Here is a 49846-nt window from a genome sequence, read left to right on the forward strand (position 1 = left end):
GAAATTTTCCACTTACACAACAACACCACGCTGCTGGATGCCGATGACGACTGGCTGCGCCTGTCGGACTGGCGGCCGCTTTACGACACGTTCATGCGCGACTATCCCGACACCCTGCAAGCCGACCGTCGCGAGCTGTTGTCGCGTTTTCATGCCCACGACATGGCGTTCAAAGTGGTCGGTGTGGGCAGCGTCGGGACTCGTTGCCTGGTGGCCCTGCTGACCGACGATCAGGAGTTCCCGCTGTTCCTGCAGTTCAAGGAGGCACGTCGTTCGGTGCTTGCCGATTATGTGAAGACTAAATTGCGGGTGCGGCATAACGGTCAGCGCGTGGTCGATGGCCAACGGTTGATGCAATCGGCCAGTGACCTGTTCCTCGGCTGGACCACCGGCCCCAGTGGTCGACACTTCTACGTGCGCCAGTTGCGCGACATGAAAGTCTCGGCTGAACTCGAGACTTTCGATGCGGACACCTTCGCCGCCTACGGACGCATTTGTGGCCGCGCCTTGGCCCGTGCCCATGCCAAATCATCCGGGAACGCTGCACACATCAGTGGCTACATCGGCAAGAGCGATGCGCTGGCCGACGCGCTGTTCAAGTATGCGCAAAGCTACACCGCGCAGAATGAGCGCGACTTCGAACGATTCCAGCAGGCCTGCCGCAAGGGCCGTTTGCGGGCGCGCTCGGAGGTGGACTTTGCGGCGGATCATTTGCCGTAGGCGTGTCTCAGGGCGTGAAACGGCGGGCACTCATCGACATGAATTTTTCTTCACCCCACGACCTTTCACCAACGGGTACATTGCGCTCGCTCATTCAAGAAACTACGGTTTGCCCGCCCTCCCGCGGGCTTTTTTTTGCCTGCTATTTTGTTTGCCCATGCACTAAAGAGTCCGTTTTTCGGGCCCTGCTGCAATCCCCTGACACAAACCACTCCCGACACCGCCATAGGGTGTACCATCAAGCACTGTCCATCAGATATCAGTTAGCCATGTCCACGCTAAGCGATGAGAGCCGCCAGATCGTAGCTTCTCTGGCGCACCGCGTTGGCCCCAACGCTGACATTGCAACAGTCGCGCAAGCGATCGCATCAATATTGCAGGATATGGACGCAGCCCTCACGCCCATCATTGGCCAGCAAGGGGTTGTCGCGCTTTATCGCCGCAGCCTTCATCTGTGCGCCTCCAACCATCCGCGTTTGGCCGGCACCTATGACAGTGTGCAGGCGGCCTCCCTGGATCTGACTGCCCTCAAGTCCGTACTCGTTGAGCAAAGCGATGCCGATGCGCTGTTTTTCGGTGAAGTGTTGCTGACCACGTTTTACGAGCTGCTGACCATGCTGATCGGGCCCTCGCTCACCGCACGTTTGCTTCGTGGCGTGTGGGAACCTTCTTTGAGCGACACCCCTTCGCAGGAAATTTCGCCATGAGCACCAAAGTGACTATCAACCGCCTGGCCACCGGCGTGCCAGGACTGGACGAGGTGCTGGGCGGAGGATTGCCGGAGTTTTCGTTCAACCTGATCGCAGGTCCGCCTGGCTGTGGCAAAACCACCCTGGCGCATCAGATGATGTTCGCCCTGGCGACGCCCGAGCGCCCGGCGCTGTTTTTTACGGTGCTGGGCGAGCCGCCGCTGAAGATGCTGCGTTACCAGCAGCAATTCGACTTTTTCGACAGCGAAGCGATCAACCAGTCGATCCGCTACGTCAACCTGGCTGACGATACCCTGGCCGGGAATCTGGACGAAGTGCTGCGACGTATCGTCAGCGAGGTGGAGGCTCACTCCCCGTCACTGGTATTCGTCGACTCGTTCCGTTCAGTGGTCCTGGCGAGCCAGACCCAGGACAACCCCAACAACAACCTGCCGCAGTTCGTTCAGCAACTGGGCATGTTGATGACCACCTGGCAGGCCACGACCTTCCTGATTGGCGAATACTTCACCGAAACCGACACCAACCCGATTTTCACCGTGGCCGATGGCCTGATCTGGCTGCGCCAGAGCGTTCAGCGCAATTCCATGGTGCGCAAGATGGAAATCATGAAGATGCGCGGCCAGCCGACGCTGCCAGGGCTGCACACCTTCCGTATCGCGACGTCGGGGATCAAGGTCTTTGCGCCTGCGCCACTCAGTCCGGTTGAAGCGCCGCTGGAGTTCCCCATCAAGCGCCTGAAAATGGGCGTGCCACAGCTCGACGAGATGCTGGGTGGTGGCCTGCCCCGTGGTTATTCCTTGCTGGTGGCCGGGCCATCAGGCTCGGGCAAAAGCATTCTGGCGTCCACCTTCCTGGCCGAAGGCGCGAGAAATGGTGAAACCGGCGTGATCGCGGTGTTTGAACAACGGCCTAATCACTCCCAGAACGCCACCCTAACGGGCCTGATCCAGAGCGGACAGGTCGGTCTGGTGGACAGCCGGGCCCCGGACCTGTCCATCGACGAGATCGTGCAATTGCTGCTCAGCGAGATCAGCCGGCTGAAAGCCACCCGTGTGGTGATCGATTCATTGTCGGGTTTCGAACTGGCGCTGGCGCCGACCTTCCGCGAAGACTTTCGCGAGTCGCTGTCGCGCATGGTCACTGCGTTGACGAGCGCCGGGGTCAGCGTGTTGATGACCTCAGAGCTGGAAGACCGCTACACCGACCTGCGTTTCAGCCCTTACGGTACGGCGTTTCTCACCGACGCCATCATCGTTCAGCGCTACATCGAAGTGCAGAGCCGCTTGCTGCGCATCATGGCCGTGGTCAAGGTGCGGGCCAGCGCTCACTCCGATGAGTTACGCCAGTACCACATCGACAATAACGGTTTACAGATCGGCGAGATGTTGCCAGACCAGGAAGGCTTACTCGGCGGCCGGCCTACCCGGCAGCGTTTGGGCAAAGACGACAGATGAGCAAAAACCATGAGTGAGGCCAATGGCAAGAACGAGCAAGCGATGGCCACTGCCGCTCGCGAACTGTTCCTGCTCGGCCAGAAGACTGTTGAAGCGCGGGCGGTGCTGTCGGCGCTGCAAAAAGAGCTGAGCGACGCCAACACCCGGCTGGTCGATAGCCAGCAGGTCGAGCAACTGATCGAGGCCAATCAGCAATTGGTGCTGGCCATTTTGCTGGCGCAGTCCGATGCAGAAACACCAAAACGCACGCACGAAGAACAACGACTGTTCCTGGAGATGCGTGAAGCCAACGCGCAATTGGTGATCGCGGCCCTCAGCGCGCAAGACCTGCAAGCCACGGCCGAACACACGCTGGAACAACAACGCAACATCCTCACCCTGGTGGCCCACGAACTGCGCAACCCGCTGACGCCCATCAGCATGATCGCCGGGCGTCTGGTGCGCGTGCCCAGTGAGGAACTGCCGCGCATGCAGGCGTTGATCGAAAGCCAGGTGCAGCACATGTCGCGGCTGGTGGACGATTTGCTCGACGTCTCCCGCGCCAGCACCGGCAAGCTGCGCCTCGATTGCGAAATCGTAGATATGGTGCAGATCATCCATCAGGCCATCGATGTGTGCAGCCCGGTGATGGTTGCTCACCATTTGCACTACACCGCTGAACTGCCCGAGTGCGCGTTGGCGGTGAATGGTGACCCGGTGCGCCTCACGCAGATCCTCGGCAACCTGCTGGGCAACGCAGCCAAATACACACCGGCACACGGCAATGTCACGCTGTCGGTGACCGCTGAAGCCGACGTGCTGCAGATGAGCATTTGCGATGACGGCATCGGTATTTCCGCCAAAGCGCTGCCCTTTATCTTCGAGCCCTTTGTCCAGGACGTTCACGCGGTCGGTTTCAATGGCGCGGGCCTCGGCATTGGCCTGACGGTGGTGCGCGAGCTGGTAGAAGCCCATGGCGGCACCGTGATCGGCATGAGTGACGGTGACAGCAAAGGCAGCACCTTCATCGTGACATTGCCGCTGGCGATTTGAGTTTTTCCGCTGGCCACGCAATGCTTGCGCGACGATCCCCGTGAACCGGAGCGCCCTATGCCGCTGTTGTCCCTGTCCTGTAAACGCTTGACGCTAGTGGTGCTCGACCCTGAACAGGCGGCGCTGGAAAGCGACTTCTACCGGCGCAACCTGAGGCATCTCGCCCGGTGGTCGCCGATTCGCCCCGTCGATTACCACAGCCCTGAACGCATCCGCCCGCGCCTTGAGGTGCAAGCCAGTGCTTTCCAGGCCGGTCTGGCGGTGCATTTCGCGCTCCTGGATCCGGACAACGGCCAGATGATCGGCGCCTGCAACTTCAGCGGCATCACTCGCGGGGCGTTTCAGGCCTGCTATCTCGGTTACCACATCGACGAATCTCATCAGGGCCGCGGCTTGATGCAGGAAGCACTGGAAGCGGGAATCGGCTACATGTTCGATGAGCAGAAGCTGCACCGGATCATGGCCAATTACATCCCTGGCAATGAACGCAGTGCGCGGCTGCTGCAGCGCCTGGGATTTGAACGTGAGGGCTATGCCAAGGCCTACCTGAGTATCGCCGGGCGCTGGCAGGACATGTGTTGACGGCGTTGATCAACCCGGCGCCGAATGCCGGGTACCGCTAAGCGCTCATCGTGTTATTGCACGACCACCTTTTGCGCAACGTCGGGCAACAGGCAGCCTTTGGCCATCCACTGACAATCCCGGTCCCAACGATAACCGGTTTCCAGGTTGCCTCGATCGTCATAGTAGGTCAGCCGCAATTGGCTGGGATTCAAATCAAGTTTGGCAAAACCGGCATGTGCGGTGGCAAACGAGGTGTCCTGCGATCCGGCGCCAACGGCGTAGAGTTTCTGGCCCCCGGCCCCGGAAACCACCCAGGCTGGCTCGGCCGCGCGTAGCAGCAGTTGCTGATTGTGGTCGTGCCCGGCCAGGAACATGTCGACCTTGTTGCGTTCCAGTGCGGGCAACAACAGGTTGACCAGTTCACCGTCTTCACCATGCTGGCCATGATTGCGGACCGGGTGATGGGCCGCCGCGATGCGCCATACAGGTGCCGGTCCCGGTTGCTGGAAGGCCTGGTCAAGCATGTCGATCTGACGCTGAAAGGATTCCCGTGGCGCCGAGGTGTCGAGGAACACCATTCGCACCAACGGTCGACCATCGACGCTGCCGAAATCCTTGACGTAGAAGTTGCTCGACATCTGCCAGCGACCCGAGCCCTTGCGCTGCCGGCCATATTCGAGTTCGACCTTTTGCGACTTGGGGTAATCGTGATTGCCCAGCACGGCGTAGAACGGCACATGACTCAGCCACTGGCCCCAATAGACGCGCTCGAATTTCATTTGCCAACTAAGGTCGTGGGTACTGGTCAGCGGTTTGCCATAGAAGTTGTCGCCCAACAACACGACCATGTCCAGCCGCCCGTCTCTGGCCGCGACTCGCTCCATGGCCTGCCCCACTCGCCACTGTTGCAAATCGCCGCTGCCCTGATCGCCCAAGGCGATCATCGACACGGCGGAAGGATCCAGACCACTCAACGGAACAAACGGCGCCGGCGGTGTAAACATCCAGTACCCGACCATCGCTGCGCCAATCAGTAGGATGACCGCGATGATGCTTAACCTGCGAACAGCTTTTCCGGGCACAAAACGTTTTGCAGCCGGCGATGAAATTGGGGGGCGTTTCAATCAAGGACTCGCATGGCCAGCCAGGCATTAAGGGAAAGCAAGGGTCGACATTTGCCATTAATAGATCACACCACTTGTTCACACTTTGTTAAGAATTCGCCCCGTGTACTTTTTTTAGCCCGTTGTTTTTCAGTAGGAGTGAGCCTGCTCGCGAAGGCAATCTCCTGACTTCCCCCCACAAGACGGACAACAAAAAACCCGCCACCCTCTTCAGGGTTGGCGGGTTTTGTCGTTCAAGTCTTTTGAATCAGCTAGCCGTCTGAGGTTGTGCAACGCTTTCAGGCCGCTCATGCGCTTGCAGCACCGGCTGCTCCAGCCGCGCCCGCCCGTAGAACGCCAGGGCCGTCAGCAAACACGCCAGCCACACGAAGATCCCGGCCCATAAGGTGTGGGACATGTAGTGCCAGCCTTGCACAACCCGCGTCGTGCCGTAGACAAAACCGAGCAGCAGCGAGCCGTACATGATCGCTTTGGAATAGCGCCAGCGGTAGCGGCGCGCCACAAAGTACAGCGCGAGCATGGTGAAACCACCCGAGGCGTGCCCGCCCGGCCAGCAGCGACCCTTGCCGGCAACTTTCAGCAGATCGAAATTCTGATACCACTCCTTATGCTCGATTTTCCCCGCGTACTGGGTCGTTTCGATCGGGCAGTACACGCTGGTGTGGCCCTTGAGGTAGTGGATCACACCGGTGCAGATGGAGAACGCGAACACCACGTAGAGGAAGTCCCGACGGTGCTTGCTGGCGAACCGAAGCACCGGTGCGACTTTGATTTTTTCCAGGAATGCGATGATTTTCGAATGCTTTTCGGCCTTCAGACGCGGCCAGAGAAACGACAGCAAGGCGCCGACGATCGCTAACTCTCCGGTCCAGTTCGGGATGATCCGCGCCCATTTATGGGTGATCTTTTCGAACAGTTGGATATGATCCAGCGGAAACGTCTGCGTGACCGGGTCATAAAAAAGATCATTGAAAGCAATATCGATTTTGGTCAGGTCGAACAGCAGGAAAACCACGACCGCACAGGCCAGCGGAATGCCGAAGTTCACCCAGTAAAAGCGGTAGCGGGAAGAAGTCAACATCGTGTTTCCTGATCCAGAAAGTGAATTCATTCGGCGGTCACCGAGTGCCAATCCGAGGCTTCGATGACACCGAGCATCCGGGGCGCCTGAGGCGTTTCGGCCGAGATAAACAAAGAAGCACCGTAGCCAAGGGTAGCGCTCGGCAATTTGAGGTCTTTCTCAAGTTGTGACATGCATTCGCTGTGGGTCACCAGAATCAGGTTTCGCCCGGCCACCTTGTGCGCCAGAGCGTCGCGCAGCATGGTGCCCTTGCAATTGATCAACCATTCTTCACCGACACTGACCTTGTTGAACATGTAGCCAGCGGTCTGCGCTGTACGGAGGACGGGGCTGTTGTAGATGTCGGCCTTGTTCAGCCCCAGTTGTCCGAACTGCGCACCGACACCCACCGCGACACTGCGAGAGCGTTCGGTAATGCCATCGTTACCGCTCAGACAGGCGGCGCTGGAATGATCGCAGCGTTCAACATGACGCACCAGCACGATTACGTTGCCCTTGGCCCAATCGGCCTTCAACGCCCGGGCGCCGGCCACATTGCCGTGGGCCAGGTCCGGTACAGCGGCAGGATGCAACAGCCAGACCGTCAGCGCAATCACCAACAGCGACGAGGTGAGCACGACAGCCGCATTGCGATAGCGGGCCAAACGGCTCAGATCAATCGAGCGTTTTACCCCGAATAGACTCAGTCTCAATACCACATCAAACCGCCTCGCCGGCACGCATCACTTTCATTCGGTGCGGCGAGAGTAAAGAGGCTGGCGTCGGCAGTCGGTGAAACGTATGTGAAAAAAAGCTTAAGACCTGCACAAAAGCCTTGTTACACATCGGTCCTACAAAAACCATTCAGCTCTCGCAATAGCTGCCGATACAGTCCTGCTACACACCTTGCTGGCTACCAAAAACAACAATCTTCCAGCCAACCGACGATCTAGAAGCACAACGTTCCTGGAGGACTTTTGATGAATAGCTGGTTCGGCAATATCAGCGTGAACATGAAGCTGGGCTTGGGGTTCGGCCTGGTCCTGGCCCTGACCTGCGTCCTCGCCCTGACCGGCTGGACGAGCCTGGGCGGATTGATTGATCGCAGCAACTGGATGAGCGACATCACCCAGCTCAATGCCGGCCTGACCAAGCTGCGCGTGGTTCGCCTGCAATACATGCTGACCAACGGCGACGAAACCGCCGCACAGAACGTCCAGACCACGCTCGAGGCGTTCTCCGCTCAGCAACAAGCGCTGCTGGTGAAATTCAAGAGCCCGGAAAACCTCAAGCTGCTCAAAGAGCAAGGCGCCGTCATCGACGCCTACAAGACGTCCCTGAACAAAATGCGCAGCGCCTACCGCACCGGTAATAGCGCGCGCGACGCCATGGGCGCCAATGCCGACACCGCGAACACGCTGATCAACGCCATCAACACCCGCGTGCAGCAAATGCCTCTGAGCGACCAGCGCTTCGAACAATTCCAGGCCATCACGGCGGCCAAGGAAGCCTTCTTGCTGGCCCGCTACGAAGTGCGCGGCTACACCGCGACCACCAACGCCGAGACCGAGCAAAAAGCCGTCGGCCAACTGGACGTGGCAATCTCCAGCCTGAAACCCCTCAACGTGCATTTCGCCGACACCCAGCAAGATGCCCTGCGTCAGCTGGAAACCGCACTGACCAACTACCGCAGCGCCTTGCAGGCTTATAAAGCGGCCAACACCGATGCGGTGCAGGCACGCAAGGAAATGACCGACCAGGGCGCCGCCATCGTGACCCTGAGTGATGAGCTGTATCAGATCCAGCTCGACCGCCGTGACGTCGAAAGCGCCCAGGCTCGCACACTACAGCTGATCAGCACCTTGCTGGCGTTGCTGGTGGGCATCATTGCTGCCGTGATCATCACCCGTCAGATTACCGGCCCGCTGCGCGACACCTTGGCCGTGGTTGAACGCATTGCCAGCGGCGACCTGTCCCAGGACGTCAAAGTGACTCGCCGCGACGAACTAGGCGTGTTGCAACAAGGCATCGCTCGCATGGGCGTGACCCTGCGTGACTTGATCAGCGGCATCCGCGACGGCGTCACCCAGATCGCCAGTGCTGCCGAAGAACTGTCTGCCGTGACCGAGCAAACAAGCGCCGGCGTAAACAGCCAAAAGATCGAAACCGATCAGGTGGCCACCGCCATGCACGAGATGACGGCCACCGTGCAGGAAGTCGCGCGCAACGCCGAAGAAGCCTCCCAGGCTGCGGCCGCTGCTGATGGCGAAGCCCGTGAAGGCGACAAGGTGGTGAACGAAGCCATCGCCCAGATCGAACGCCTGGCCACTGAAGTGGCGCGTTCCACCGAAGCTATGAGCGTGCTGCAACAGGAAAGCGACAAGATCGGCAGCGTCATGGACGTGATCAAGGCGGTAGCCGAACAGACCAACCTGCTGGCGCTCAACGCCGCCATCGAAGCGGCCCGTGCCGGTGAAGCCGGTCGTGGTTTTGCCGTGGTGGCCGACGAAGTCCGTGGCCTGGCTCAGCGCACGCAGAAATCCACCGAAGAAATCGAAGGCCTGGTGGCCGGTCTGCAGAACGGCACACAACAAGTGTCCGCCGTGATGAACAACAGCCGCGCCCTGACCGACAGCAGCGTCGCGCTGACTCGCAAGGCTGGCGTGTCACTGGAAAACATCACCCGCACGGTATCCAACATCCAGTCGATGAACCAGCAGATTGCGGCAGCCGCCGAGCAGCAAAGCGCCGTGGCCGAAGAGATCAGCCGCAGCATCATCAACGTGCGCGACGTGTCCGAACAGACCGCCGCCGCCAGCGACGAAACCGCTGCGTCCAGTGTTGAACTGGCGCGGTTGGGCAATCAGTTGCAGATGATGGTGAGTCACTTCCGGGTCTGACATTCACTTTGCGGTGAATGAAAGAACCAATCGCGAACAAGTCGGATCGCCGCACCGCCGCTCCCACATTTGATCGGCGTCGACCACTTAACCGTGGAACGACGCAAACCATTGTGGGAGCGAGCTTGCTCGCGATGGCTATCTAACAAACAAACGAGAGATTCGCTGTTAGCCCCATTCTCAAACACTAATCGCATTGGTAAACACCAACCGATTCCCGAACGGATCACTGATCGTCATGTCCTGGCTTCCCCAGGGCATGGCCTGAATCTGCGGGTGAGCAAAGGGATACTCCTTGGCCAGCAACTGCTGCTGGAACACTTCCAACTCATCAGTCTCAATCCGCAGCGCCGAGCCCGGCGTGCTGTCACCGTGGTGCTCGGAGAGGTGCAGCACACATTCGCCGCGAGAGACTTGCAGGTACAGCGGAAAACCGGGTTCAAAGCGATGCTGCCAGTCGATCTTGAAACCCAGGAAGTCGACGTAGAACTCCACGGCCTTGATTTCATCGAAAATCCGCAGGATCGGGGTGGTTTTGCCGAAGCTCATGGAGTTGCTCCCAGACTGATAAGGCCCAGAGTGTAGCTGGGCGAGATGTCAGCGCTTCGGCTTGGCGATGGCTTTCTTTAGTCTCAATGTGCCATCACTGTGACGCAGCACTCGGAATGTTTACTGAAACCCATCACGCAAGTCCCCTTGCCGCGCCAGAAACCGCCCTTCCCTTCTTCCGTTTGCCTGACCTTCGCTGTAACTCAACACACCGTTGACCCACACCCCATCGATACCTTCCGCCGCCCGTTGCGGATCATTGAAATCTGCCACGTCGCGTATCGTCACGGGATCGAACAACACCAGATCCGCCCAATGTCCTTCACGGATTTCGCCACGTTCCTTCAAGCCAAATCGCGCCGCCGACAACCCCGTCATCTTGTGCACGGCGGTGTGCAGCGGAAACAGCCCTACGTCTCGACTGAAATGTCCGAGCACGCGTGGGAATGCACCCCACAAGCGTGGATGCGGGAACGGGTCTTCCGGCAATCCGTCAGATCCCACCATCGACAGCGGATGCGCGAGGATTCTTCGTACATCCGCCTCGTCCATTCCGTAGTACACCGCACCGGCCGGTTGCAGGCGTCGGGCGGCATCAAGTAGCGGCACGCCCCACTCAGCAGCGATGTCCATCAGGTCACGGCCACCCACTTCAGGGTGCGGCGTTGACCAAGTGATGGTGATGCGATGAGCGTCGGTGACTTGCTTGAGGTCCAGCGTCGATGAACTCGCCGCGTAGGGATAACAGTCGCAGCCTACCGGGTGGGTTTTCGCCGCCTGCTCAAGGGACGCCAACAGTTGCGGACTGCGCCCCCAGTTACCGGCGCCCGCACATTTGAGGTGGGAAATGATCACCGGTGTTTTCGCATGACGGCCGATCTGGAATGCTTCATCCATGGCCTCCAGCACAGGCTCGAATTCGCTGCGCAAATGGGTGGTGTAAACCGCACCGAAAGCGGTCAGCTCTTCGGTCAATTGCATCACTTCATCGGTGGACGCCGAGAACGCGTTGGCATAGGCAAGCCCCGTGGACAGGCCCAACGCACCGGCCTCAAGACTGTCGCGCAGTTGCTCGCGCATCGCGCTGATTTCGTCCTGCGTGGCAGTACGAAACAGATCGTCGAGGTGGTTGCTGCGCAGCGCCGTGTGGCCGACCAGTGCGGCCACGTTCAGCGTAGTTTTCGCCGCTTCGACGGCTGCGCGGTAGTCGCTGAACCTCGGATAAACGAACGCAGCAGCGGTGCCGAGCAGGTTCATCGGGTCGGGAGGATCGCCGCGCAAACTCACCGGCGAAGCGCTGATCCCGCAGTTGCCGACAATCACGGTGGTCACGCCCTGGCTGAGCTTGGGCAGCATCTGCGGCTGGCGGATCACCACGGTGTCGTCGTGGGTGTGCACGTCGATAAAACCTGGCGCCAACACGCGGCCGGCGGCGTCGATTTCTTCGGTGGCGTTGGCATCGTGCAAGTCGCCGATGCGCTCGATGCGGCCGTTCAGAATCGCCACGTCGGCGGGGTAACCGGGCGCGTCGCTGCCGTCGATGATCAGGGCGTTGCGGATAAGCGTGTCGTACATCACGTCAGTCTCCCAGCGGCAAGTGATCGTCGCCGCCGCGGTAATCGTCCAGGGCGAGTTTGATCCGCCGCAGACGCTCTTGATTGTCTTCAGGATTGGCCAGCGCCAGCTCGGTGGCGAGCACGTCGATGGCCAGCAACATGCCGTAGCGCGCCGCCGTGGGTTTGTAGATGAATGAGGTTTCGACGCCTTGCAGCGGCAGCAGCACATCAGCCAATTGCGCCAGGGGCGAGTCGGCCCGGGTGATGGCGAGAATTCGTGCGCCGTAACTGCGCGCCAGCTCGACGGCCTCGAGCAGTTCGGGCGTGATGCCGGTCAGCGAACAGGCAATGACTGCTCGTTCGGCATCGAGGCTGGCGGCAGTCACGCGCATCATCACCGGGTCGTGGCACACCGCAATCGGGTAGCCGAAACGCACCAGCCGTACTTGCAATTCATCACTGCACAAAGTCGAGCAACCGCCCATGCCGAAGACGTGAATCATCCGCGCCTTGCCCAGCAATTTCACCGCGTCGGCGAAACGCGACTCATCGAACGCCGACAGATGCTGGCGTAGGGTCGATTCGATATCGCCAACGATCTGCCCATAAAACGCCGACTGCTCGGGCGCACTCGCGGGGTCGAGAAAACGGCTGCCAACACCGCTGGCCTGGGCCAGTTGCAGACGCAGATCGCGCAAGTCGCGACAGCCAACGGTGCGAGCAAACCGCGAGAGCGTGGCGGTGCTGACTTCCGCTCTCAGCGCCAGTTCATCGAGACTGGCGGCGGAGGCAAATCCTACGTCGTCGAGCATCAGCCGAGCGATGCGTCCTTCGCCCGCGCTGAAGGAATCCTGACGGGCGCGGATCTGGTAGAGGATGTCCATGGCGGGCGGCTCCGGCTAAAGCAGGTAAGAAAGGCCAACGGTCAGACCGAAGGCGACGACCGAGATAATGGTCTCGTCGAGCACCGTCCAGGTCTTGAAGGTCTGGGCGACGGTCATGTTGAAGTATTCCTTGATCAACCAGAAACCGCCGTCATTGACGTGGGAAAAGATAACCGACCCCGCGCCCGTCGCCAGCACCAACAGCTCCGGATGGGGATACCCCAGACCAATGGCCACCGGCGCGACGATCCCCGACGCGGTGGTCATGGCCACGGTGGCGGACCCGGTGGCGATGCGCATCAGCGCGGCGAACAGCCAGCCCATCAACAGAGGCGACAGGTGGAATACCTGGGCCAGGCTGACGATTTGGTCGGTGACACCGGCGTCCACCAGAATCCGGTTCAAACCACCGCCGGCGCCAACCAGCAAGGTGATGCTGGCAGTCGGTGCCAGGCATTCGTTGGTGAATTTGAGGATCGATTCGCGGTTGAAGCCTTGGGCCAGACCAAGCGTCCAGAAGCTCAGCAAGGTCGCCAGCAGCAAGGCGATCACCGAATTGCCGATGAACAACAGAAACTGATTGAAACCGCTGCCCGGCGTGGAAATCAGATTGGCCCAGCCGCCGATCAGCATCAGCACCACTGGCAACAGAATGGTCGCCATGGTGATGCCGAAACCCGGCAGGCTGTCGCGCGGTTCACGCTCGAGAAACTGACGCTCCAGCGGGTTATCTTCCGGCAGTTGAATGCGCGGCACGATGAACTTGGCGTAGAGGGGGCCGGCGATGATCGCGGTCGGAATCCCGATCAGGATCGCGTAAAGCAAGGTCTGCCCCACCGAGGCCTGATAGGCCTGCACCGCCAGCATCGCCGCCGGGTGTGGCGGCACCAGGGCGTGGACCACCGAGAGCCCGGCGACCATTGGCAAACCGACCATCAGAATCGACACGCCCACGCGCCGCGCTACGGTGAAAGCGATCGGCACCAGCAGTACAAAACCGACCTCGAAGAACAGCGGCAGTCCTACAAGGAAAGCGATGCAAACCATCGCACAGTGCGCATTTTTCTCACCGAAGCGGTCGATCAACGTACGCGCCATCTGCTCGGCACCACCGGACTCGGCCATCATCTTGCCGAGCATCGTGCCCAGCGCGACCACCAGCGCGATATGGCCCAGCGTTTTGCCGACGCCCGCTTCGTACGCCCCCACTACGCCCGACGGTGGCATCCCGGCCAGCAACGCCAGGGAGACCAGGGTGATTACGATGAACGGATTGAGCCGATAGCGGGCGATCAGAACGATCAGCGCGATGATGGCGATGGCGGCGTAAACCAGCAGCCAATAGCCGAAGGACGGTGTCATGCGGTACTCCTCGAAAGGGTCACGTCGAATGGGTTGTGAAACTCATAAAACATTTCGAGGTGTTATTTTCAAACGAGGTGAAAGTAATTTTCGTGGAGGGATAAGGGTTGTCGCGCTGAGGTATGGGTGGTCGCCGGTTATGAAAATCAAGGGGAGTTATTTACATGATCGTTCCCACGCGGGGGAACGATCAGTTGTCACTCTCAGTCGTGATTCACGCGGGCGCGCTTGAGCAGCTTCTTGCAGCGTTCGGACAAGTGCAGCACGCGCAGGTGCTTGCCGGCCTTGGCGTAGCGCTCGCGTAAGGTCTTGAGCGCGGCGATGGCCGAGTAGTCGACGAAGCTCAAGTGGCGACAGTCAATCGTCACCACGGACGGGTCATTGGCAGGATCAAATTGGTTGAGAAAAGGCGCAGTCGATGCGAAGAACAGCGTGCCATGCAGGTGATAGAGCTTACTGCCGTCGGCTTCGATATGAGCGTCGGCATAGAGCTCGCGAGCCTGTTGCCAGGCAAAGTTGAGCGCCGCGATGATGATCCCGCAGAGTACGGCGGTGGCCAGATCGGTGAACACCGTAATGACCGTTACCGCGATGATCACCAATACGTCGTTCAGCGGCACCTTGTTCACCACCCGCAACGAAGCCCAGGCAAACGTCTGCTGCGACACCACGAACATCACCCCGACCAATGCGGCCAGCGGGATGCGCTCGATCAGCGGCGAGAGGAAGAGGATGAACAGCAGAATCATCACCCCGGCCACCACACCGGACAGCCGACCGCGACCACCGGAACTGAGGTTGATCACCGTCTGGCCGATCATGGCGCAGCCGCCCATGCCGCCAAACACACCGGAGACCATGTTGGCCGCCCCCAGCGCCACACACTCGCGATCTGGGTAGCCACGGCTCTCGGTGATCTCGTCGGTGAGGTTCAGGGTCAGCAGGGTTTCCAGCAGACCGACCAACGCCATCAATATCGCGTAGGGAGCGATGATGCGCAGGGTTTCCAGGTTCCAGGGGATGTCTGGCAGCGCAAAGGTCGGCAAGCCACCGGCGATGTGCGCCATGTTGCCCAAGGTGCGAGTCGGCAGACCGAGCAGATAAACCGCCAGACCAACGCCCAGAATCGCCACCAGCGCCGGCGGCACAGCGCGCGTCAGACGCGGCAGCAAGTAAACGATGGCCATCGTCACGGCAACCAGCCCTGCCATCAAGTACAGCGGAGTGCCGCTGAGCCAGACGTCACCGCTCTTGAAGTGTTCCAGCTGCGCCAGAGCAATGATGATCGCCAGGCCGTTGACGAAGCCGAGCATCACCGGGTGCGGCACCATGCGCACCAGCTTGCCAAGCTTCAGCAACCCGAACGCGAGCATGATCAGCCCACCCAGCAGCACGGTCGCCAGCAAATACTGCACACCGTGCTGCACCACCAAAGCGACGATCACCACGGCCATCGATCCAGCGGCGCCGGACACCATGCCCGGCCGCCCACCAAAAAGCGCGGTCAGGGTGCAAATGATGAAGGCGCCGTAAAGCCCCATCAATGGATTGAGGTGAGCAACCAGCGCGAAGGCGATGCATTCGGGTAGCAGGGCGAAAGACGTGGTGAGTCCGGCCAGGGTATCGGCGCGCAGACGTTTGGGTTTCATGGCTGACCTAGAATACAGGCGGGAAAAGAGGGGGCGGATGTTACGGAATTGAGGGCGACCCGGCCAGTTATTGGGTCGCCAGAAACGCAATCGCGAGCAAGCTCGCTCCCACAGTGGATCTTCGTCGTACACAAAATCTGTGTCGGCTAGAGATCAAATGTGGGAGCGGGCTTGCTCGCGAAGGCAGCGACGCGGTCTAAAGTGAACTCAAACCATCTCGTCACGAATCCATTCAATCACCGATGTCCGCTTCGGCGCCCAGCCCAGCAACTCCCGCGCCTTTTTACCGCGAACCCGGCTGTTTGAGCCCAGGCCATAGTTGGCCATTTCATAACCCCACTCGGCTTCGGCCTCTTTCAGCGGCCAGTCTTGTGGCTCACCCAGATTCAGCGCTTGGGCAATCGCAGTGGTCATGTCGATGAACGACGCTTCACCGCTTTCGACGAAGTAGAAGGTGCCCGGTACGTTTTTGGTCAGCGCCAGCAGGTACAGGGAAACCACGTCTTCGATGTGTACGTTGGACCAGATGTTCTGGCCGGTACCGACATGCCGGACCACACCACTTTTACGCGCCTGTTTCAGCAAGCGCGGCAATTGCACGCTGTCACGTTTGACGCCCAGGCTGTGGCCGTAGATCAAAGTGTTGCAGATGACTGCCGAGTTCACTCCGTCCTTTGCTGCGGCGAGGATCAGGTTGTCGATGGCCACGCGAGCAGCCTTGTCGACGGTAGGTGCCGGCAGGTTGTCTTCGTAATAGATAACGTCGCTGGATTTGCCGCCCGACGCATCGCCAACAATGCTCGAGCCGCTGGTGTGCAGGAACACTTTGTTGGAACCGCGAAGTGCATCGAGCAACGCGTCCACCGCACCGCGATGGTCGCTGCTGGCGGCGTTGATCACGGCATCGGCAGCACGGGCCTGCTCGGCCAGCAATGCGCTGTCGTCAAGCGTGCCGAGCACCGGGGTGATACCCAGAGCACTCAGTTCATTGGCTTGTTCGGTACTGCGCACCAGGCCGGTGACCTTGTGACCCGCCTGGACCAGACCGGTGGCGATGGAGCCGCCAATGAAACCCGCGGCGCCGGTAATGAATACGTTCATGGAGAAACTCCCTGCGTTAGTAAGTGATGCAGCCAGTATCGAGGACCGATGCCTACGGAAACAGACAGCGTTGCCCAATTCACTCTTGCGCAGGGGTCACGAATCAGCCCTTGAAATCCGCGTTCGCGTAAGCCGCCAATTTGCCCTGGATGAAGTCCAGGAAGCATTGAATCCTTAGCGCAAGTTGCGAGTTACGGTAGTACACCGCATTGATCGGCTGGCGATAGCCGCTGTTGAAATCCGCCAGCAGCACCTGCAAACGACCGGCGCGGATGTCATCAATCGTCATGAAATGCGACAGGCAGGCAATGCCCTGACCTTCCAGCGTTAAGTGCCTGATCGTCTCACCGCTGGACGCGCTGATTGAAGCCTGAATCGGCCAGCGATCACCATGCACGTAGCGCAACGGCCATTGGTTGAGGCCTTCGTTCTGGGTAAAGCCCAGCAGCGTATGCCCGGACAAATCCGCCACTTCGGCCGGTACACCGTGTTTTTCAAGATAGGCCGGGCTGGCGACGATGTGCAGCGGACTGCATCCCAGCGATCGAGCGTGCAAGGTCGAGTCGGCGAGCGTGCCAATGCGGATGGCGATGTCGGTGCTTTGCTCCAGCAAATCGATGATCAGATCGTTGCTGTTGAGTTCCAGCTGGATGTCCGGATAGAGCCGGCGGAACTCATCGATGTAGGGCACGATGGCGTGCAGCATGAACGGCGATGCGGCGTTGATCCGCAGACGCCCGGATGGGGTTTGTTGGCGTGAGGTCAGCCGTTCTTCGAGCTCGTCCATTTGATCGAGAATCAGCTTGGCGTGTTCGAAGAAGTACTTGCCCTCTTCGGTCAAGTCCATGCGCCGCGTGGTGCGGTTGATCAGCGTGGTATCGAGTTTCGCCTCCAGCCGCGACAGCGTGCGGCTGACTGCCGAAGGCGTTTGCCCGACCTGTTCGGCCGCAGCGGAAATCGACCCGCATTCAATCACGCAGACGAAAATCTGCAATTCATCGGATCTGGCTTTCACGGATGCCCCTCATTCAAAACTGGCTTGATAGTAGCTGGATGCGGGGCAAAAGGAACCTTACGCTGGCAGGCTGAACACCTCGGTCAAATGCTGCTCATAGCGCGCGACCGATCCCGCCCGACGCTGTTTATCTTCTACGAGATCTGGCAGTCCCAGGCTCACTTGGACGTGCACTCGAACCTGCCGCACATGAAGCAATTCCTCGAGCAGCGCGATGAGTACCTGGAACGGGATTTCGATATCCGCGCCATCGACATGCTCAGCCCGTCGTCCGCTACCCGCTGATCAGCAAGTGGCCTCCCAGCACACCCAGGCCGATGAAGAACACTCGCTTGAACAGCACGGCGCTGATCCGCTGGCGCAGCCATTGCCCCAGCAACATGCCGAGCACCGCCGGGATCAGTGCCAGCAACGACGCACTTAACTCGCCACCGCCCAGTGCGCCACGCCACAACAGGCCGGCGGCCAAGGCCAGGGTCGAGACGGTGAACGACAGACCCAGCGCCTGCACCAGTTCATCCTTGGTCAAGCCCAACGCTTGCAGATAAGGCACGGCCGGAATCACGAAGACGCCGGTGGCCGAGGTGATGACGCCCGTCAACAGGCCGCAAAGCGGACCGAGCCAGCGCTCGGTGTGACGGCCGACACGCAAGGTCGGTAGTAACAATCCGCTCAACGCATAGAGCAACAGCGCCGCGCCCAATCCCCGCACGACCCAATGACCACCGGCCATGCCGATCCACAACGTGCCGGCCCCGGTGCCGATGAAGATCGCCAGCAGCATTGGCCACAACCGTTTGATTAACCCCCGCAGATACCCGCCGAATGCCAGTTGCCAGACATTGGTGAGCGTTGCGGGGATGATCAGCAGCGCGGCAGCCTGCGACGGCGCCATAGCCAGACCGAGCAAACCCATCGCAATGGTTGGCAGACCGAGGCCGATCACACCCTTGATCATGCCGGCCAGCAGAAAGGTCGCGATGACCATCAATGAAAGGGCCAGGCCGAGGTTTTGATAGAACGCGGCGAGAGTATTCATGGCGCTATCGTGGGCCCGGATTGGCTGCTTGAAAATCTGCCATATACTGAGGCAGCCTCTTGTTTAACAAGAGGCTTAAGGCTTCGTCGTTTTTACTGACGCCTTCGGGAGCAGGCTCGCTCCCACAGTGTGACCGCGTCGTCCGGGCTGACTCGGTCTACTGTGGGAGCGAGCCTGCTCGCGAAAGCGCCCTTTCAGACAACAAATATTCTGGGCTTGTTGCGATGCACTTCGACCTGACCGACCTGCGCCTCTACCTGAACATCCTCGACACCGGCAATATCACCGCCGGCGCCGCCCGCAGCCATTTATCCCTGGCAGCAGCGAGCGCACGAATCCGCGCCATGGAAGCCTCACTTGGCATCGAATTCCTGGACCGCGGTCGTCGCGGCATCACACCGACACCGGCCGGCAATGCCTTGGCGAAACACGCCCGGGCCTTGCTGCAACAGGCCGAACGCATGCAACAGGACCTGGCCGAATACGCCAAGGGCGTCAAAGGCCAGGTGCGGTTGCTGTGCAACACCACCGCGATCACCGAATACCTGCCAGAGTTGCTCGCAGACTTTCTGCGCGAGCATCCGAATCTCGACATCGACCTTCAAGAGTTGCCCAGCGCCCGCATCACCCATGCGTTGCGTCAGGGGGCGGCGGACCTCGGGATCGTGTCCGACGCCGTGGACACCGATGACCTTCACACCCGGCCGTTTCGAGATGACCCGCTGGTGTTGATCCTGCCCCCGGATCATCCCCTGGCCTACCAGTCGTCGCTGACCTTCGCCGACACCTTGAGCCACGACTACGTGGCCCTGGGCGCCAGCAGTGCCTTGGCTATCCACCTGGAAGAACAGGCCCTGCACATCGGCCAGCGCATGCCGATCCGCATTCGTGCCGACGGCTTCGACGGGGTCATTCGCATGGTCGCTCACGGCGCAGGACTGGCCATCGTGCCGCTGGTCGCCATCGAGCGCTGGCCCCCGGTGCAATCGGTCACGACCCGCGTTCTTCCCGAAGACTGGGCCAATCGCACCCTGAAAATCTGCGCCCGCGACTTCGATAGCCTGCCCGGTTACGCGCGGGCCTTGCTGGAGGCGCTGACGCCGGGAACGCCTTGACTCTACCGTTAGGGGCAGACTCTATGCTGCGGGCTTCATTTCAGGAGTACACGCGATGAGCAAACGAATGCTCGTGATTCTGGGGCACCCCTCCACCGACAGCTTCTGCGGGGCACTGAGCGAAACGTACGTCCAGGCCGCCAGGGATGCCGGTCATGACGTGCGGTTGCTGCGTCTGGATGCGCTGGACTTCGATCCGGTCCTGCACGAGGGCTATCACACGATCCAGCCGTTGGAGCCGGACCTGTTGCAAGCCCAGGCCGATATCACCTGGGCGGAACACCTGACGTTAGTTTATCCGATCTGGTGGGGCGGAATTCCGGCCTTGATGAAGGGCTTTCTCGACCGCATTTTCCTGCCCGGCTTTGCCTTCAAATACCGTGAGGGCAAGGCCTTCCCCGACAAACTGCTCAAAGGACGGACGGCGCATCTGCTGGTGACCATGGACACGCCGCCCTGGTATTACAAATGGGTCTATCGCATGCCCGGCCTGCACCAGATGCGCAAGACGACCCTGGAGTTCTGCGGCATCAAGCCATTGAAGACCCTGACCTTCGGCCCGATCCTGGGTTCCAAGTCGACCCAGCGCGACGCCTGGCTGGAACAGGCCCGGGTCACCGCCGGCAGCTGATGCTCCCCCTCGCTGTTTGCTGACGGCGTGCCCGACGCCGTCAGCCCGTCTCCACGCTCCCGTCAAGCGGTCGCTCGTCGCGCGCGCGTCATTTACACGCTGCTGCAACCTTTGAATGTTATTCCCTATATTATTCCCTCCGGTCAGGCATGAAGTCTGGTCGCGCTATACCCTGTTTGATCATCGAGACGGATCTTTATGTATATCGGTAAAGCTGCCCAGCTGTCGGGCACCACAGTCAAAAGCATTCGCCATTACGAGGAAATCGGCCTGTTGCCCGAGCCCAAGCGTGAAGGCAAATACCGCATCTACAGCCAGCAAAGCGTCGAAGTGTTGACGTTCATCAAGTGCGCCCAGCAATTGGGCTTCAAGCTCAAAGAGCTGCAAGTGATGTTGAACAACTACCACGGCGACGAATTCCCGTGGGACATGGCGCAAAAAGCGATCGCCGAAAAAAAGGCCGAGCTGGTTTCCCAGATCGGCGCTCTACAGCAATTGCACAATGGCCTCGAAGCGTTTGAAAGCAGCCTCAACGATGCCCGACAGGAATGTCAGTTCGAGCGTATCGCCCGCTATGGCGAAAAAAACCCGAACAATACGCTGAACTGAAATCCCTGCTGCGCTGGATGACCAGGCTCGCAGGCCACCTGGGCGCCTGCGGTCCCGGTCGTCCGGTCAGCTCAAGGCAGGATCCCCCACGGCTCCGCCCTGTTCAGGCACCGGAACAATTGCCGCGAAGAACCACGGCGACACCAGCGTCACCAGCAGAATGGTCATGACACCGCTGGAAAACAGCGCCATCGCCACCAGTGCGCCCAGATCGACAATCGGCTTGAAGTCGGAAAACAGCAGCGCCATGAAGCCCACGGAGAAAATCACCACGTTGACCACGGTCGAACGGCCGACGCTGTGCATCGCCTGCAAAATAGCCGCATCGACATGAATCCCTTGCTGCACCAGCAGTTTGATCCGTGACAGCAAGTGCACCGCGTAATCGACCACGCCGACGACCAGGAACGTCACCAACGTCGTGCCGATGTTCAGCTCGATGCCGAACAGGAACATGAAGCCGTAGACCGTCACCGAGGTGGTCAACAGGGTCAGCATGCCGAGGATCCCCAAGCGTACCGACTTGAGCCAATACATCATCATCAGCGTGACCACCAGCAACGCCAGGGAAAAACTCAGGACCTGGCCCTGGGTGATTTCCTGCAACACGCCGGTCCAGATCACTGGCGTGCCGGCGTGCGTCACTTCGAGGTTGTCCGGTTTGTTCACCAGCAACCAGGCATCGAGCCGATCCAGCATGCCCTGGTAGTCGCTGGCCACCGACGACGTCATGGTGTACAGCGTCAGCGCCTTGGAATAGTCAGCGTTGAGCACGTTATTGAGGTCCGAACCGCCGCCGTTCTCGAACAGCATCACGTGCTGCTCGATCAGCGAATTGCCCGGCACCTCGAACCGCTCGGTCTGCCCCTCGTCATTGACCGATGTGACCTGCTCCGTCGCTTGGGGCACGCGCAAGTAGTCGGGATTCATGTCATTGAGCACCAGGTTCATGCGCTTGACATACGTGGCCAGGGAATAGCCATAACTGACATCCGGTTGCTGCTTGATGAAGTGGTCGAGCTTGTCGATGAACTGCACCACCTCCGTGGTCAGCACGCCGCGCGGCTCTTTGCTGTCGATGGCGATCCAGCCCGGCGCCGTGCCTGCGACATTGGCGTGGTTGATGAACTGGTCCGAGACGCGGATGTGACTCTCGGGCTTGAAATAGGCGATGCCCGAGTCTTCGATATCGACGCGCAAGGTAAACACCGTCATCAAGGCCAGCAGCGGCAGCATCACCATCAAGATCGGTTTGCGCCACTGAATCAGCCGTGCGCAGAACGCCACCAGGTAGCGCGAGATGATCGATTCCTTGTGCACCGCGGCCAGGGTTTTCGGGGTTTGGTCCTTGCCCCAGATCGAGATCCAGGCCGGAATCAGCAACAACGAAATGATCAGCGCCGCCGTCAGGCCGATGGACATGAACACGCCGAAATTGCGGATGCTGACAATGTTGTTGGTGGTGGAAATCATGAATGTGGCGATGGTAGTCACCGTCGTCAACACCACCGGCACCACCATCAGCCGTTGCGTCTCGCGATTGGCTTCGCGGTTACTTTTACCGGCGTTTTTCTGCTCGTAATACTCGGACATCACATGGATCGCGTCCGAGCAGCAAATGGTGAACAGGAACACCGGCAACACGCTGGTCAGCAAGTCGAACGGCACTCGCAACAAGGCCATCAGGCCCAGGGTCCAGATGGTGCAGAACAGAATATTGAACAGCGGCAACAGCACGCCCAGCGGTTTGCGGAAGAAGAAAACCAACAGCAGGGTGATCAGCAAAAAGACAATCGGAAACAGCACCGCCAGGTCATGGTCGATGATCTCCTGCTGGGCCGCGATGAAGATCGGCATACCGGCAATGAAGATCTCGTCCTTGAACTCGGGGTGCGCCGCCTGATAGTCCGCGACGATACCGCGCACGATCTGGTAGGCGCGCAGTTGCGCCTGGGCATCGTCTTGCTTGGTGCCCAGCTCGGCCACCAGCATCGCGACTTTCTTGTCCTTGGAGACCACCCCGTCGACCATCAGCTCGTTGCCCATGATTTGCGACTCGACCAACGCCGGGTCCATGTCGTAGGCGTTGAGGGTCTTGTGGATCAGCAGCTCGCCACCGTCGGTCAGCACGATGTTTTCCAGGTCGCCCAAGGACGCCATTTCGCGAATCGGGTTAATTCGCTCGGCGAGAAAGGTCAGGAACAGCTGATCATGGGCATCCCAATTCTGGCTCTGGGCGTAATCACGCAGGGCCTTGGCCTGGGCGTAGTCGTTCTGCGAAAACCCGTTCTCCAGAATGTCGCGCGTCAACAACTGCGCCCGGCTGTCGTCCGGGTGCCTGGCGACGATTTGCGTCAACTGCTCCTTGTCGGCGTCGTTGGCCAGGATCATCTTGCGCACCGATTGCGACATCGAAAACAGTGCGTTGAGGGTCTGCTTGTTGAACACCGTCTGCGGGTTGTTCAGCGCCACCATCACCGAGTCGAACGTGCCGGTGAACTCGCTTTGCAGATCAATGATGGTCTTGCGCGCCGGATGGGTTTCCTTGAGCAGATAAGGGTTGGTGTCGGAGATCAGCGCGCCCAGCGTATAGGTAAAATACGCCGTGACTGCCACCAGCAGGAAAACGATCGCCCGCGCATAGCGCTCGACGAAGTTCAGGTATCTTTCCATGATCATGCGTTCCAGGGTCGTCAGGGTCGGCGCTTAGCGGGCAGACACGGCAAAGTCCGGCACGTCGCCGGTTTTCAGCCCGCGCTTGATGGCGGTCTGGGTGAACAAACGGTCTTCCAGTTGCACGTTGTATTGCAGGTGATTGAAACGCATCTCTGAACGCGTGCCGTCGATGAAGTGCTCGGTTTCGCTCAGCACGATGCTGTCGATCGAGTCGATGGTGTCGACCTTTCGCGTGCGCATTTGCTTGACCAGCACGCCTTTGACGTCGAAGAAGTCCTGGCGCATGACCAGGAAATTCTGCTTGTCGATCCACACTTTCAGTTTGTTGTAGCCAGTCTTGGCCAGCACCTCGGGCGACGCCGGCTCACGCTCGATCACGTAGCAATCGCGGCCCTTGACCTGCTCTTCACCGATCAGCGTCTGGGTGTAATCCTTGACCCGGATCTTGTCCAGGTCGGCGTAGGAGTACTCGCTGCCCATGAACGAACCACGCTTGTCGGTGGTGGAGATCCGCCGCGTCTGGCGGCTGACCGGCAAGTACATCCACTGACTGTCTTCCAGTCCCAGGGTTTCGTGGGGGTTTTCGATATGAAAGGCCACGTCGCGCACGTCCGTGGGGGCGGAGAAATACATGCTGAATTTGTCGCTGTCCGGGTAATCCTTTTGCAGGTAGGTGAACTCGCGAACGCGGGTGTTGCCCTTCTTGTCGTGGAGGATCAGCGACACCTGGGACATGAAGCTTGTACCGTCATTGCGATCACGTACCTGACGGATGATTTCATCGGCATTCTTGCCTTCGGCGGCGGTGGCGCAAGCGCCGCTCAGGATCAATGCGGCGGCGGTCAGACTTTTGAATAGCGGCAACATGGGAACTTCCCTTTTCGTCAGATGAATATGGTCGAGCCAATGCGCCAGGAGCACGCAGGCGTCATGGGGTTAAAACAGGTAACCGGCGGACAACCGCACTTGATCGCGGTTGTCGTACTCGCCGAAGGGTTTGTCGGGCTTACCGAAGAACACATCCACTTCCAGCCCGAGCTTGATCCAGTCCACCGGTTTGTAAGTGAAGATGCCTTGCAACAGCGCATCGTCGTTAAACGGTGGCGAGGCGGCGACTACCAGCCGGCTCTTGAGTCTGTCCTGCCAATGGGTGCCCTCGGCGGACAGGGTGAACAAGTGTTCGCGCTTGTCCTGCAGCATGCCGTCCTGCCAGTCGAGCAGTTGCTGCTCCTGCCATTGCAGGGAAATCAGCCAGTCGCGCAGCAGGTAATCGACGCCCAGCAACGACTTGACCATCGAGGTGCTGTCGGCGCCGTAGGCACGGGTCGGATTGGTCACCCGCCAGTTGTCGAACCAGGCAATTTCGCTGCGCACCACGATGCTGTGACCGGCATCGATCGCCAGCCCCGCGCCGCCCATGGTGTAACGGGGAAACTGGCGTTCCAACCGCGTGCGGCCGTCATCGGCCAGGCCTTCGACGGCGTACACCGGGTCTTTCTGGCGGGCGTTCAGTGCGACGAAACTGGTGTCCACCGAGCCGATCCGGCCGTTGGCGCTCAGGCCATACGAGAAGCCCTTGTCACCGTCGTAGCCGGGCTTGGAGTCGAGCAAAAAGTACTGCGGATCCGGCACGGCAAACAGCGGCGCGTCGAACTCGCTGCCCGCCACCGGCGGCTGGTTTTTGACAAAATCGGTGACCCACAGCGCCTCCAGCTCCCACTCGCCCACCGGTTGCGCGAATCGCACCATGGGCACCGCGATCCGGCTGTCTTCCAGTAGCGGAGTCAGGCCATCGCGATAGTCCACCGGGTTGACCTGATCGAGCACCCGCAACTCATCGGCACGGCCCCAGACCACTTGCTGCCAGCCGACAGTCACTTCGCCGTCGCCCACCGACTGGCCCCAGTACAAATGCCGCCAGTCGGCGTCGAAGCGGTATTTGTCCCGCGCCCGCTCGCTGTACGGATTGTTGCCGTCGTAGCGGGCGTCGTAACGCACCCGGCCTTTGGCCTTGTAGTAACCACCGTCCCAGTTGTCTTCCAGGTTGGCCTTGAAATACATGGCCTTCTGGGTGACCTGGTCATCACCGTGCAAGCGCAGCGCGGTGGCCACGCCGACTTCGGCGTCGGCGTAATCCGGCTTGAAGTCGTCCACTGTCAATTCAGCCAGCGCCGGTTGCGCGGCCATGCACGCCAACACCGCCCACGCGGTGCGGCTAAAAGAAGATCCCGGCATGGCTACATTCCCAACCCGACACCGCCGTCGATCACCAGGCTCTGGGCTGTCACCCCGCCCGCTTCGGGGCTGGCCAGGTAACGCACCATCGCCGCGACTTCTTCGCTTTGAATGAAACGACGCATCGGCAGTTTCTTCTTGGCGTTGCGCAGGATCTGTTCCTGGGTCAGCCCGGCAATGGCCGCTTGCGCCGCCAATTCACCTTGCAGCATGGGCGTATCGATCCACGCGGGGAGAATCGCATTCACCGTAATCAGCCGTGGTGCCAGGTCCATCGCCAGGGCCTTGGTCATGCCGATGATGCCGTGCTTGGAAGCGCAGTACGCGGTGTTGCGGACCTTGCCGGCACGGCCGAGGATCGACGACATGTTGATGATCCGCCCGCGATCCGGCATCAACGGCAGGCACAACGAAGTGGCGTAGAACGTACCGTTGAGGTTGACCGAAATCACCTTGTGCCAGTTGTGCAAATCTTCCGGTTCATTCTCGTTGCAGATGCCGGCGCTGTTGACCAGCACATCGACGTAATCCACTTGTTTGGCGAGCAATTTGAAGAAAGCCTCCATGCCCGCCAGGTCGGCAATGTTCGCGGCATGGGTTTCTACCCGGGCCTTGATCTGACCGTGTTGCTCGTCAACCCAGCGTTGCAGTTCCGGCAAATCCAGGTCCAGCAGGATCAAGCGGTGCCCGGCGTCGGCGGCAAAACTCTCCGCCACCGCCCGGCCGATGCCCTTGGCGGCACCGGTAATCAGAATTGTCCGGCTCATGGCATTTTCAACCCGCCGTTGACCGGCAGGACCTCACCCGTCAGGTACAAACCGCGATCGGCGATGTACAGCACCGCTTCGGCAATTTCATGGGGTTCGGCGTAACGCTTGATCAGCAATCGCGACTGGATTTCCTGCTCCTGACTGCCGATCAGCGCCGTGCTCATTTCGGTGTTGACGATGCCCGGGGCCACCGCATTCACCCGAATGTTGCGCGGCGCCAGTTCCACCGCCAGGGCGCGGGTCAGCGCTTCGACACCGCCCTTGGCCGCGGCATAGTTGCTTTGTCCCTTGCCGGGTTTCTGCGCGGCCACTGAACTGATGTTGACGATGCACCCGCTGCGCTGGCGCATCATGCCCAGCACCACCTGCTGGCAGCAGAGCAAGGTGCCGATCAGGTTGGTCTGGATCACTTCGATGATGTCGCGGCTCGGCATCGTCGCCAGCAACCCGTCACGGGTGATGCCGGCGTTGTTGACCAGCAGATCGACACGCTCGAAATGCTGGTCGATCCGTTCGAAAAAGCCCTTGATGCTGTCGCCGCTGCTGACATCGCATTGCAGCGCCAGACACTCGAGGCCCAACGCCTGGACCTCGTCACGCAAGGACATGGCGGCCACTTCGTCGCGTACATAACTGAATGCGATCTGGTAGCCCGCGCCGGCCAGGGCCAGGACAATCGCCCGGCCGATGCCACGACTGCCGCCGGTCACCACTGCTACTTTATTCGGCATGACCGTTCCTTAGAGTGAGTTGTCTGTTTTGAATTGGGCGAGGCTGAAACCGTGTGTCGCGGCCAGGGCACGAATCTGCTGCACCTGCTCGCGGCTGATATCGCCGTAGGAGTAGTGCTGTTTCATCCCGGACAAGCCCATCAACACCGACTCCGCCATGCAGGCGTACAACTGGCCTTCCTTAAGGTAGGCGCGCACGTTGCGGATCAGGCCATCGCCCAGCGGGGTCTGAACAATCCCGCCGTGCATGTACAGCACGTCGGGACGTTGGCTGGAGAGGTTCTGATCAACGTTCAGCGGCACCGCGATGTCGCAGATCACACTGTTTTCAGCGAAGTCGTCGGCGCCGAGAAACGGCTGTGGAGCGTTCGCCGCACAGAGCACGATGCGCGCCTGTTTCAGCACATCGAGGTCATTGCTGACAGTGATGAATGCATTCGCCCCTAGGCGTTCTTCGACCAGCCGCGCCACCCGCTGACCAAGGTCGACGCCGGCACCGTGGGCCTGCAACACAGCGTCGATGCCGTCGAGTTTCTGCAAGCGGCTGGCGAGGCGGTCGTGCTCGGCGACACCCTTGAGAATCGCGCGGGCGGCCTCGGCGTAAATCAGCTGGGCGGTCTTCTCCAGACGCCGCAGGGAACCATCGCGACCGCTACCGATGAGGATCAGGTGTTCGACACTGGTGGACAGCAACGAGGCGTACGTCGAGGCAATGTTGCCGGCCGCGCCGACCACCGCCGCCGTCTGTTCGCTCAGTTCCAGGCCTTGCTGCTTGCAGCCTTGCTCGATCGCTTCCAGGCCCATGCCGATGGTCAGCGCGTTGCCGGAAGTCAGCGCCATGTCGGGGATTTTCAGCGCCTGACAGTTGTTGGTGACGATCGAGGTGTACATGCCCAGACCGGCCACGCTGTAGCCATCGGCCCGGGCGTCACGGATGCGATTGCCGACTTCGTCGCGGATGGTGTCCAGGTCGCCACTGGCGATGTACGCGGCCATGGCATTGGAGTCCATGCACAACGGATACAAGGTGAACTCCACGGCGGTGCCGAGTTTCGAGCGAATCACCACCGGGCCGATCGGCGCGGCACGCCGCTCCGGGGCCATGCGCTTGATGAATTCGCGTTTCTGTTCGGCGCTGAGGGTGGACAGCGACGGGTCGACATCACTGAGCATGTCCGAATCGATCAGGTGATTGATGAACGCCACACGCGCCACTACGCGAACGTTCTCGTCAGGCTTTGGGAGGTTTTCAGGCTCCTTGAAGCTCACCTCGCGGGCCGGCACTTCGGGGATGCTGTCGGCGCACACACCCGCCGCCAGAGGGAAGGCATCGCGGCGACGCAGCATGTCGCAGACCTTTTGCAACGAACCGATCAAGCCGTCGATTTCCTCGAAGGTGATGCACACCGGCGGCTCCAGGCGAATCACGTTGGCGTTGCTGCCCGACGGCGCGACCCGCAGCGACTCGAATTGCAGCAGGTAGCCGGCGATGATGTAACCCAGCGCATCGTTGTACTGCGCCGACGCCTGGACCAGCGAACTGGTGCCGGTCAGGTCGTGCAGTTCGAACCCCAGCAGCAACCCGCGACCCCGCACATCGGCGATCACGTCCGGGTACGCGGCTTTGAGTTCGAGCAACGACGACTTGAGGTATTCGCCTTTCTTGTTCACGTCCTTGAGCATCGCGCTGTCGTTCGCAAACAAGCGGCGCAATGCCGACAGGGCGATATGGCACGACGCATCGTCTTCGGCGAAGGTCGAACTGTGGATGTAGCTGAAATCGTTTTCGTAGTGGCTGGCTCGGATGACTGTCGCGGCAATTTTCATCAGGCCTCCGCCCAACGCTTTGGACAGGCAGTAGTAATCGCCCTGCAAGTTGAAATGGCTGGCGCCGAGCAAAGTGCCGGTGCGGCCGAAACCCGATTGCACTTCGTCGATGATCAGCGGGCATTGCTGCTCATTGCACAGGCGACGCAGGCCCAGATAGAACTCGCTGGCAAACTCGTTGATGCCGCCCTCGCCCTGGATCGGCTCCAGCAACACCGCAGTGATCGCACTGAAGGCTTCACGGCGCACCTGCAAGGTCTCGCCGCTCCACTCCAGGCTTAGCCAATGCCGTGTGTGACGGGCCGGTAAATCCTGGAGTTGTTGGGGTTGTTGCGGGTCGATGAACTCGACGTTGAGACCAAATCGGGCGAACGGCTGGCGGTACTGTTTGCCGTAAGTCAGCTGGACGGTGTTCACCAGTTTGCCGTGGAAGCTGCCGCGCAGGGCGACGAATACCGGCTCGACATGCAACTGCGCCAAGTTGTGTTGACGCACCGCTTCCACCACCTGGCGCACAGTCACGTATGACAGATTGTCTGGCAGCAACCCGACAGGCAGGTCGAGGTCGTCGATGTCCAGTTCGACATAGGCCTTGTCGCTGGCTGTCAAGTTGGCCAAGACGAAATCCCGTTCGTCGAATTGCTTCTGCAAGGTTTTCTGGCGGCTGTATTCGGCATGCTTGACGGCGATTTCCACCGACTCGGCGCCACTGTTGGAGAAGGTCGAAATGTAGCGTTCGCTGTTGTTCAGCTCACGGTTGAACGCCTCGCTGAGTTCGCGCCCCAACAGGCCGGCCGCGCCACGCACGGACATCTGCGCATTGAACGGCACATCAGCGCGCAACAGGCCGCAGAGTTGATCGACGAACTGCGGGTCATTGTGGCCAAACAACGCAGCGCCGTAACCGCCGAGAAAGTCGGTTACGGTAACTTCGGCGCCTTGTTTGTCGCGGTAAAACAGCTTGCTGCCCAACGCCCGATGGAACTGGCATTCCAGGCCCAGGGCCTGCATCAATTCAACGAATTTCGGTCGTACGTAATCGCGGTAATCCATGACAGTCAAAGCCCTTAAGTAGAAAAATAGAAGCGATTCAATGCACTCAAAACGGCTAGTCGGCCGCCTGATGATCAAGCTGGTAACAGGCGCTGAAACCGTTGTCGTCGCGGTTGATGATCAGGCAGTCGCGCAGCATCGCGTCCCGTCCCTCACCGAGCACAAACGGCAGGTGCGGATCCACCGGTTGCTGCAACCCGATGATCGGCGGCACGCGCTGGGCATGCAGTGCATTGCGCGCCAGGATCAGGTCGACCAGGCTCGGCGCGCCACTGAGAATGCCGGTCACCGGCACGCCACTGGTGATGTGCGCGGCACCGGCTCGGGCCAGCGTGCGGGCCAGGTCGGCGTCCTTGTGCGGATCGCCGCTGGCGCTGCTGACCAGCAGATCGACCTGCTTGTCCGGCAGGTTCAACGACCCCAGGCGTGGATGGGCGAAGAGTCCCGACAGGCAGGTCTGCGGCCTTTGTGGCAGATCGTCGGCTCGACGCAAAATCAACGCCGCCGCCCCTTCACCGGCAATCCCGCCCGTGCCTTGGCGATCGAATGCGCGCAAGGATTGGGAACCGTCGGTGCTGATCACGCCGGCCTCAGCCAGTGCGACCAGTGCCAACGGATCGAGCTCACTGCCGGCACCGACCACAATCGCCGCATCGATACGACCGCTTTGCAGCGCCGCGCATGCCTCGCGTAACGCCGCCAGGTTGCCGGCCACGCCTTGCATGTAGGCGTTGCACTCACACTCCAGTTTCAGCGCCAGGCTAACAATCCCGAGCAAGCCGTTGCTCAGGCTTTTGAGCACCAGAAACGGGTCGAGCGCGCGTTCCTGCAACACCCGTTGAGCGAGGCGACGCATGTCGGCGCCGGACTCACCGCGACACTCGTGAAGCAACTCGCCATAGGCCGCCAACGACGGATGGGTGTAGCCGCCCTGGCAGCAATAGAGGCCGTAGCGCAGGCCGTCATTGCCCGGTTCAAGCCCGGCTTCGGCCAGGGCCTGGCGCACTGCGCTGACACCCCAGATCACGGCCGGCGGACAGTAGCGCTGGAGGTTCTGGGCCACGTCCTGGCGACTGCGTTGATGGTCTTCATCGCCGATATGCCCGAAGGCCGCCACGCGTTTACTGTGAAACAGTTTCGATTGCAGCAGGGCGATGCCGCTGCGGGCCTCACTGGCTGCCGACCAGAAGCGCTCCACGCCCCAGCCACTGGGTAATACGCAGCCGCTGCCGGCGATGGCGACACGCAAAGTAGCGCTGGTCATTGTCCTTGCTCCCGATATTTGCCAAGGGCCAGCGAGGTGTTGAGGCCACCAAAACCGAAGGAATTGCTCAAGGCAAAATCCACTCGGCGGCTGACCGCTTGCCCGGCGCAATAATCCAGGTCGCACTGCTCATCGACGTCATGCAGGTTCACCGTCGGCGTGACCAGATCGTTCAGGCACGCCAGGGCAGTGATCATGCATTCGGGCGCGCCGGCGGCGGCAATCAAGTGCCCGAACTGCGACTTGTTGGCGCTGACGGTCAGGGACCGGTAGTGCTTGTGCTCGGCGAACACACTTTTGATCGCCAGGGTTTCCGCGACGTCATTGAGCGGCGTCGAAGTGCCGTGGGCGTTGATCAGATCGATCTGTTGCGCACGCAGGCCAGCGTCGTCCAGCGCGGCTTGCATCGCCAGCGCCGCGCCCCGGCCTTCGGGTTGCGGGGCGGTGACTCTGTAGGCGTCCAGGCTGCTACCGAAGCCGAGCACTTCGGCATAGGGCGTCGCGCCTCGCGCCAGTGCATGTTCAAGGCTTTCCAGCACCACGAAACCACCGCCCTCGCCTGCAATCAGGCCGCTGCGATCACGGTCGAACGGCCGGCACAGATCGACGCCCCAGCGCTGTTCGCTCGACGCTGCGCCGAGCAGGTACAGCGCAGCCATGGTGTCGAGGTTCAGCACCGAGTCGGCGCCACCGGCGATCGCCACGTTCACTTCACCGCGACGAATCATCTGGAAGGCATTGCCGATGGCCTGGGAGGCGCCGGCGCATGCGCTACTGATATTGATCACAGGCCCTTCGCAGCCCAAGCCGTCGGCAATGACCCGCGCCAGTCGATCATTACTCTGACGCAACGAGCCCTCGGCATTCACTTGCCCGGCACGGGGCATCAGGTGTTGCCAGCCCGGAGCGTGGCCATCCGGTGCCTGGGTCAACAGCATGTCGGCCAGCATGTGTTGGGGTGCACCTGAGGCGCAGAGCACAGCGGCTTCACGTAATTGCTCAGACGAAAGTCCGCTGTCGGTCACTGCCTGGGTGGCGGCTACCCAGCCAAAGCGGCTGCGTTTTTCCAATGCAACGGTCCAGGCCGGATGGTCCTGCAGGGCCTCGGGCAACAGGCTCATATCCACGGCTGCGGCGTAGCGCACCGGGAACGTGCCGTCTTCTACCCCGTAGGGCTGCCATGGACGTACACAATGTTCGGCGCCGAGCATTTTTTCCCAGAGGGTCTGCCATTCGAAACCAAACCCGGTAACGGCGCCCATGCCGGTAATCACAATCCGTGTCGCACTCATGTGTGCTTCTCCATGGTTTCTCTGGCCAGCAGCAAGGCGCCCCAATGACCGGCGCGGCTAAGGCTGACAAACAGCGTGTAACCCGGTGTCGCCGAGGCTTTGTGGGTGTTGTGCAAGGCCAGCGCGACCTCGGTCAGCAAGGCGCTGGCGCCCAGATCGCCGGTCATGCCACGGGCGCTGCGAACGTCCCGTGGGTGGTCAGCGAACAGGCTCATTAATTGCGCATCCTCGGGATTGGCGACGATCTGCTCGACGTCACCGAGGCACAGTTTTTCCAGGCTAAGTGCCTGGTCGATCACCCGTTGGGCAACCGCAGAGCCACGTCGCGGATCCGCGCTGTAACCCCGGCCAAATCCGGCGATACGCAAGGTGTTCAGGGTGTCGGGCGAAGGTGCCGAGCCGAGCAGCAGCGCGGCGGCGCCCTCGCCATAAATCGCCTCGTCTGCCTGCCGGGGTTCACGCAGATACAGGGCCGGCGTCAGGTTCGGACTGCTGCTGACCACCAGCGCGGCGTCGGCACGTTGCTCGACAATCTGCTGACAGGCTTCGATCAGGGCATCGAGCCCAGCGTTGTCCTGGGAACAGAACCCGCCCATCGGCCCATGACATTGCAACGCTTCGGCGACGTAGGCCATCACGCTGCTGTTGAGCAGCGTCAGGGCATGCAGCGGCGGCGTGTTGGCCAACAATTGCGCCAAAGGCTTTTGCGGTTGCTCGCCGATCGCTTGCACCGCGTCCCAGCAAGGGCTCGGCGCGTCGACTTCTGGAATGGCCGCCGTCAGGGCAACCCGTGCCGGCGGCAAATTCAGGGCCGCCAGCGCAGGCGCCAGGCGCGCCGCGCAATGCAACAGGCGCAAGCCTTGTGGTTCGACGCTGCGCTGGATCTTGCGGTCGAACAGATCGCTGGCCAGTCGCGGGGTTGCCAGTGGATAAGCCTGACGCGTCGCGTCGAACGCCAATGGTTGTGGCGCGGGTGGCGTCCCGAGCAGGTCGGCACATTCGCTACCGGCGGCGTTTAATATGGCCGCCGAATGGATGTAAACGGCAATGCTCATGTCATGCCCTCCCCAGAACCAGCGAGCTGTTGACGCCGCCGAAACCGAACGAGTTGGACATCACCACGTTGATCGACTGGCGTATCGGCTCGCTGAGAAATCTCAGGGAGGGGTATTCGGCGCGGTCGTGATCGTAGTTCAGGGTTGGCAACAGCATGCAGTCCCGCAGGCTGATCAGCGACAGCACCGCTTCAATCGCGCCGCTGCCGGCCAGGGAATGACCGATGGCCGATTTGTTGGCAGTGAACGTCACATGTTCCTGGCACTCGCCGAACACCCGCTGCAAAGCCAAGGCCTCGCAGCTGTCGTTGGCCTGGGTGGACGTACCGTGGGTGTTGACGTGTTGCACGGCGCTGCTGAGCAGCCCGGCGTCCTCAATTGCGGCTTCCATGCATTCCTCATATTTGCGGCCGTCCCGGCTGCTGGAAGTCATTTTTTGCGCCTCGCACACATTCGCGTAACCCAGCACTCGCCCCAACGGCATGGCTTTGCGACGCAGGGCATGCTCGGCGGATTCGAGAATGACCATGGCCGCGCCCTCGCTGATCACGAAGCCGCAGCGGTCCGGCATGAACGGTCGGCTCTGCTCGCTCGCCGGCAGGTCGGCTTGGCATAGCGCGCCGAGGCTGTTGAACATGTAATACGGCAACTCGTTGGCCATCAGTTCGACGGCGCCGCAAATGGCCAGGTCGATTTCGCCCCGCTCGATCGCCCGGTAGGCGCTGCCGATCGCAATGGTGCCGGCGGCGCAGGCATCGGAGTGGGTCGAAATGTGGTCACGGATACCGAGCCGCTCGGCCAGGTGCAGGGTCTGCTGATCGACCCGGCGCCCGAAGACCGCGCCCGACGTCGCCGGGTTATCCAGCAGTCGATCCAGATCGACGCGCCCCGCCTCATCCATGCAGCGACTGGCCCGATGCAGATCGAGACTGTCCGTGCAGTACTTGTTGGCCCCCAGGAACAATCCGCTGCGGGTGTGAGCAAAGGCTGCCGGGGTCAGGCCGGCATGCTGCAAGGCTTGTCGGGCGACAAAGTCGGCCAGCACGCTTTGCCGCGGATACAGCGCGGCATTGCCGCCGAAACCTGCGGCGATCTGTTGCCACTGGTCGTCTGCGATAAACCCGGCGGCGCTGTTGTTGAAGCCTAATGCCTTGAATCGTGGATGTTCGCGGACGCAGGACTGCTTCTGGCAGATCCGCTCGAACAACGTGGCGGCGTCCAGCGCCATGGGAGCCACCAGACCGAATCCGGTCACATAGACTTCTCGTGTCCGCATGAGAACTCCTACACCATCTCTTTGGTGTGAGTGGCTACAAATTGCTCCACCAGTCGGCGTGAAACCTGGTCGCCGTCGTCCGGTACCAGCCGCGCACTGCAAGCGCCACAGACCACTTGCCGGCGTTCGTTCAGCACGGCGTGATGAGCGCTGCAATCAGGGCAGCTGTGCGGCAGGTAGTTGAAGAGATTGCGGCACTGTTGCGCCCAGTTGCGTACGGTGGTGGCGGCAAACACTTGCGCCGGTTGCATGCCGGACTTGAGTTGATCCAGGGAGTAGGCGCTCAGGCTCTGTTCAAGCAAGGCCTTGCCGTTCTCGGTAATGCGACCGTTGGCCAGGAACTCGCTGGCGTCGCCGCAGACTGTGATGGCGTGATCCAGCACGCTGGTTTTGGGCAAGGTGCAGCCATACTGGCGACCCAGTTGAAAGCTCAGGTCGACGATGTCCAGCGAATCGGCACTGAGGTCCTCGACGATACTGCTGTTCTCATCGATATCATCGGCGTTCATCACCAACAGTTGCGCGAGGATCTCGCGGGTGCTGGCGATGACGTTTTCCAACTCCAATGGATTGTTCATCTCTATCTCCCTATATGTCGTGATTGATTCATAAATTCCGTATACGAGAGGTAACTATTCCCACAGCAACTTCTCACGCGGCGGAAATCTAAACTCTGCCCTTAAGGGGAGAGTCAACGAACTCTTTAAAGTTTTTTAACCACTTGGGACGGGCGTCCGAACGGGCCTGCGCATTGCACTCGGCTGGTGCGAAGTAACTCGCCAATCGACTTATTTACTTAACAAAGGCTGGGTATGGTTGGGCGCACTGTGTGACGGGCTAAATGTGAATAAGCCCGAAAGTATTAACTTCCGACCCGCAGGACAGACGCATAAAAAATAAAAACCGGACAAGTAAAATAGTTATTACTTCATAACCATTGTTCAATATCAGCACAGCGGTTAAATAAAGCGCCTTGGGGTTCGCACGCCAATCCGGGCCCACCCGGCACAGCGCTTCTGGGTAACTGAGTGTCGAGCACAGACAACTGACCGGTGGACGGGCGCTATAGGGTGCGACTTCAGTTCTCTAGTCCACTGCCCCGGAGTCCACATGACCGCACCTATTACCGTTCTTCGCGATACCCACCCACTGCCGGTACTCGACGCCTGCAAATGGGAAAAACTCGAAGGCGACCCGCACACCGTCAACCTCAACGCCTACACCAGCGAAGACGGCAGCAAAATCATGGGCACCTGGATCTGCACGCCGGGCAAATGGTATGTGGAATACGTGAAGTGGGAATACTGCGATTTCCGCGAGGGGTACTGCATCATCACCCCAGAGGGAAAGGAGCCGATCCATCTGCGCGCCGGTGACATTTTTGTCATTGAGCCGGGCATGAAAGGCACGTGGGAAGTGGTTGAAACCGTGCGTAAGTATTTCGTGTTTGCCTGATGCAAAAAAACCGGGAGATCACCCGACGTGATTTCCCGGTAAATGTCGATAGGAACATGCCGTACTTGTGGGAGCGAGCTTGCTCGCGATGGCGGTGGAACATCCACAACCAGTGTTGACTGTGCCGCCCCCATCGCGAGCAAGCTCGCTCCCACAGGTTTTATTGCGGTTTGCGATAGCTGTTGATGATTGCCGAGAAGTCTTTGCCACCATCCCCACGCTGGCTCATCGCCTGATACAACTGCTGGGCCACCGCGCCGAGCACCACCGGTTGGTGCGCCTGACGTGCCGCCTCAGTGGCCAGTCCCAGATCCTTGAGCATCAGTTCGGCACCGAAACCGCCAGTGTAGCCACGCGAGGCCGGCGACGTTTCGACGATACCCGGCCACGGGTTGTACATTTCCGAACTCCAGCAACGGCCGGTGGAACTGTTGATGATTCCGGCCAACACTGTTGTGTCGATCCCGAGCGCATCACCCAGTGCCATGGCTTCGCTGACACCGACCATGGAGATCGCCAGCAGCAGGTTGTTGCAGATCTTGGCAATTTGCCCGGTGCCGACTTCGCCGCAATGGACGATGTTGCGGCCCATCTGCGCCAGCACTGGTTGCAGGGTGGCGAACAGCTCAGGGGTAGCGCCGACCATGAACGTCAGGGTCCCGGCCGCTGCACCACCCGTCCCGCCAGAGACTGGCGCATCCGCCATGGCCACGCCTTGCTTGGCCGCCGCAGCGGCGACATCACGCGCCGTCTGCGGATCGATGGTGCTGCAATCGACTGCCGGCACGCCCTTGGCGATACCCGCCAGCACGCCGTCTTCACCCAGCCACACGCTGCGCACATGCACAGCAGCTGGCAGCATGGTGATCACCAGTTCTGCGCCTTGAGCCGCTTCACGTGCCGAAGCGCTGATGCTGCCGCCCAGTTGTTCCAGCTCGGCCAGAACGGTTTTGTTCAGGTCGACCAGGTTCAGTGCGTGGCCGGCCTTGATCAGGTTACGCGCCATCGGCGCGCCCATGTTGCCGAGACCGATAAAAGCGATTTTCATGTCCGGCTCCTTAACGCAAGTTGATGGTGGTGTTCACACCGTCGTTGACGCTGTCGTCATCGAACCAGCGACTGGTGACAGTCTTGGTCTGAGTGTAGAACTGCACCACTTGCTTGCCATACGGACCGAGGTCGCCGAGCTTGGACCCGCGCGAACCGGTGAAGCTGAAGAACGGGACCGGCACCGGAATCGGGATGTTGATGCCGACCTGGCCAACGTCGATTTCCGTCTGGAATTTACGCGCCGCTGCCCCGCTTTGGGTGAACAGGCCAGTGCCGTTACCGAATGGGTTGGCGTTGACCAGTGCGATGGCCTCATCGAGCGTATCGACTTCCAGCACCACCAGCACCGGACCGAAGATTTCCTGGGTGTAGATCTGCATCTCGGGTTTCACGCCTGAGAACAGGGTCGGGCCGACAAAGTTGCCTTTTTCGAAACCAGGAACTGTAACGTCGCGACCATCCAGCTCAAGCTTGGCGCCTTCCTTGATGCCGCTTTCGATCAGATCGAGAATCCGCGCCTTGGCACGTTTGGAAATCACCGGCCCCACATCAGTTCCCGGCTCACTGCCGGCATTCACTTTGAGTTTCTGTGCCAGCGCCTTCAGATCAGGCAGCCATTGCTTGGCCGCGCCCACCAGCACCACCACGGATGTGGCCATACAGCGTTGCCCGGCCGCACCGAAACCAGCACCCACCAGCGCATTGAGCGCTTGTACGCGATTGGCATCCGGCAGCACCACGGCATGGTTCTTCGCGCCCATCATCGATTGCACGCGTTTGCCGTGTTTGCCGGCCAGGTCGTAGACATGAGTGCCGACGGCGGTTGAACCGACGAAGGAAACAGCCTTGATGTCCTTGTGGGTGCAGAGCGCATCCACTACGTCTTTACCGCCATGAACGACGTTGAGCACGCCGGCCGGAACACCAGCCTCGATCGCCAGTTCCACCAGCAGCATGGTCGACATCGGGTCCTGTTCGGACGGCTTGAGCACGAAGGTGTTGCCGCAGGCGATGGCCATCGGGAACATCCACAGGGGAATCATGGCCGGGAAGTTGAACGGCGTGATGCCGGCGCAAACGCCGATTGGTTGACGCAGGGTGTAGGTATCGACGCCGCCAGCAACGTTCTCGGCGAACTCGCCCATTTGCAGGCTGCCGATAGAGCAAGCGTGCTCGACCACTTCCAGGCCGCGGAAGATATCGCCTTCAGCGTCGGCGATGGTTTTGCCTTGTTCGTTGCTGAGCACCACGGCGATGCGCTTGGAGTGTTCGCGAATCAACGCCTGGAGCTTGAGCATGATGCGCATCCGCGCGCCGATTGGCGTCAGCTTCCAGGTCTGGAAGGCGCGATGGGCGGCGCTGATCGCGGCGTCCACTTCCTGTGCGGTTGCGAACGGCACTTTCGCCAGCACTTGCTGGGTCGCCGGGTTGACGATGTCGTGCCACTCGGTGGTTTGGGACTCGACCCACTCGCCGTCGATCAACAGCTTTACCGTTTGGACAGTGGTTTCGTTTGGCGTGAGCGATGCGTTCATGTTGGGTCTCCGGGACGTTGTTCTTATTTAGAGAGCTATCTAGGGAGCCAAGGCGAGAAAGTCGCCTTGAGATGAGGCGCGTATTGCGAATTGGTTGTCGGACTGTTTTTGGAGTATAGATGTGCAAACTTCTAATAAGAACGCACATAAAAGCCGGTCCATCATGCAAAAAAACATCACGTCTCTAGGCTCGTTGAACTGGGACGACCTCAAGTTTTTCCTTGAAGTCGCCCGCACCCGCAAGGCCAGCACCGCGGCGAAGCGCCTGGCGGTCGACTACACCACTGTGTCGCGGCGCATCAGCTCGCTGGAAGCGGCGTTGGGCACTTTGCTGTTCGAGAAATCCCGGACCAGCGGTTTTGTCCTGACCGCCGAAGGCCAGCGGTTGCTTGGTTACGCCGAGTCGATCGAAAGCACGCTGCACATGGCCTGCGAGCAGGTTTCGGGGTCCGGGGTCGCGTTATCCGGGCATGTGCGCATGGGCTGTACCGAAGGCTTCGGCAGCTTTTTCATCACCCCGCAGCTGAGCCATTTCGTCGACGCCTACCCGGCGATCTCGGTGGACATCCTGCCGCTGCCGCACTTCATCAGCCTGTCCAAACGCGAGGCGGACATCGTCATCGCGTTGGAGCGCCCGGAGCATGGTCCGTACGTCTGCTGCAAACTCTGCGATTACCGATTACAGCTCTACGCGACCCAGGATTATCTGGATAAGCACCCACCGATCCGCCGCCCGGCTGACTTGGGCAAACATTCATTCATTAGTTACGTCGACGATCTGGCGTTCAGCTCGGAGCTGTTGTACCTGGCGAATGTGTTGCCCGGCGCCAGTGCCAACCTGCGCAGCACCAGTGTGATTGCGCAATTCGTGGCCGCACAGCAAGGGCGGTCGCTGGCGATTCTGCCGTGCTTTCTGGCGGCCCAGGATCCGCGATTGCTGCCGGTGTTGCCGCAAGAGATCAACATCACTCGACAGTTCTGGATGTACTGCCGCGAGGACCTGCGCAAGCTCAAGCGGATCACCCTGTTGTGGGATTACATCCGCGCGGTCACTGAGCAGAATCAGGGGCTGTTGATGGGTGAAAGTCGCGAGATGCTGTTCGCGGATTAGTCGGTGCTCACTCATCCAGTTCCAGCATCAACCCGCTCAAGCGCTTGACCTTGCGTCGCACTGCCTCTTCGAATACGCCGGAACGAGGCTCGATCAGGGTGAACCAGTTTTTGGCCCGGGTAATCCCGGTATAGATCAATTCCTTGGTGAGTACAGGGTTCAGGGCATCCGGCAAAATCAACGCCGTATGAGCAAATTCTGAGCCCTGGGATTTGTGCACCGTCATCGCGTATACGGTTTCGACATCATTGAGACGGCTTGGCAGAACAAACCGTACGCCGCCCTGACCATCATTACGTGGGAACGCCACACGCAACACCTGCTTCCCAGCCTCTGGCCCCTCACGTTCCGGCAGTTTGAGGGCAATGCCGATGTCGCCGTTCATCAAACCCAGACCATAGTCGTTGCGGGTCATCAGCACTGGTCGACCTTCGTACCACTGCTGGTCGCTGTCGATCAGCCGAGCCTTGAGCAGCGCGGCGGTCACGCGCTGATTCAAACCTTCAACACCCCACGGCCCTTTGCGTACGGCGCACAACAATTGGAAGGCGTCGAAGGCTTGCAGTACCTGGCGAGCCCAATCGGTCCAGCAGGGATCATCAAGTGTGCTGTCGAGCGGTGGCCGCAGGCTGCGCAAGAGACTCAGGTAATGGCGATAACCCTGCGGTCCATCGCCATGCCCCTCAAGCAGCAAGCGTTCCAACGCCCGGTCCTGTTCCCCCTTGAGCGGCAGGGAAAACACGTCGTCATGGCTTCGGGCTGCCAACATCTTGCGGGCTTCCTCGGGTTGCTGCTGGTTGACCCAACGAGCCAGTTGGCCGATGCCGCTGCCCTCGCCGAACCGGCGTGAATGACGCAGCATCACAACTTGCTGCGCCAGCGGATGAGTCCCTTGGGTGTCTTCCTGCAAACCGCTGGCATCCAGGCTTTCACCACTCACAGCTTCCAGCCACCGGCGAGTCTGTGGGCTGTACCAACCGGCCTCGGCGTCGCGGCACAGGTCGCCCAGCACGGCGCCGGCCTCCACCGATGCCAGTTGATCCTTGTCACCGAGCAGCACCAGACGGGCGTGGGCCGGCAACGCGTCGAGCAGGTTGGCCATCATTTCCAGATCGATCATCGAGGCTTCGTCCACCACCAACACATCCAGCGGCAAGCGATTACCGGCGTGATGACGGAAGTGTCGAGTACCGGGGCGACTGCCGAGCAGACGGTGCACGGTGGTGACGTCTGACGGGATCTTCACTCGTACGGTTTCATCGACTTCCAGGGTTCTCACCTGCTGACTGATGGACTCCGTCAGTCGGGCTGCAGCCTTGCCGGTGGGTGCCGCGAGACGAATACGCAACGGCTTGCCCGCCTCCACTGCCGGCGCCTGGAGCAACGCCAGCAAACGCACGACCGTCGTCGTCTTGCCGGTCCCCGGGCCACCGGTAACGATGCTGAATGCGCTGCGGGTTGCGAGGGCACAGGCGAGTTTCTGCCAGTCAATCACTTCGCCGGGCTTGGCTGGGCCGAACAAGCTGGTGAGGCGTTGGGACAAATCATCCGGTGTGGTTTCGTGTTCCACCAGGCGTTGACGCAGCGAGTTGTCGATACGCCGTTCGTAAGCCCAGTAACGACGCAAGTACAGGCGTTTGCCCGATAACACCAATGGCCGATGCTGCGCCGCCTCCCGGCCGTCGACCGCCAATGCGACCAGACTGCTGGAGGCCAGCACCTTGCACCAATGAGCACCGTCCAGCGCCTCAAGCAATTGCGACGGCAACAACATCGCGCCACTTTGCACATCACCTTCCGGTGGCAGCGACAGGGCGAAGTCCGGCTCCTTAAGCGTCTCGAACACATCCAGGCACACATGGCCGTGGCCCAGTTGATGACTGGCCAACGCAGCGGCCAGCAGCACCAGCGGATCATCGCCGGGAGCGAGCTCATGAAGAAAAGCGACGAAGGCCTTGTCCAGCGCTCGCAGCCAGCCGCGCTCAACCCAGCGCGTCAGCAACAACAGCAAGTCATCGGCGCGACTCAACGGCGCCAGATCCGCCAGGCTTTCGGCTGTCAACGAAGTGGGCAGCAAATCAGCGAAGGTGCGACTCATAGCAAAACTCCCTGTTCCCAGGCGGGTTCGGCCTTGGGTTCTGGCTTGCCCTGGAACAGTCGGTCCAGACGCTCGATCAACGCTCTTGGAGGACGGGCGAAATACACGCCCTGGCTGGACGCGCGCGTACCGCGCAGGAACAGGTACAGCGCACCACCGACATGCCGATCGTAATCGTAATCGGCAAGTCGCGCCTTGAGCTGGCGATGCAGGGCCAACAGGTACAGCACGTATTGCAGGTCGTAACGGTTGTCGAGAATCGACTGCTCCATGGCCTGCTCGGTATAGGCCGCGTCATCGACGCCCAGCCAGTTGGATTTGTAGTCGGCGACGTAGTAGCGGCCGTCGTGCTCGAATGTCAGGTCGATGAAGCCCTTGAACATGCCATTGAGCAACACCGGCTCGGCAGCCACCCTGGCCACGCCGTTGTGGGTGTATTGGCGCACCAGTTGATCGAGCTTGAGCACATCGACCTTATGACTGGCGAACCAGAACTCCATCTCGACGCGATATTGGGTGAGCTGCTCGAATACCACGGGGGCCTGCCCGCCGCCGATATGCAGCGGGGACGTAAGCAGATGCTGCAGCCAGTCGCTCAGGGCAGTTATCCAGCCCTCCCAGCCACGTCGATTGCAACGACGGGCAATGGCGTCTTCCACCGCTTGCGGCGTGGCGGCAAAACCTTCGTCACCGGCCCATTCGAGCAAACCATGGAGAAAGGTGCCGGGGTTCGGGCCACGAGGGAATCGATGGATATCAGCGCCACCGGCCACCACGTCTCGTGGTGCTTGCGGATCGAGGCGTTCGTCGTCGAAGAGCTTTTGCGCCTGCGGGCTCTCCGGCGCTTCATCAGTGCCCACGCTCATGCTGTCGCCAATGCGCAGGGCACTGTAGGAAGCAATCCACCAGTTTTCGCTGGCCTTGCGTTTGGGTATCAGCGGAGCAAGCAACGTCGCATCGTTGTGCGGCGGATGGTAGTGCTCGGCGGTCGCTTCAGGCATTTCACCGTAGTTCAGCGCTGCACAATCCTGCTGCAGGTCTTCCAGCCAACGCTTCAAACCTGCCGACTCGGCCAATGGTGCTCCGCCGCCCAGCAGATAACCCAATGCTGACAGGTGCAGCACCGAGCTGTTGTTATTGCCACGTTTGAGATCAGTCACTCCGAGCCAGCAGGCGTGTTGTGCCCGGGTCATGGCCACGTAAAGCAAGCGCAGATCCTCGGCAAGACGCTCATCATCCGCCTGAACAATCAACTCGGCTGTAGGCCTCAAGGTCACTTGAGCCTTGCCCGTGGCGTCGTGGTAATGCAGCGGCAGACGACTGCCATCCACCGGCTTCGCCGAGCAAATGAACGGCAGGAACACCAAGGGATACTCAAGCCCCTTGGACTTGTGAATGGTCACGACTTTGACCAGTTGCTCGTCGCTCTCCAGACGCAGGATCTGCTCTTCGCCGGCCTGACCGGACAACGCCAGATGCTCGGACAAATGACGGATCAGCGCTTGCTCACCATCGAGTTCGGCGGCCGCCTGTTGCAGCAACTCGGACAGGTGCAGCAAATTGGTCAACACCCGCTCGCCGTCACTGCGCGCGATCAATGTCTGAGGCAGCTGGAAGTCATGCAGCAATCGCCGCAGCATTGGCAACACGCCCTGCTTGCGCCAGAGCTCGCGATAATGGCGGAACTGCATGACCCGCGCTTCCCAGGCCAGTTCGTCCTGATTGAGCCGTTCCAGTTCGGCCAGTGACAGGTTCAGCGTGATGCAGGCCAACGCGGCTCGCAGCGGGCGCTCGACATCCGGCTCGGCGCAGGCCTTGAGCCAGGTCAGCAGGTCGTGGGCCTCCTGGGCGGCAAACACCGAGTCCTTGTCCGATAGATAGACGCTGCGAACGCCACGTGCGGAGAGTTCGCCGCGCACAGCCTGGGCCTCTTTACCGTCGCGGACCAGGATCGCGATATCCGCTGGCAGCAGCCCTCTGAAGTCCTTGCCGTCCTGTATGAAACCCGCGCGACCTTGTTGCCCGCCGTTGAGCAAAGCGGTGATTTCACTGGCGCAGGCGGCGGCGAGTTGTTGTCGGTACACCGCGCCGGACAGCGGCTGATCGGCGGACAGGTGCCAGATGTTCAGGGCGGGCACGACCTGGCCATCAATGTGCAGAACTTCTTTGCGCCCTTGGGATTCGACGGGCAGGAACGGTACCGGGTTCTCCCCGTTCTTTTCACGAAACAGGAACGCGCCTCGCCCGGACTCGCGAGACTCTGCACGCTCGAACACATGGTTGACCGCACTGACCATGCCATGGCTGGAACGGAAATTCGTACCCAGGGTATGCAGTCGGCCAGCGGTGGCCTGGCGGGCGCGCAAGTAGGTGTAGATGTCGGCACCGCGGAACGCGTAGATCGCTTGCTTGGGGTCGCCGATCAGAAACAGACCGCATTCGGGATTGTTGTCTTCGATGCGATAGATGCTCTCGAAGATCCGGTACTGCACCGGGTCGGTGTCCTGGAACTCGTCGATCAACGCCACCGGAAACTGCTCGCGAATCAGGGTCGCCAGCCGCTCACCGCCATCGGACTGCAACGCGGCATCGAGGCGCAGCAGCATGTCATCGAAGCCCATCTCCGCACGACGACGCTTTTCTTCCTCGAACCGTGTACCGACCCACTGGGCGGCGTGTTGCAGCACGGCGGCATCAGGAGTCGGCAATCCATCGAGACTGGCCTTGAGGCCGGGCATGGCGTCCAGCCCGGGATGACTGGGTACTTCGCCCTTCCAGGCTTCAGCCATACCATCGGGCGTCAGGCGCGTGAATCCGGTGCCGATATCCAGTTGCTCAAGGGATTCGTCTTCAGCCCAGGCCCTGATCTTTTCGAACCAGGGTTCGAAATAGCGCGCCTGCATCTTGCGACCGTCGACGCTCTTGCTCGCAACACCCTGGTGACAGATGGCAAGCAATTCGTCCGCCCACAGGCGCCAGGGCATCTTGAGTTCGAGCAAGGCTGCCCGTCGCTCTTGCAGACACTCAGTGATCAGCTCGGCAGGCTCTTTACCTTCAACGCTGTCTCGCTCACTGGCGAACAAACCACGTACTCGCGGCAGTAAAGCCGCTGGACCGCCCCAATTTCCGCGCACCCAGTTCAGCGCATCGCCTTGCATCGGGTAGCAAAACAGGCGCCAGTAATCGCGCAGGACTTCGCCCAGCAAAGCGCTGTGATCGGTTTCCAGGGTCTGTGTAAACAGACTGCCACTGTCGAACGCGTGCTCGCGCAACATGCGCTGACACCAACTGTGGATAGTTGAAACTGCTGCCTCGTCCATCCACTGCGCGGCGATGTCCAAGCGGTTCGCGCACCCGGACCATTGCTCGGGTAGATATTCGTTACGAAGTTCCGCGATAAGGCTATCGGGCGCCGGTGTTTCATCACGGAAAAACCGTGCAGCTTCAGCAAGACGTGTGCGGATACGTTCGCGCAATTCTTTGGTCGCGGCATCGGTGAATGTTACAACGAGGATTTGCGGCGGCAACAGTTCACGCCCGAAGCCGCGCGACTCTGCGCCGTGGCCAAGGACCAGGCGCAGATAAAGCGCAGAAATGGTGAAGGTCTTGCCGGTCCCGGCGCTCGCTTCGATCAGTTGGCTACCGCGCAGAGGAAATGCCAAAGCCAGAGGTTTTGTGGTCATGCGCGCGCCTCCTCGCTGTTCAATGAACGCCAAGGCGCTTCAAGCAACGGCCGGTACAACGCGTTGCACCAATCCGGAAACGTTTCGTCTGCGGTAAGCGAGTCGAAGTCGGCAAACTGTCGGGCGAGTGCCGGGCTTTCGCGACGCTCGCCGTCGGTGGTCAAGCCATCGCCTTCATAGGCCTTGCGGGCTGCGGCCTGGGCTTTGACCGGATCAGTTTGACCAAGCCATGCGAAGCCGGTCTTCACCGCAATCGGCAGTGGTTGACGCATGCCTGTTTGCCAAGCCATTAACAGGTCGCCCAGAATCCGCAAGGCTGCATCCTCCTGCATCGGACCGAGCAGCAGACTGTCGTCGCTGGCCACCAACGCGGTGGTCATCGCCATACCACTGGCGCAGGCAACCAGATGATTGACCCATGGCCGTGTCAGCCGATGCCATTTACGCGACTTGATTGAGCCGATGCTGTTGGGGATTGTAGTGACTGATAGCAAACCACCGTCCGCACGTTGATGCAGGCCGCTGAGCCAACCTTCCAGGCGCAGACCCAGCAACTCCAGACTCACTGGCAGAGCGTTGGTGAGAGGCGTTGGCCATAACGCCAAAAGCTGTTGGTAACGCTGCAACAGATCCGGCAACGGTTCGATCAACTCTCGCTGAAGGCATTCGCCGAATCCGGCCATGGGCAGAAGTCCACTGTTTTGCAGACGTTTTGCCTGTGCTTCCAGTACCTGATCGGTGCTATCCAGATGTCCCAGCGCCGCTTCGAGCAAGCTGTCGCTGAGGCTGTAACGTTGCAACGCATCGAGTACAAATGGCTCCTCATCAGCCAGCGGCACTTCCGCTGCTTCGAAGTACACCTTCAGTCGTTGACTGAAGAAATGTCGCACAGGATTACGCAGGAAGTCCTGCAGTTGGCCGAGACTCAGCGGCTCCTCCTGAACGTAGGGATCAAGGACTTCGATATCAGTCGACGGCTCACTGGTTTGATGCAGCACCTGCCATTCATTCGCGTAGCTGAACAAATCATCGCCCTCATGGAAGTAGCGGGCGCTGAACGGTTGCAGTGGATGTTCCTGAGTGATGGCCTCAAGCAGATCTTCGTCGACATCATGCAGTCGCCAACCGCTGGCCAGATGATCTCGCAACTGGCCAATCAGTACTGATGCAGGGCGTTCACTGTTATCGCGAATGCTGCGACCGACCCAGCTGATATAGAGTTGGTCATGTGCCGACAACAGGGCTTCCAACAGCAGATAACGGTCATCTTCACGTCGGGAGCGATCGCCAGGGCGGTAGTCACTGCCCATGAGGTCGAAGTCCAGTGGCGGTTGGGCACGCGGGTAGTCCCCGTCATTCATGCCCAGCAGGCAGACCAGTTTGAACGGGATCGCTCGCATGGGCATCAAGGTGCAGAAGTTAACCGCACCGGCCAGAAAACGCTGGGACAAGCGACCCTGATCAAGGCCGGCGAGCCAGGCTTCACGGACCACGGTTAATGGCAGTTCATCATGCAAGCCAACTGACTCGCAGGTCTCAAGCCAGGTTTCACGCAGCTCTTCGAGTTGGGCCAACACGTAGTCGTCATGCTCGTTACTGGCCAGAAAAAACAACTGAACCAGTGCGTGCAATCGAAAGCCCCATTGTTTGGGAGCTGCGGGTTGAGAGAGCTCCTGGTGGGCAATCTCCAATGCGTCCAGCAGCGCGACCAAAGGCCCAATGAGCGCGGCATCCAGACCACCGATCTCGTCGTAGGGTTCGATACCCTCGCAAGCACTGGCACTGCCCACGGCATAACCGAGCAGCATCCGTCGCAGACCGAAACGCCAACTGTTTTGTTCCAGCTCCTGCGGTAGACCGAGACCCGCGCGCTGCTCGGCATTCATGCCCCAGCGGATGCCTGCGCCTTCGATCCAACGGTGCAGGGTCGGCAGATCACGTTCCTCTACACCGAAGCGAGCGCGTAGTGCAGGAACATCCAGCAGATCGAGTATCTCGCTCACGGGGAAACGGCTGTCGGGCAGTTTGAGCAGATGTTCGATAGCAATCAGTAACGGGTCCCGACCACGTTGGCCTTGATCTGCGAGCGTGAAGGGAATGAAACGCGGGTCGTGGCGTTCAAGCTGAGCAAATACCGCTCGAATATGCGGTGCGTAGCTGTCGATGTCCGGCACCATCACGATCACATCGCGAGGCCTTAAGTCCGGATCAGCACTGAAGCGTGCAAGCAACTGGTCGTGGAGGATCTCCACTTCGCGCTGGGCGCTATGGGCAATGTGAAAACGGATCGACTCGTCGTTCGCCGGATCGATGGCCGGCCAGCGCTCGCGAGTCTCGTTCAAGGGACGCAACTCAAGAATGTCGTCCTGCAATTGATTGAGCATGTTCTGTGGCTGGCTATCGCTGAACAGGTCGATATGGCCATCGCGGAATGCCGAGCGGTAGCTGTTGGGATCGTCGTAGCTGTCGAGCAGATTGATGTAGTCCCGCCCCTGCTTGCCCCACGCGGCCAGTAGTGGATGGGCATGCTGGTGAAGGGTTTGCGGGTCGAGCACAACCGGCATTCCGCTCTTGCGAGCCTGACGCTTGTACTGATGCCGCAACAGATCTTTATCGGCGACGATGTCTGCCCAATGGTGACGACACGGGTTGTGCACGCAAAGCAGAACCTGGCTGAACCGGGCCAGCCCCGCCAGTGCTTCCAGGGCTTGAGCAGGCAGTGAAGAAATCCCGAAAACGATTACCCGTGAAGGCAATCCGCTAGGGGCCACGTCGAGACTGTTGATGCGCTCGATAAACCGTTGATGGACGCCGGCTCTGCTTTGCGCCATGCCTTGTTCACCCACATCCAGCAACAGCGCACGCCACAACTCTGCCTGCCAGCAGTTAGCCGGGGTCAGAGGTTTGGTTTCACCTCTGCCATTTCGTAGTTGATGACGACCTTCTGCCCAGTCTTCGAGCCAATCGGCCCTGTACACCTGATATTGGTCGAACAGGTCCGCCAGTCGCTCCGCCAATTGATAGCGTTTACGTAAGTCTGTGTCATTCGTAAGGAAGCGCTGCAGGGGTTCGAAGTGCGGTTGGTTGATCAACTGCGGAAGCAGACGCATCAGACGCCAGGTCAAGGGAGCTTTATCGAGCAGGGATTTGACCGGGATTTCGTCACGTCCAAGCACCATGCGATAGAGCTGCCACATGAAGCTACCCGGTAACTGCACGTCGATGGCTGCTGCGATTCCGCAGCCGCCCATGTCATCGTCTTCAGGGTCTTCTGCCAGTGCCAGCTTCAGCCATTGGGCGATGCCGTTGCTCTGAACCAAGGCAATTTCATTTTCCAAGGGAGCCAGCGGGTAACGCCGCATCCAGCTGACCACCAGGCTGCGCAACTCGTCCAGGCGGTTGCCGTGAACCACCATAAAACCAGCACTGAGGGACGTCGCGTCCGGCATAAAGGCTTCCTTGGGAAAATACAAAAGCTAGGGCCGAACCTTAGCATTGTCGGGAGACTGTGACAGCCGGGAGCCGTCCGGGATTGCTGTACGAACTTTCCTGCGGACAAAACAAAACCCCTACCTGCATACGCAGATAGGGGTTTCGGAATTTAATCTTGACGATGACCTACTCTCACATGGGGAAACCCCACACTACCATCGGCGATGCA

At 60.3% G+C, this 49846-nt stretch carries 37 protein-coding genes and 2 pseudogenes (1 of these 39 only partly in view); 12 read left to right on the forward strand and 27 right to left on the reverse strand.

What is annotated here, in order from left to right; translation table 11 throughout:
• From E3W21_RS24070 to E3W21_RS24090, 5 genes and pseudogenes are all read left to right on the forward strand, one after another.
• On the forward strand, positions 1 to 720 hold the 3' portion of the coding sequence (locus E3W21_RS24070) for a DUF2252 domain-containing protein (protein WP_129438673.1). The gene continues 687 nt to the left of window position 1, outside the view; the window shows 720 of its 1407 coding nt (coding positions 688-1407); its start codon lies beyond the left edge, outside the window; its stop codon occupies positions 718 to 720.
• A gap of 38 nt (positions 721 to 758) precedes the next feature.
• Positions 759 to 1427, forward strand: coding sequence for a hypothetical protein (locus E3W21_RS31960; RefSeq protein ID WP_256661636.1), 669 nt, complete (start codon positions 759 to 761; stop codon positions 1425 to 1427).
• Positions 1424 to 2884, forward strand: a complete 1461-nt coding sequence (locus tag E3W21_RS24080; RefSeq protein ID WP_134422087.1) for an ATPase domain-containing protein — start codon at positions 1424 to 1426, stop codon at positions 2882 to 2884. The genes E3W21_RS31960 and E3W21_RS24080 overlap by 4 nt, the downstream gene beginning before the upstream one ends.
• Positions 2885 to 2893: 9 nt before the next feature.
• Complete coding sequence (locus E3W21_RS24085) at positions 2894 to 3916, forward strand: HAMP domain-containing sensor histidine kinase (RefSeq protein WP_134422088.1); 1023 nt, start codon at positions 2894 to 2896, stop codon at positions 3914 to 3916.
• A 57-nt stretch (positions 3917 to 3973) separates the two neighbouring features.
• Positions 3974 to 4539 (forward strand): annotated as a pseudogene (locus E3W21_RS24090) (GNAT family N-acetyltransferase).
• Positions 4540 to 4551: 12 nt separating this feature from the next.
• Here E3W21_RS24090 and E3W21_RS24095 read toward each other — a convergent pair.
• The 3 genes from E3W21_RS24095 to E3W21_RS24105 all read right to left on the reverse strand — a co-directional run bounded on the left by E3W21_RS24095 (position 4552) and on the right by E3W21_RS24105 (position 7383).
• Entirely contained in the window at positions 4552 to 5484 is a 933-nt protein-coding gene (locus tag E3W21_RS24095; protein ID WP_256661637.1) for a metallophosphoesterase, read from the reverse strand.
• Positions 5485 to 5851: 367 nt separating this feature from the next.
• The gene (locus E3W21_RS24100) at positions 5852 to 6685 is read right to left on the reverse strand and encodes a phosphatase PAP2 family protein (protein ID WP_134422090.1); all 834 of its coding nucleotides are present in this window, start codon (positions 6683 to 6685) and stop codon (positions 5852 to 5854) included.
• Positions 6686 to 6711: 26 nt separating this feature from the next.
• A complete protein-coding gene (locus E3W21_RS24105) occupies positions 6712 to 7383 on the reverse strand; it encodes a histidine phosphatase family protein (RefSeq protein WP_134422091.1) in 672 nt (223 codons plus the stop codon).
• Positions 7384 to 7644: 261 nt separating this feature from the next.
• On the opposite strand from E3W21_RS24105, the gene E3W21_RS24110 reads away from it, so the two are divergent.
• Positions 7645 to 9564 carry a methyl-accepting chemotaxis protein gene (locus E3W21_RS24110; RefSeq protein ID WP_134422092.1) on the forward strand — a complete coding sequence of 640 codons (1920 nt, stop codon included), beginning with the start codon at positions 7645 to 7647 and terminating at the stop codon, positions 9562 to 9564.
• 180 nt (positions 9565 to 9744) lie between these two features.
• Here the strand turns inward: E3W21_RS24110 and E3W21_RS24115 are convergent, their stop codons facing one another.
• The 7 genes from E3W21_RS24115 to E3W21_RS24145 form a co-directional block, all read right to left on the reverse strand.
• Positions 9745 to 10113, reverse strand: a complete 369-nt coding sequence (locus tag E3W21_RS24115; protein ID WP_129438690.1) for a glyoxalase superfamily protein — start codon at positions 10111 to 10113, stop codon at positions 9745 to 9747.
• A 120-nt stretch (positions 10114 to 10233) separates the two neighbouring features.
• Positions 10234 to 11691, reverse strand: a complete 1458-nt coding sequence (locus E3W21_RS24120; protein ID WP_134422093.1) for an amidohydrolase family protein — start codon at positions 11689 to 11691, stop codon at positions 10234 to 10236.
• A 1-nt stretch (position 11692) separates the two neighbouring features.
• On the reverse strand, positions 11693 to 12553 hold the full coding sequence (locus tag E3W21_RS24125) for a MurR/RpiR family transcriptional regulator (protein WP_134422094.1): 861 nt from the start codon (positions 12551 to 12553) through the stop codon (positions 11693 to 11695).
• 15 nt (positions 12554 to 12568) lie between these two features.
• Positions 12569 to 13915, reverse strand: a complete 1347-nt coding sequence (locus E3W21_RS24130; protein ID WP_134422095.1) for a gluconate:H+ symporter — start codon at positions 13913 to 13915, stop codon at positions 12569 to 12571.
• A 203-nt stretch (positions 13916 to 14118) separates the two neighbouring features.
• Positions 14119 to 15564 carry a SulP family inorganic anion transporter gene (locus E3W21_RS24135; RefSeq protein WP_134422096.1) on the reverse strand — a complete coding sequence of 482 codons (1446 nt, stop codon included), beginning with the start codon at positions 15562 to 15564 and terminating at the stop codon, positions 14119 to 14121.
• A gap of 207 nt (positions 15565 to 15771) precedes the next feature.
• Entirely contained in the window at positions 15772 to 16665 is an 894-nt protein-coding gene (locus E3W21_RS24140) for an NAD-dependent epimerase/dehydratase family protein (RefSeq protein WP_134422097.1), read from the reverse strand.
• 103 nt (positions 16666 to 16768) lie between these two features.
• Entirely contained in the window at positions 16769 to 17680 is a 912-nt protein-coding gene (locus E3W21_RS24145) for a LysR family transcriptional regulator (RefSeq protein ID WP_134422098.1), read from the reverse strand.
• Positions 17681 to 17782: 102 nt separating this feature from the next.
• Between E3W21_RS24145 and E3W21_RS24150 the strand changes: the two are divergent.
• Positions 17783 to 17965: pseudogene (locus E3W21_RS24150) on the forward strand (putative quinol monooxygenase); the annotation flags it as partial.
• On the opposite strand, the gene E3W21_RS24155 reads toward E3W21_RS24150, so the two are convergent.
• Positions 17955 to 18719 carry a sulfite exporter TauE/SafE family protein gene (locus tag E3W21_RS24155; protein ID WP_134422099.1) on the reverse strand — a complete coding sequence of 255 codons (765 nt, stop codon included), beginning with the start codon at positions 18717 to 18719 and terminating at the stop codon, positions 17955 to 17957. The pseudogene E3W21_RS24150 and the gene E3W21_RS24155 overlap by 11 nt on opposite strands.
• A gap of 224 nt (positions 18720 to 18943) precedes the next feature.
• Between E3W21_RS24155 and E3W21_RS24160 the strand changes: the two genes are divergently transcribed.
• From E3W21_RS24160 to E3W21_RS24170, 3 genes are all read left to right on the forward strand, one after another.
• A complete protein-coding gene (locus tag E3W21_RS24160; protein WP_134422100.1) occupies positions 18944 to 19834 on the forward strand; it encodes a LysR substrate-binding domain-containing protein in 891 nt (296 codons plus the stop codon).
• A 55-nt stretch (positions 19835 to 19889) separates the two neighbouring features.
• On the forward strand, positions 19890 to 20465 hold the full coding sequence (locus E3W21_RS24165; RefSeq protein WP_134422101.1) for an NAD(P)H-dependent oxidoreductase: 576 nt from the start codon (positions 19890 to 19892) through the stop codon (positions 20463 to 20465).
• Positions 20466 to 20663: 198 nt separating this feature from the next.
• On the forward strand, positions 20664 to 21074 hold the full coding sequence (locus tag E3W21_RS24170; RefSeq protein WP_134422102.1) for a MerR family transcriptional regulator: 411 nt from the start codon (positions 20664 to 20666) through the stop codon (positions 21072 to 21074).
• Positions 21075 to 21140: 66 nt separating this feature from the next.
• Here E3W21_RS24170 and E3W21_RS24175 read toward each other — a convergent pair whose 3' ends face one another.
• The 11 genes from E3W21_RS24175 to E3W21_RS24225 form a co-directional block, all read right to left on the reverse strand.
• A complete protein-coding gene (locus E3W21_RS24175; RefSeq protein ID WP_134422103.1) occupies positions 21141 to 23747 on the reverse strand; it encodes an RND family transporter in 2607 nt (868 codons plus the stop codon).
• A 33-nt stretch (positions 23748 to 23780) separates the two neighbouring features.
• A complete protein-coding gene (locus E3W21_RS24180; protein WP_134422104.1) occupies positions 23781 to 24617 on the reverse strand; it encodes an outer membrane lipoprotein-sorting protein in 837 nt (278 codons plus the stop codon).
• 69 nt (positions 24618 to 24686) lie between these two features.
• Positions 24687 to 25985, reverse strand: coding sequence for a DUF1302 family protein (locus tag E3W21_RS24185; protein WP_134422105.1), 1299 nt, complete (start codon positions 25983 to 25985; stop codon positions 24687 to 24689).
• 2 nt (positions 25986 to 25987) lie between these two features.
• Positions 25988 to 26752, reverse strand: coding sequence for an SDR family NAD(P)-dependent oxidoreductase (locus E3W21_RS24190; RefSeq protein WP_134422106.1), 765 nt, complete (start codon positions 26750 to 26752; stop codon positions 25988 to 25990).
• Positions 26749 to 27486, reverse strand: a complete 738-nt coding sequence (locus E3W21_RS24195) for a 3-oxoacyl-ACP reductase family protein (protein WP_134422107.1) — start codon at positions 27484 to 27486, stop codon at positions 26749 to 26751. Before E3W21_RS24195 ends, E3W21_RS24190 begins: the two co-directional genes overlap by 4 nt.
• 9 nt (positions 27487 to 27495) lie before the next feature.
• A complete protein-coding gene (locus E3W21_RS24200) occupies positions 27496 to 30366 on the reverse strand; it encodes an aminotransferase class III-fold pyridoxal phosphate-dependent enzyme (RefSeq protein ID WP_134422108.1) in 2871 nt (956 codons plus the stop codon).
• 55 nt (positions 30367 to 30421) lie between these two features.
• Positions 30422 to 31630, reverse strand: a complete 1209-nt coding sequence (locus E3W21_RS24205; protein WP_134422109.1) for a beta-ketoacyl synthase N-terminal-like domain-containing protein — start codon at positions 31628 to 31630, stop codon at positions 30422 to 30424.
• Positions 31627 to 32922 (reverse strand): beta-ketoacyl synthase, encoded by a 1296-nt coding sequence (locus E3W21_RS24210; RefSeq protein WP_134422110.1) that lies wholly within the window; start codon positions 32920 to 32922, stop codon positions 31627 to 31629. Before E3W21_RS24210 ends, E3W21_RS24205 begins: the two co-directional genes overlap by 4 nt.
• Positions 32919 to 33977 (reverse strand): beta-ketoacyl synthase, encoded by a 1059-nt coding sequence (locus E3W21_RS24215; RefSeq protein ID WP_134422111.1) that lies wholly within the window; start codon positions 33975 to 33977, stop codon positions 32919 to 32921. Before E3W21_RS24215 ends, E3W21_RS24210 begins: the two co-directional genes overlap by 4 nt.
• 1 nt (position 33978) lies before the next feature.
• Positions 33979 to 35253, reverse strand: coding sequence for a beta-ketoacyl-[acyl-carrier-protein] synthase family protein (locus E3W21_RS24220; protein ID WP_134422112.1), 1275 nt, complete (start codon positions 35251 to 35253; stop codon positions 33979 to 33981).
• A gap of 8 nt (positions 35254 to 35261) precedes the next feature.
• Complete coding sequence (locus tag E3W21_RS24225; RefSeq protein WP_134422113.1) at positions 35262 to 35831, reverse strand: acyl carrier protein; 570 nt, start codon at positions 35829 to 35831, stop codon at positions 35262 to 35264.
• 532 nt (positions 35832 to 36363) lie between these two features.
• On the opposite strand from E3W21_RS24225, the gene E3W21_RS24230 reads away from it, so the two are divergent.
• Positions 36364 to 36708, forward strand: coding sequence for a cupin domain-containing protein (locus E3W21_RS24230; RefSeq protein WP_007946320.1), 345 nt, complete (start codon positions 36364 to 36366; stop codon positions 36706 to 36708).
• A 160-nt stretch (positions 36709 to 36868) separates the two neighbouring features.
• Here the strand turns inward: E3W21_RS24230 and mmsB are convergent, their stop codons facing one another.
• Both mmsB and E3W21_RS24240 read right to left on the reverse strand, forming a co-directional pair.
• Positions 36869 to 37756: a 3-hydroxyisobutyrate dehydrogenase gene (gene mmsB / locus E3W21_RS24235; RefSeq protein ID WP_129438712.1), complete on the reverse strand. Its 888-nt coding sequence runs from the start codon at positions 37754 to 37756 to the stop codon at positions 36869 to 36871.
• 10 nt (positions 37757 to 37766) lie between these two features.
• Positions 37767 to 39293, reverse strand: coding sequence for a CoA-acylating methylmalonate-semialdehyde dehydrogenase (locus E3W21_RS24240; protein WP_134422114.1), 1527 nt, complete (start codon positions 39291 to 39293; stop codon positions 37767 to 37769).
• A gap of 163 nt (positions 39294 to 39456) precedes the next feature.
• Between E3W21_RS24240 and E3W21_RS24245 the strand changes: the two genes are divergently transcribed.
• Entirely contained in the window at positions 39457 to 40404 is a 948-nt protein-coding gene (locus E3W21_RS24245) for a LysR family transcriptional regulator (protein WP_129438716.1), read from the forward strand.
• Positions 40405 to 40411: 7 nt separating this feature from the next.
• Here the strand turns inward: E3W21_RS24245 and recD are convergent, their stop codons facing one another.
• Genes recD through recC form a run of 3 tightly spaced genes read right to left on the reverse strand, consistent with a single transcriptional unit; the run spans position 40412 to position 49634 of the window.
• The gene (gene recD, locus E3W21_RS24250; RefSeq protein ID WP_134422115.1) at positions 40412 to 42502 is read right to left on the reverse strand and encodes an exodeoxyribonuclease V subunit alpha; all 2091 of its coding nucleotides are present in this window, start codon (positions 42500 to 42502) and stop codon (positions 40412 to 40414) included.
• Positions 42499 to 46185 carry an exodeoxyribonuclease V subunit beta gene (gene recB / locus E3W21_RS24255; RefSeq protein ID WP_134422116.1) on the reverse strand — a complete coding sequence of 1229 codons (3687 nt, stop codon included), beginning with the start codon at positions 46183 to 46185 and terminating at the stop codon, positions 42499 to 42501. Before recB ends, recD begins: the two co-directional genes overlap by 4 nt.
• A complete protein-coding gene (gene recC, locus E3W21_RS24260; RefSeq protein ID WP_134422117.1) occupies positions 46182 to 49634 on the reverse strand; it encodes an exodeoxyribonuclease V subunit gamma in 3453 nt (1150 codons plus the stop codon). The genes recB and recC overlap by 4 nt, the downstream gene beginning before the upstream one ends.
• Between the last annotated feature and the right edge of the window lie 212 nt (positions 49635 to 49846).

The organism is Pseudomonas sp. F01002, assembly GCF_004402115.1.
Classification (GTDB): Bacteria; Pseudomonadota; Gammaproteobacteria; order Pseudomonadales; family Pseudomonadaceae; genus Aquipseudomonas; species Aquipseudomonas frigoris.

Bases quoted from the DNA above. Each gene is read 5' to 3' on its own strand.
- E3W21_RS31960 (WP_256661636.1), top strand. From the start codon at position 759: ATGAATTTTTCTTCACCCCACGACCTTTCACCAACGGGTACATTGCGC.
- E3W21_RS24080 (WP_134422087.1), top strand. From the start codon at position 1,424: ATGAGCACCAAAGTGACTATCAACCGCCTGGCCACCGGCGTGCCAGGA.
- E3W21_RS24085 (WP_134422088.1), top strand. From the start codon at position 2,894: ATGAGTGAGGCCAATGGCAAGAACGAGCAAGCGATGGCCACTGCCGCT.
- E3W21_RS24095 (WP_256661637.1), bottom strand. From the start codon at position 5,484: ATGTTTACACCGCCGGCGCCGTTTGTTCCGTTGAGTGGTCTGGATCCT.
- E3W21_RS24100 (WP_134422090.1), bottom strand. From the start codon at position 6,685: ATGTTGACTTCTTCCCGCTACCGCTTTTACTGGGTGAACTTCGGCATT.
- E3W21_RS24110 (WP_134422092.1), top strand. From the start codon at position 7,645: ATGAATAGCTGGTTCGGCAATATCAGCGTGAACATGAAGCTGGGCTTG.
- E3W21_RS24115 (WP_129438690.1), bottom strand. From the start codon at position 10,113: ATGAGCTTCGGCAAAACCACCCCGATCCTGCGGATTTTCGATGAAATC.
- E3W21_RS24125 (WP_134422094.1), bottom strand. From the start codon at position 12,553: ATGGACATCCTCTACCAGATCCGCGCCCGTCAGGATTCCTTCAGCGCG.
- E3W21_RS24130 (WP_134422095.1), bottom strand. From the start codon at position 13,915: ATGACACCGTCCTTCGGCTATTGGCTGCTGGTTTACGCCGCCATCGCC.
- E3W21_RS24135 (WP_134422096.1), bottom strand. From the start codon at position 15,564: ATGAAACCCAAACGTCTGCGCGCCGATACCCTGGCCGGACTCACCACG.
- E3W21_RS24140 (WP_134422097.1), bottom strand. From the start codon at position 16,665: ATGAACGTATTCATTACCGGCGCCGCGGGTTTCATTGGCGGCTCCATC.
- E3W21_RS24155 (WP_134422099.1), bottom strand. From the start codon at position 18,719: ATGAATACTCTCGCCGCGTTCTATCAAAACCTCGGCCTGGCCCTTTCA.
- E3W21_RS24160 (WP_134422100.1), top strand. From the start codon at position 18,944: ATGCACTTCGACCTGACCGACCTGCGCCTCTACCTGAACATCCTCGAC.
- E3W21_RS24165 (WP_134422101.1), top strand. From the start codon at position 19,890: ATGAGCAAACGAATGCTCGTGATTCTGGGGCACCCCTCCACCGACAGC.
- E3W21_RS24170 (WP_134422102.1), top strand. From the start codon at position 20,664: ATGTATATCGGTAAAGCTGCCCAGCTGTCGGGCACCACAGTCAAAAGC.
- E3W21_RS24175 (WP_134422103.1), bottom strand. From the start codon at position 23,747: ATGGAAAGATACCTGAACTTCGTCGAGCGCTATGCGCGGGCGATCGTT.
- E3W21_RS24180 (WP_134422104.1), bottom strand. From the start codon at position 24,617: ATGTTGCCGCTATTCAAAAGTCTGACCGCCGCCGCATTGATCCTGAGC.
- E3W21_RS24185 (WP_134422105.1), bottom strand. From the start codon at position 25,985: ATGCCGGGATCTTCTTTTAGCCGCACCGCGTGGGCGGTGTTGGCGTGC.
- E3W21_RS24190 (WP_134422106.1), bottom strand. From the start codon at position 26,752: ATGAGCCGGACAATTCTGATTACCGGTGCCGCCAAGGGCATCGGCCGG.
- E3W21_RS24195 (WP_134422107.1), bottom strand. From the start codon at position 27,486: ATGCCGAATAAAGTAGCAGTGGTGACCGGCGGCAGTCGTGGCATCGGC.
- E3W21_RS24200 (WP_134422108.1), bottom strand. From the start codon at position 30,366: ATGGATTACCGCGATTACGTACGACCGAAATTCGTTGAATTGATGCAG.
- E3W21_RS24205 (WP_134422109.1), bottom strand. From the start codon at position 31,630: ATGACCAGCGCTACTTTGCGTGTCGCCATCGCCGGCAGCGGCTGCGTA.
- E3W21_RS24210 (WP_134422110.1), bottom strand. From the start codon at position 32,922: ATGAGTGCGACACGGATTGTGATTACCGGCATGGGCGCCGTTACCGGG.
- E3W21_RS24215 (WP_134422111.1), bottom strand. From the start codon at position 33,977: ATGAGCATTGCCGTTTACATCCATTCGGCGGCCATATTAAACGCCGCC.
- E3W21_RS24220 (WP_134422112.1), bottom strand. From the start codon at position 35,253: ATGCGGACACGAGAAGTCTATGTGACCGGATTCGGTCTGGTGGCTCCC.
- E3W21_RS24225 (WP_134422113.1), bottom strand. From the start codon at position 35,831: ATGAACAATCCATTGGAGTTGGAAAACGTCATCGCCAGCACCCGCGAG.
- E3W21_RS24230 (WP_007946320.1), top strand. From the start codon at position 36,364: ATGACCGCACCTATTACCGTTCTTCGCGATACCCACCCACTGCCGGTA.
- mmsB (WP_129438712.1), bottom strand. From the start codon at position 37,756: ATGAAAATCGCTTTTATCGGTCTCGGCAACATGGGCGCGCCGATGGCG.
- E3W21_RS24240 (WP_134422114.1), bottom strand. From the start codon at position 39,293: ATGAACGCATCGCTCACGCCAAACGAAACCACTGTCCAAACGGTAAAG.
- E3W21_RS24245 (WP_129438716.1), top strand. From the start codon at position 39,457: ATGCAAAAAAACATCACGTCTCTAGGCTCGTTGAACTGGGACGACCTC.
- recD (WP_134422115.1), bottom strand. From the start codon at position 42,502: ATGAGTCGCACCTTCGCTGATTTGCTGCCCACTTCGTTGACAGCCGAA.
- recB (WP_134422116.1), bottom strand. From the start codon at position 46,185: ATGACCACAAAACCTCTGGCTTTGGCATTTCCTCTGCGCGGTAGCCAA.
- recC (WP_134422117.1), bottom strand. From the start codon at position 49,634: ATGCCGGACGCGACGTCCCTCAGTGCTGGTTTTATGGTGGTTCACGGC.